Source organism: Domibacillus sp. A3M-37 (assembly GCF_024213455.1).
GTDB lineage: Bacteria > Bacillota > Bacilli > Bacillales > Domibacillaceae > Domibacillus > Domibacillus tundrae.
In genome coordinates, this window is record NZ_JANAVL010000015.1 from 1 (window position 1) to 53,358 (window position 53,358).

Annotated in this window: 77 protein-coding genes, 1 tRNA gene, 2 pseudogenes and 1 riboswitch (1 of these 81 only partly in view); of the genes and pseudogenes, 25 read left to right on the forward strand and 55 right to left on the reverse strand. The window is 39.7% G+C overall.

Features of this window, described 5'->3' with window-relative positions; genetic code table 11:
- On the forward strand, positions 1 to 129 hold a 129-nt coding region (locus tag NLX67_RS17395), incomplete at its 5' end, for a VLRF1 family aeRF1-type release factor (RefSeq protein ID WP_256519971.1).
- Positions 130 to 524: 395 nt separating this feature from the next.
- Here the strand turns inward: NLX67_RS17395 and NLX67_RS17400 are convergent.
- The 6 genes from NLX67_RS17400 to yneA form a co-directional block, all read right to left on the reverse strand.
- A complete protein-coding gene (locus NLX67_RS17400; protein ID WP_254312753.1) occupies positions 525 to 728 on the reverse strand; it encodes a hypothetical protein in 204 nt (67 codons plus the stop codon).
- A 461-nt stretch (positions 729 to 1,189) separates the two neighbouring features.
- Positions 1,190 to 1,405: a YneF family protein gene (locus tag NLX67_RS17405; RefSeq protein WP_046178984.1), complete on the reverse strand. Its 216-nt coding sequence runs from the start codon at positions 1,403 to 1,405 to the stop codon at positions 1,190 to 1,192.
- 133 nt (positions 1,406 to 1,538) lie between these two features.
- Positions 1,539 to 3,542, reverse strand: coding sequence for a transketolase (gene tkt, locus NLX67_RS17410; protein WP_046178985.1), 2,004 nt, complete (start codon positions 3,540 to 3,542; stop codon positions 1,539 to 1,541).
- 119 nt (positions 3,543 to 3,661) lie between these two features.
- Positions 3,662 to 3,895, reverse strand: coding sequence for a DUF896 domain-containing protein (locus NLX67_RS17415; RefSeq protein WP_046178986.1), 234 nt, complete (start codon positions 3,893 to 3,895; stop codon positions 3,662 to 3,664).
- A gap of 73 nt (positions 3,896 to 3,968) precedes the next feature.
- Positions 3,969 to 4,625 carry a YneB family resolvase-like protein gene (locus tag NLX67_RS17420; RefSeq protein ID WP_046178987.1) on the reverse strand — a complete coding sequence of 219 codons (657 nt, stop codon included), beginning with the start codon at positions 4,623 to 4,625 and terminating at the stop codon, positions 3,969 to 3,971.
- 6 nt (positions 4,626 to 4,631) lie between these two features.
- Complete coding sequence (gene yneA, locus NLX67_RS17425) at positions 4,632 to 4,943, reverse strand: cell division suppressor protein YneA (protein WP_052728331.1); 312 nt, start codon at positions 4,941 to 4,943, stop codon at positions 4,632 to 4,634.
- A gap of 156 nt (positions 4,944 to 5,099) precedes the next feature.
- On the opposite strand from yneA, the gene lexA reads away from it, so the two are divergent.
- Entirely contained in the window at positions 5,100 to 5,717 is a 618-nt protein-coding gene (lexA, locus tag NLX67_RS17430; RefSeq protein ID WP_046178988.1) for a transcriptional repressor LexA, read from the forward strand.
- Between the two features lie 336 nt (positions 5,718 to 6,053).
- The gene (locus NLX67_RS17435) at positions 6,054 to 6,815 is read left to right on the forward strand and encodes an SDR family NAD(P)-dependent oxidoreductase (RefSeq protein WP_046178989.1); all 762 of its coding nucleotides are present in this window, start codon (positions 6,054 to 6,056) and stop codon (positions 6,813 to 6,815) included.
- 40 nt (positions 6,816 to 6,855) lie between these two features.
- Here the strand turns inward: NLX67_RS17435 and NLX67_RS17440 are convergent, their stop codons facing one another.
- The 5 genes from NLX67_RS17440 to NLX67_RS17460 form a co-directional block, all read right to left on the reverse strand.
- Positions 6,856 to 7,641 (reverse strand): ABC transporter permease, encoded by a 786-nt coding sequence (locus tag NLX67_RS17440; RefSeq protein ID WP_046178990.1) that lies wholly within the window; start codon positions 7,639 to 7,641, stop codon positions 6,856 to 6,858.
- A gap of 3 nt (positions 7,642 to 7,644) precedes the next feature.
- Positions 7,645 to 8,436 (reverse strand): ABC transporter permease, encoded by a 792-nt coding sequence (locus tag NLX67_RS17445; RefSeq protein ID WP_254312754.1) that lies wholly within the window; start codon positions 8,434 to 8,436, stop codon positions 7,645 to 7,647.
- Positions 8,429 to 9,445: an ABC transporter ATP-binding protein gene (locus NLX67_RS17450; protein ID WP_046178992.1), complete on the reverse strand. Its 1,017-nt coding sequence runs from the start codon at positions 9,443 to 9,445 to the stop codon at positions 8,429 to 8,431. The genes NLX67_RS17445 and NLX67_RS17450 overlap by 8 nt, the downstream gene beginning before the upstream one ends.
- A gap of 143 nt (positions 9,446 to 9,588) precedes the next feature.
- Positions 9,589 to 10,908 carry a D-serine ammonia-lyase gene (locus tag NLX67_RS17455; protein WP_254312755.1) on the reverse strand — a complete coding sequence of 440 codons (1,320 nt, stop codon included), beginning with the start codon at positions 10,906 to 10,908 and terminating at the stop codon, positions 9,589 to 9,591.
- Positions 10,905 to 12,098 (reverse strand): DNA polymerase IV, encoded by a 1,194-nt coding sequence (locus NLX67_RS17460; protein ID WP_254312756.1) that lies wholly within the window; start codon positions 12,096 to 12,098, stop codon positions 10,905 to 10,907. The genes NLX67_RS17455 and NLX67_RS17460 overlap by 4 nt, the downstream gene beginning before the upstream one ends.
- 93 nt (positions 12,099 to 12,191) lie before the next feature.
- Between NLX67_RS17460 and NLX67_RS17465 the strand changes: the two genes are divergently transcribed.
- Positions 12,192 to 12,527: an SH3 domain-containing protein gene (locus NLX67_RS17465; RefSeq protein WP_254312757.1), complete on the forward strand. Its 336-nt coding sequence runs from the start codon at positions 12,192 to 12,194 to the stop codon at positions 12,525 to 12,527.
- A gap of 59 nt (positions 12,528 to 12,586) precedes the next feature.
- On the opposite strand, the gene NLX67_RS17470 is transcribed toward NLX67_RS17465, so the two are convergent.
- From NLX67_RS17470 to NLX67_RS17505, 8 genes are all read right to left on the reverse strand, one after another.
- The gene (locus NLX67_RS17470) at positions 12,587 to 13,066 is read right to left on the reverse strand and encodes a CSC1 family protein (RefSeq protein ID WP_254312758.1); all 480 of its coding nucleotides are present in this window, start codon (positions 13,064 to 13,066) and stop codon (positions 12,587 to 12,589) included.
- 87 nt (positions 13,067 to 13,153) lie between these two features.
- Positions 13,154 to 13,918: an STAS domain-containing protein gene (locus NLX67_RS17475; RefSeq protein WP_254312759.1), complete on the reverse strand. Its 765-nt coding sequence runs from the start codon at positions 13,916 to 13,918 to the stop codon at positions 13,154 to 13,156.
- A gap of 72 nt (positions 13,919 to 13,990) precedes the next feature.
- Positions 13,991 to 14,284 (reverse strand): Dabb family protein, encoded by a 294-nt coding sequence (locus NLX67_RS17480; RefSeq protein ID WP_046178997.1) that lies wholly within the window; start codon positions 14,282 to 14,284, stop codon positions 13,991 to 13,993.
- Between the two features lie 389 nt (positions 14,285 to 14,673).
- Positions 14,674 to 14,934 (reverse strand): hypothetical protein, encoded by a 261-nt coding sequence (locus tag NLX67_RS17485; RefSeq protein WP_254312760.1) that lies wholly within the window; start codon positions 14,932 to 14,934, stop codon positions 14,674 to 14,676.
- Positions 14,935 to 15,055: 121 nt separating this feature from the next.
- On the reverse strand, positions 15,056 to 15,238 hold the full coding sequence (locus tag NLX67_RS17490; protein ID WP_046178999.1) for a hypothetical protein: 183 nt from the start codon (positions 15,236 to 15,238) through the stop codon (positions 15,056 to 15,058).
- A gap of 566 nt (positions 15,239 to 15,804) precedes the next feature.
- A complete protein-coding gene (locus tag NLX67_RS17495; protein WP_254312761.1) occupies positions 15,805 to 15,975 on the reverse strand; it encodes a hypothetical protein in 171 nt (56 codons plus the stop codon).
- Between the two features lie 105 nt (positions 15,976 to 16,080).
- Positions 16,081 to 16,302 carry a hypothetical protein gene (locus NLX67_RS17500; RefSeq protein ID WP_254312762.1) on the reverse strand — a complete coding sequence of 74 codons (222 nt, stop codon included), beginning with the start codon at positions 16,300 to 16,302 and terminating at the stop codon, positions 16,081 to 16,083.
- Positions 16,303 to 16,353: 51 nt separating this feature from the next.
- A complete protein-coding gene (locus NLX67_RS17505; RefSeq protein WP_156153969.1) occupies positions 16,354 to 16,512 on the reverse strand; it encodes a hypothetical protein in 159 nt (52 codons plus the stop codon).
- A 343-nt stretch (positions 16,513 to 16,855) separates the two neighbouring features.
- Here NLX67_RS17505 and NLX67_RS17510 point away from each other — a divergent pair, with 343 nt between their 5' ends.
- Positions 16,856 to 18,325: a recombinase family protein gene (locus NLX67_RS17510; RefSeq protein WP_254312763.1), complete on the forward strand. Its 1,470-nt coding sequence runs from the start codon at positions 16,856 to 16,858 to the stop codon at positions 18,323 to 18,325.
- On the opposite strand, the gene NLX67_RS17515 is transcribed toward NLX67_RS17510, so the two are convergent.
- The 7 genes from NLX67_RS17515 to NLX67_RS17545 all read right to left on the reverse strand — a co-directional run bounded on the left by NLX67_RS17515 (position 18,312) and on the right by NLX67_RS17545 (position 21,388).
- On the reverse strand, positions 18,312 to 18,596 hold the full coding sequence (locus tag NLX67_RS17515) for a hypothetical protein (RefSeq protein ID WP_046179002.1): 285 nt from the start codon (positions 18,594 to 18,596) through the stop codon (positions 18,312 to 18,314). The two genes, NLX67_RS17510 and NLX67_RS17515, sit on opposite strands and share 14 nt — an antisense overlap.
- 171 nt (positions 18,597 to 18,767) lie before the next feature.
- Positions 18,768 to 18,968, reverse strand: a complete 201-nt coding sequence (locus tag NLX67_RS17520) for a hypothetical protein (RefSeq protein ID WP_046179003.1) — start codon at positions 18,966 to 18,968, stop codon at positions 18,768 to 18,770.
- Between the two features lie 52 nt (positions 18,969 to 19,020).
- On the reverse strand, positions 19,021 to 19,275 hold the full coding sequence (locus NLX67_RS17525) for a hypothetical protein (RefSeq protein ID WP_046179004.1): 255 nt from the start codon (positions 19,273 to 19,275) through the stop codon (positions 19,021 to 19,023).
- A gap of 268 nt (positions 19,276 to 19,543) precedes the next feature.
- A complete protein-coding gene (locus tag NLX67_RS17530; RefSeq protein WP_254312764.1) occupies positions 19,544 to 20,134 on the reverse strand; it encodes a YiiX/YebB-like N1pC/P60 family cysteine hydrolase in 591 nt (196 codons plus the stop codon).
- A gap of 158 nt (positions 20,135 to 20,292) precedes the next feature.
- Positions 20,293 to 20,862, reverse strand: coding sequence for a manganese catalase family protein (locus NLX67_RS17535; protein WP_254312765.1), 570 nt, complete (start codon positions 20,860 to 20,862; stop codon positions 20,293 to 20,295).
- Between the two features lie 24 nt (positions 20,863 to 20,886).
- Entirely contained in the window at positions 20,887 to 21,150 is a 264-nt protein-coding gene (locus NLX67_RS17540; RefSeq protein WP_046179007.1) for a spore coat protein CotJB, read from the reverse strand.
- Positions 21,143 to 21,388 carry a spore coat associated protein CotJA gene (locus tag NLX67_RS17545; protein WP_046179008.1) on the reverse strand — a complete coding sequence of 82 codons (246 nt, stop codon included), beginning with the start codon at positions 21,386 to 21,388 and terminating at the stop codon, positions 21,143 to 21,145. The genes NLX67_RS17540 and NLX67_RS17545 overlap by 8 nt, the downstream gene beginning before the upstream one ends.
- Before the next feature lie 148 nt (positions 21,389 to 21,536).
- On the opposite strand from NLX67_RS17545, the gene NLX67_RS17550 reads away from it, so the two are divergent.
- Both NLX67_RS17550 and NLX67_RS17555 read left to right on the forward strand, forming a co-directional pair.
- On the forward strand, positions 21,537 to 21,767 hold the full coding sequence (locus tag NLX67_RS17550; RefSeq protein WP_046179009.1) for a hypothetical protein: 231 nt from the start codon (positions 21,537 to 21,539) through the stop codon (positions 21,765 to 21,767).
- Positions 21,768 to 22,577: 810 nt separating this feature from the next.
- Positions 22,578 to 22,648, forward strand: a tRNA-Cys gene (locus tag NLX67_RS17555).
- A gap of 155 nt (positions 22,649 to 22,803) precedes the next feature.
- Here the strand turns inward: NLX67_RS17555 and NLX67_RS17560 are convergent.
- From NLX67_RS17560 to NLX67_RS17570, 3 genes are read right to left on the reverse strand one after another with little or no spacing between them, the layout of a single operon-like run.
- Entirely contained in the window at positions 22,804 to 23,073 is a 270-nt protein-coding gene (locus NLX67_RS17560; protein WP_254312766.1) for a hypothetical protein, read from the reverse strand.
- A gap of 50 nt (positions 23,074 to 23,123) precedes the next feature.
- Positions 23,124 to 23,351, reverse strand: a complete 228-nt coding sequence (locus NLX67_RS17565; protein ID WP_254312767.1) for a hypothetical protein — start codon at positions 23,349 to 23,351, stop codon at positions 23,124 to 23,126.
- A 31-nt stretch (positions 23,352 to 23,382) separates the two neighbouring features.
- Positions 23,383 to 24,024 carry an MBL fold metallo-hydrolase gene (locus tag NLX67_RS17570; RefSeq protein ID WP_046179026.1) on the reverse strand — a complete coding sequence of 214 codons (642 nt, stop codon included), beginning with the start codon at positions 24,022 to 24,024 and terminating at the stop codon, positions 23,383 to 23,385.
- 316 nt (positions 24,025 to 24,340) lie between these two features.
- Here NLX67_RS17570 and NLX67_RS17575 point away from each other — a divergent pair, with 316 nt between their 5' ends.
- Together NLX67_RS17575 and NLX67_RS17580 are read left to right on the forward strand one after the other, a co-directional pair.
- Positions 24,341 to 24,532 (forward strand): hypothetical protein, encoded by a 192-nt coding sequence (locus NLX67_RS17575; RefSeq protein ID WP_254312768.1) that lies wholly within the window; start codon positions 24,341 to 24,343, stop codon positions 24,530 to 24,532.
- Entirely contained in the window at positions 24,510 to 24,686 is a 177-nt protein-coding gene (locus NLX67_RS17580) for a hypothetical protein (RefSeq protein ID WP_254312769.1), read from the forward strand. Before NLX67_RS17575 ends, NLX67_RS17580 begins: the two co-directional genes overlap by 23 nt.
- 57 nt (positions 24,687 to 24,743) lie before the next feature.
- Here NLX67_RS17580 and NLX67_RS17585 read toward each other — a convergent pair whose 3' ends face one another.
- Positions 24,744 to 25,046, reverse strand: coding sequence for an IDEAL domain-containing protein (locus NLX67_RS17585; RefSeq protein ID WP_046179012.1), 303 nt, complete (start codon positions 25,044 to 25,046; stop codon positions 24,744 to 24,746).
- 473 nt (positions 25,047 to 25,519) lie between these two features.
- Between NLX67_RS17585 and NLX67_RS17590 the strand changes: the two genes are divergently transcribed.
- The gene (locus NLX67_RS17590) at positions 25,520 to 25,741 is read left to right on the forward strand and encodes a DUF2188 domain-containing protein (RefSeq protein WP_046179014.1); all 222 of its coding nucleotides are present in this window, start codon (positions 25,520 to 25,522) and stop codon (positions 25,739 to 25,741) included.
- A gap of 155 nt (positions 25,742 to 25,896) precedes the next feature.
- Here the strand turns inward: NLX67_RS17590 and NLX67_RS17595 are convergent, their stop codons facing one another.
- From NLX67_RS17595 to NLX67_RS22900, 3 genes are all read right to left on the reverse strand, one after another.
- Positions 25,897 to 26,658 (reverse strand): glycoside hydrolase family 25 protein, encoded by a 762-nt coding sequence (locus NLX67_RS17595; protein ID WP_052728333.1) that lies wholly within the window; start codon positions 26,656 to 26,658, stop codon positions 25,897 to 25,899.
- 46 nt (positions 26,659 to 26,704) lie between these two features.
- On the reverse strand, positions 26,705 to 27,544 hold the full coding sequence (locus tag NLX67_RS17600; protein WP_254312770.1) for an STAS domain-containing protein: 840 nt from the start codon (positions 27,542 to 27,544) through the stop codon (positions 26,705 to 26,707).
- 237 nt (positions 27,545 to 27,781) lie between these two features.
- Positions 27,782 to 27,910 carry a hypothetical protein gene (locus NLX67_RS22900; protein ID WP_256519965.1) on the reverse strand — a complete coding sequence of 43 codons (129 nt, stop codon included), beginning with the start codon at positions 27,908 to 27,910 and terminating at the stop codon, positions 27,782 to 27,784.
- A gap of 53 nt (positions 27,911 to 27,963) precedes the next feature.
- On the opposite strand from NLX67_RS22900, the gene NLX67_RS17605 reads away from it, so the two are divergent.
- The 5 genes and pseudogenes from NLX67_RS17605 (at position 27,964) to NLX67_RS17625 (ending at position 30,824) form a co-directional block, all read left to right on the forward strand.
- Positions 27,964 to 28,131, forward strand: a complete 168-nt coding sequence (locus tag NLX67_RS17605; protein WP_254312771.1) for a hypothetical protein — start codon at positions 27,964 to 27,966, stop codon at positions 28,129 to 28,131.
- Between the two features lie 192 nt (positions 28,132 to 28,323).
- Positions 28,324 to 29,073: a TraR/DksA C4-type zinc finger protein gene (locus NLX67_RS17610; protein WP_046179016.1), complete on the forward strand. Its 750-nt coding sequence runs from the start codon at positions 28,324 to 28,326 to the stop codon at positions 29,071 to 29,073.
- Positions 29,074 to 29,242: 169 nt separating this feature from the next.
- Positions 29,243 to 29,576: pseudogene (locus tag NLX67_RS17615) on the forward strand (manganese catalase family protein); the annotation flags it as partial.
- A 229-nt stretch (positions 29,577 to 29,805) separates the two neighbouring features.
- A complete protein-coding gene (locus NLX67_RS17620; protein WP_375143405.1) occupies positions 29,806 to 30,237 on the forward strand; it encodes a YugN family protein in 432 nt (143 codons plus the stop codon).
- 92 nt (positions 30,238 to 30,329) lie between these two features.
- The gene (locus NLX67_RS17625; protein WP_254312772.1) at positions 30,330 to 30,824 is read left to right on the forward strand and encodes a L,D-transpeptidase family protein; all 495 of its coding nucleotides are present in this window, start codon (positions 30,330 to 30,332) and stop codon (positions 30,822 to 30,824) included.
- A gap of 66 nt (positions 30,825 to 30,890) precedes the next feature.
- Here the strand turns inward: NLX67_RS17625 and NLX67_RS17630 are convergent, their stop codons facing one another.
- The 4 genes from NLX67_RS17630 to NLX67_RS17650 all read right to left on the reverse strand — a co-directional run bounded on the left by NLX67_RS17630 (position 30,891) and on the right by NLX67_RS17650 (position 34,498).
- Positions 30,891 to 31,496, reverse strand: a complete 606-nt coding sequence (locus NLX67_RS17630; RefSeq protein WP_375143406.1) for a Rossmann-fold NAD(P)-binding domain-containing protein — start codon at positions 31,494 to 31,496, stop codon at positions 30,891 to 30,893.
- Between the two features lie 201 nt (positions 31,497 to 31,697).
- Positions 31,698 to 32,270, reverse strand: coding sequence for a TetR/AcrR family transcriptional regulator (locus NLX67_RS17635; protein WP_254312773.1), 573 nt, complete (start codon positions 32,268 to 32,270; stop codon positions 31,698 to 31,700).
- 360 nt (positions 32,271 to 32,630) lie between these two features.
- Positions 32,631 to 33,056 carry a hypothetical protein gene (locus tag NLX67_RS17640; protein WP_254312774.1) on the reverse strand — a complete coding sequence of 142 codons (426 nt, stop codon included), beginning with the start codon at positions 33,054 to 33,056 and terminating at the stop codon, positions 32,631 to 32,633.
- 422 nt (positions 33,057 to 33,478) lie between these two features.
- Complete coding sequence (locus NLX67_RS17650) at positions 33,479 to 34,498, reverse strand: TrkH family potassium uptake protein (RefSeq protein ID WP_254312775.1); 1,020 nt, start codon at positions 34,496 to 34,498, stop codon at positions 33,479 to 33,481.
- Between the two features lie 323 nt (positions 34,499 to 34,821).
- On the opposite strand from NLX67_RS17650, the gene NLX67_RS17655 reads away from it, so the two are divergent.
- Positions 34,822 to 35,271 carry a hypothetical protein gene (locus NLX67_RS17655; protein WP_254312776.1) on the forward strand — a complete coding sequence of 150 codons (450 nt, stop codon included), beginning with the start codon at positions 34,822 to 34,824 and terminating at the stop codon, positions 35,269 to 35,271.
- Positions 35,272 to 35,508: 237 nt separating this feature from the next.
- Here the strand turns inward: NLX67_RS17655 and NLX67_RS17660 are convergent, their stop codons facing one another.
- From NLX67_RS17660 to NLX67_RS17680, 5 genes are all read right to left on the reverse strand, one after another.
- Complete coding sequence (locus NLX67_RS17660; RefSeq protein ID WP_254312777.1) at positions 35,509 to 35,907, reverse strand: hypothetical protein; 399 nt, start codon at positions 35,905 to 35,907, stop codon at positions 35,509 to 35,511.
- A gap of 843 nt (positions 35,908 to 36,750) precedes the next feature.
- Positions 36,751 to 36,915: a DUF3954 domain-containing protein gene (locus NLX67_RS17665; RefSeq protein WP_254312778.1), complete on the reverse strand. Its 165-nt coding sequence runs from the start codon at positions 36,913 to 36,915 to the stop codon at positions 36,751 to 36,753.
- 228 nt (positions 36,916 to 37,143) lie between these two features.
- Positions 37,144 to 37,485 carry a hypothetical protein gene (locus NLX67_RS17670; protein WP_254312779.1) on the reverse strand — a complete coding sequence of 114 codons (342 nt, stop codon included), beginning with the start codon at positions 37,483 to 37,485 and terminating at the stop codon, positions 37,144 to 37,146.
- A complete protein-coding gene (locus NLX67_RS17675) occupies positions 37,464 to 37,772 on the reverse strand; it encodes an IDEAL domain-containing protein (RefSeq protein ID WP_046179319.1) in 309 nt (102 codons plus the stop codon). Before NLX67_RS17675 ends, NLX67_RS17670 begins: the two co-directional genes overlap by 22 nt.
- A gap of 428 nt (positions 37,773 to 38,200) precedes the next feature.
- Positions 38,201 to 38,350 (reverse strand): hypothetical protein, encoded by a 150-nt coding sequence (locus tag NLX67_RS17680; protein WP_254312780.1) that lies wholly within the window; start codon positions 38,348 to 38,350, stop codon positions 38,201 to 38,203.
- A gap of 158 nt (positions 38,351 to 38,508) precedes the next feature.
- Here NLX67_RS17680 and NLX67_RS17685 point away from each other — a divergent pair, with 158 nt between their 5' ends.
- The gene (locus NLX67_RS17685) at positions 38,509 to 38,793 is read left to right on the forward strand and encodes a hypothetical protein (RefSeq protein WP_254312781.1); all 285 of its coding nucleotides are present in this window, start codon (positions 38,509 to 38,511) and stop codon (positions 38,791 to 38,793) included.
- Here the strand turns inward: NLX67_RS17685 and NLX67_RS17690 are convergent.
- From NLX67_RS17690 to NLX67_RS17715, 6 genes are all read right to left on the reverse strand, one after another.
- A complete protein-coding gene (locus NLX67_RS17690) occupies positions 38,770 to 38,913 on the reverse strand; it encodes a hypothetical protein (protein WP_254312782.1) in 144 nt (47 codons plus the stop codon). The genes NLX67_RS17685 and NLX67_RS17690 overlap by 24 nt on opposite strands.
- Positions 38,914 to 39,559: 646 nt before the next feature.
- Positions 39,560 to 39,712 carry a hypothetical protein gene (locus NLX67_RS17695; RefSeq protein WP_254312783.1) on the reverse strand — a complete coding sequence of 51 codons (153 nt, stop codon included), beginning with the start codon at positions 39,710 to 39,712 and terminating at the stop codon, positions 39,560 to 39,562.
- Positions 39,709 to 39,891, reverse strand: coding sequence for a hypothetical protein (locus NLX67_RS17700; RefSeq protein WP_254312784.1), 183 nt, complete (start codon positions 39,889 to 39,891; stop codon positions 39,709 to 39,711). Before NLX67_RS17700 ends, NLX67_RS17695 begins: the two co-directional genes overlap by 4 nt.
- Positions 39,892 to 40,407: 516 nt before the next feature.
- Positions 40,408 to 41,889 carry a methyl-accepting chemotaxis protein gene (locus tag NLX67_RS17705; RefSeq protein ID WP_375143407.1) on the reverse strand — a complete coding sequence of 494 codons (1,482 nt, stop codon included), beginning with the start codon at positions 41,887 to 41,889 and terminating at the stop codon, positions 40,408 to 40,410.
- 246 nt (positions 41,890 to 42,135) lie between these two features.
- On the reverse strand, positions 42,136 to 42,549 hold the full coding sequence (locus NLX67_RS17710; RefSeq protein WP_254312785.1) for a hypothetical protein: 414 nt from the start codon (positions 42,547 to 42,549) through the stop codon (positions 42,136 to 42,138).
- Positions 42,546 to 42,836, reverse strand: coding sequence for a hypothetical protein (locus NLX67_RS17715; protein WP_254312786.1), 291 nt, complete (start codon positions 42,834 to 42,836; stop codon positions 42,546 to 42,548). Before NLX67_RS17715 ends, NLX67_RS17710 begins: the two co-directional genes overlap by 4 nt.
- A 417-nt stretch (positions 42,837 to 43,253) precedes the next feature.
- On the opposite strand from NLX67_RS17715, the gene NLX67_RS17720 reads away from it, so the two are divergent.
- The 6 genes from NLX67_RS17720 to NLX67_RS17745 all read left to right on the forward strand — a co-directional run bounded on the left by NLX67_RS17720 (position 43,254) and on the right by NLX67_RS17745 (position 47,374).
- Positions 43,254 to 43,433 carry a small acid-soluble spore protein H gene (locus NLX67_RS17720; RefSeq protein WP_046179315.1) on the forward strand — a complete coding sequence of 60 codons (180 nt, stop codon included), beginning with the start codon at positions 43,254 to 43,256 and terminating at the stop codon, positions 43,431 to 43,433.
- 507 nt (positions 43,434 to 43,940) lie between these two features.
- A complete protein-coding gene (locus tag NLX67_RS17725; RefSeq protein ID WP_245618064.1) occupies positions 43,941 to 44,111 on the forward strand; it encodes a DUF8096 family protein in 171 nt (56 codons plus the stop codon).
- Between the two features lie 381 nt (positions 44,112 to 44,492).
- Positions 44,493 to 44,651, forward strand: a complete 159-nt coding sequence (locus NLX67_RS17730; RefSeq protein WP_156153986.1) for a hypothetical protein — start codon at positions 44,493 to 44,495, stop codon at positions 44,649 to 44,651.
- A 394-nt stretch (positions 44,652 to 45,045) separates the two neighbouring features.
- On the forward strand, positions 45,046 to 45,639 hold the full coding sequence (locus NLX67_RS17735) for a hypothetical protein (protein ID WP_254312787.1): 594 nt from the start codon (positions 45,046 to 45,048) through the stop codon (positions 45,637 to 45,639).
- Positions 45,640 to 45,750: 111 nt separating this feature from the next.
- Entirely contained in the window at positions 45,751 to 45,903 is a 153-nt protein-coding gene (locus NLX67_RS17740) for a hypothetical protein (protein WP_254312788.1), read from the forward strand.
- 172 nt (positions 45,904 to 46,075) lie between these two features.
- The gene (locus tag NLX67_RS17745) at positions 46,076 to 47,374 is read left to right on the forward strand and encodes an ATP-binding protein (RefSeq protein ID WP_046179313.1); all 1,299 of its coding nucleotides are present in this window, start codon (positions 46,076 to 46,078) and stop codon (positions 47,372 to 47,374) included.
- Between the two features lie 255 nt (positions 47,375 to 47,629).
- Here the strand turns inward: NLX67_RS17745 and NLX67_RS17750 are convergent.
- The 4 genes and pseudogenes from NLX67_RS17750 to NLX67_RS17765 all read right to left on the reverse strand — a co-directional run.
- Positions 47,630 to 47,959, reverse strand: a pseudogene (locus NLX67_RS17750) (methyl-accepting chemotaxis protein); the annotation flags it as partial.
- Positions 47,946 to 48,452 (reverse strand): hypothetical protein, encoded by a 507-nt coding sequence (locus tag NLX67_RS17755; protein ID WP_254312790.1) that lies wholly within the window; start codon positions 48,450 to 48,452, stop codon positions 47,946 to 47,948. The pseudogene NLX67_RS17750 and the gene NLX67_RS17755, both read right to left, overlap by 14 nt.
- A 156-nt stretch (positions 48,453 to 48,608) precedes the next feature.
- Positions 48,609 to 49,550: a DUF2971 domain-containing protein gene (locus NLX67_RS17760; RefSeq protein ID WP_254312791.1), complete on the reverse strand. Its 942-nt coding sequence runs from the start codon at positions 49,548 to 49,550 to the stop codon at positions 48,609 to 48,611.
- Positions 49,551 to 50,049: 499 nt separating this feature from the next.
- Positions 50,050 to 50,376, reverse strand: a complete 327-nt coding sequence (locus NLX67_RS17765; protein ID WP_046179310.1) for a hypothetical protein — start codon at positions 50,374 to 50,376, stop codon at positions 50,050 to 50,052.
- Between the two features lie 257 nt (positions 50,377 to 50,633).
- Positions 50,634 to 50,724: riboswitch (cyclic di-GMP riboswitch) on the forward strand.
- Between the two features lie 18 nt (positions 50,725 to 50,742).
- Here NLX67_RS17765 and NLX67_RS17770 point away from each other — a divergent pair.
- Entirely contained in the window at positions 50,743 to 50,883 is a 141-nt protein-coding gene (locus tag NLX67_RS17770) for an anti-repressor SinI family protein (protein WP_082091486.1), read from the forward strand.
- A gap of 287 nt (positions 50,884 to 51,170) precedes the next feature.
- On the opposite strand, the gene NLX67_RS17775 is transcribed toward NLX67_RS17770, so the two are convergent.
- On the reverse strand, positions 51,171 to 51,551 hold the full coding sequence (locus tag NLX67_RS17775) for a DUF6173 family protein (RefSeq protein ID WP_052728390.1): 381 nt from the start codon (positions 51,549 to 51,551) through the stop codon (positions 51,171 to 51,173).
- Positions 51,552 to 51,775: 224 nt separating this feature from the next.
- Positions 51,776 to 51,964, reverse strand: a complete 189-nt coding sequence (locus NLX67_RS17780; RefSeq protein ID WP_046179309.1) for a hypothetical protein — start codon at positions 51,962 to 51,964, stop codon at positions 51,776 to 51,778.
- A 265-nt stretch (positions 51,965 to 52,229) separates the two neighbouring features.
- Here NLX67_RS17780 and NLX67_RS17785 point away from each other — a divergent pair, with 265 nt between their 5' ends.
- Positions 52,230 to 53,171 carry a sporulation protein gene (locus tag NLX67_RS17785; RefSeq protein WP_254312792.1) on the forward strand — a complete coding sequence of 314 codons (942 nt, stop codon included), beginning with the start codon at positions 52,230 to 52,232 and terminating at the stop codon, positions 53,169 to 53,171.
- A 142-nt stretch (positions 53,172 to 53,313) separates the two neighbouring features.
- Here NLX67_RS17785 and NLX67_RS17790 read toward each other — a convergent pair whose 3' ends face one another.
- Positions 53,314 to 53,358, reverse strand: the 3' portion of a protein-coding gene (locus NLX67_RS17790) for a M48 family metallopeptidase (protein ID WP_254312793.1). Its footprint extends 663 nt past the window's final position; only the last 45 of its 708 coding nucleotides appear in the window; its start codon lies beyond the right edge, outside the window; the stop codon is at positions 53,314 to 53,316.

A 53,358-nucleotide genomic window follows, 5' to 3' on the forward strand; every position in this document is an offset into this window, starting at 1 on the left:
GTAGCGGGAGAAACCGAATTGGCAATCGCTTTTGCTGAAACCTTACGAGAAAAACCGGCAAGCTGCATTTACAAAAATCTAAATAACAGCAAACCGAGTGAAGTGATAAATCAAGTTTTAGAAAAATAAAAATGCTTTTATGTTCGTCTTAACTTTGAAAAATACTCCTTATCAAAGAAAACGTGAAATTGTCTGGTATTAAATCGTTGCAGCGCCTCCCTCAAAAGAAATGAAACGGTAAGCGAGATATGACGTGCCATGCTAAAATGGCTCTATAATCAGACGGAATTTTCCGTTTCGAGATCGCCGTACTACTAAAATTCCGAGGCCATCAGCTAGGCTGTTGCCGCTTGCTATCATCGATTGCCAAAGATCTTGAAAATCAGGATCGGTCTGTCCTCGCAAGAATTAATTCAGAAGAAGCAGGATTAGAATAAACTGAATAAAAACGTAACCTCCCAAACAACTTCTTTTTTGGGAGGTTGTTTGATTGCATTATTTACCTTTTTGACAAATGATGATAATCATTGAACAAGAATGGAGGTTTCCCCCACACTTTCAATGGTCAATGGACATAACTCCATCGCTCTAAGCCCACAATCCACCAGCATGGCGATGATTGCCTTATTTCGGGCTTCTTTGATAGGTCTTGTAATGCTGTATATATCGTCTGCGTTGAAGCCTTTCAGCACTTTTTTCGATACTTTAGGCGTTTCACCTTTCTTCATTAAGTATTCTTTCCAATACCCCTCATTAGACACACCAATTAAAAAACGCTGAAATAACCTTAAACATCGACACAATATTCAGCGGTTGCAGCCCCCGACTGTTTCTTATAGTGGATATACGATCTCAAATCATCCAAGTAAATACCCTCGAACTGCGAAATTCTCCGCTTCTCTTTCAAATAAAGTTTAAGGTTCTTGAGTTCATGGTTCTTGTTAATCAGCGTCTTTTGAGTGAATCCTTTTTACAAACAGTAATAGACGTACTCAGCAATTACATCTTCTAATTCCACAAAAAAACCACCTTCCTTGGTTAATCTTTCACAAGAAAAGGTGGTTATCGTTATTTACAAGGAAAATAAATCAAATAAATGCAAAAACAGTGAGGAAAGATTAACCTTTCACCCTTCTGCTTGAATAAATGAATAGGGAAAAATCGCTTTAAACCCTTATACAGCAAGGACTTATTTATCCTGCTGTTTATTCATTTGTGCCATCATTTGATTAATTTTCTTCTGCGATGGTTTCATTCCCATTTGCATCATCATCATACGCAGCATTTGCTCGTTAATTGGCGGATTCTTTTTCAAGTAATCCATCATGTAACGGCGTGCGATGAAAAAACCGATAGCGATGCCGGCAGCGAGTGCCAGGACAGCCGTAAGCACATACCAAAACATAAACGTGTTCCTCCTTCAAGTTATCTATTCAAAGTGTACTAAACCATTCACGATTATACAATAAGAGCCTGTAAATTTTTGCGGAATGATGGCGTAAAAAAATCCGGAACCGAGGCTCCGGACTGAAAACATTTTATTTTTCTAACAATACTTTTACACGCGATACAACATTTTCAACAGTAAAGCCATACTCTTTCATAACAATATCCCCAGGTGCTGAGGCGCCAAATTGATCAATCGCCAAAATGTCACCTTCATCGCCTGTATATTTATGCCAGCCGAATGAAGAACCGACTTCGATTCCGAGACGTTTTTTCACAGACTTCGGAATAACAGATTCTTTGTAAGCTGCATCCTGCTGATCAAAACGATCAAATGACGGAATGCTGACAACATTCGCATGGATGCCTTCGCCTTGAAGAACTTTTTGTGCTTCAACAGCCAATCCCACTTCTGAACCTGTTGCAAGAAGAAGAACATCAGGTGTTTTTTCAGCTTTTACAACCGTATAAGCACCTTTTTCAACACCCTCATGCGCCTGTTCTTTTGAGCCTGGAAGAACCGCCAAGTTTTGACGCGTCAACACAAGAGCTGTTGGCGTTGATTTGCTTGTGAGTGCCAATTTCCAGGCTGCCGCTGTTTCGTTTCCGTCTGCTGGACGAATAACAGACAAGTTTGGCATACCGCGGAACGCGGAAAGCTGTTCAACCGGCTCATGTGTCGGTCCATCTTCACCAACAGCAATACTGTCGTGTGTAAAGACGTACGTAACTGGAAGCCCCATCAACGCAGCTAAACGAATTGCCGGACGCAAGTAGTCCGAGAAAACGAAGAACGTGCCGCCAAACACTTGAAGTCCTCCGTGAAGCGCCATTCCATTCATCGCTGCACCCATCGCAAATTCGCGGACACCAAACCAGATGTTGCGGCCTTCATAGCTGCCTGGCATAAAATCAGCTGTATTTTTAATGGATGTTTTGTTAGAGCCGGCTAAATCCGCTGAGCCGCCAAGGAATGTTGGAACTGCTTTAGCAATCGCGTTTAGTGCTTCACCAGACGTATTACGTGTCGCGTTTGATGTTCCTTCTTCATAAACAGGAAGAGCCGATTCCCAGTCATCCGGCAATTCGCCGTTGATAGCTTTTTGGAGCTGTCCGGCAAGCTCGGGATAACTTTCTTTGTAAGAAGCAAATAATTTGTCCCACTCAGCTTGCGCTTCGGCACCGCGATTGACCGCTTCTTCTTCAAAACGACTGTATACGTCATCTGGCACGTGGAAGTCCTTGTCAAATGTCCATTTGTAATATTCTTTCGTTAATTTCATTTCGTCTTCACCAAGCGGTGCACCGTGAGAAGCGGATTTACCGGATTTGTTTGGTGAGCCGTAGCCGATGACTGTTTTTACTTCAACAATCGTTGGAGCGTCATCGTTTTGTTTTGCTTTTTCAAGCGCGTTTAATACTTCGTCGAGATCGTTTCCATCTTCCACACGAATGTAGTTCCAGCCATATGCTTTAAAGCGGCCTTCTACACTTTCAGAAAATGACTTATCAAGTTCGCCATCTAAGGAAATATCGTTGGAATCATAAAGAACAACTAAACGGCTTAATTTCAAATGAGCTGCAAATGAAGCCGCTTCTGATGCGACACCTTCCATTAAATCACCATCGCCGCAAAGCGCGTATGTATGGTGACCGATAACTTCATGTCCATCTTTGTTGTATACAGATGCCAAATGGCGCTCAGCCATTGCCATACCGACAGCCATTGCAATTCCTTGTCCAAGAGGACCAGTCGTCGCTTCAACACCGTCTGTGTGCTTATACTCCGGATGACCCGGTGTTTTACTTCCCCACTGACGGAAATTTTTGATTTCATCAAGCGAAAGACCATAGCCGGCAAGGTGCAGCAAGCTGTATAAAAGCATGGAACCGTGACCTGCTGAAAGTACGAATCGATCCCGGTTAAACCATTGTGGATTTTTCGGATTGTGATTCATTACTTTTGTCCAGAGCGCATACGCCATAGGAGCAGCACCCATTGGCAAACCCGGATGGCCGGAGTTTGCTTTTTCAATTGCATCGATGGATAGCGTGCGGATTGTTGTGACCGCAAGTTGATCTGTTTTATCAAACATGAGATTCATCCTTTCAAAAGGGGATTTACCACTTTATATTAAAGGTCTTTGACGGAATATACAACAAAAATACAGAACAATATGAAAAAAGAGACAGCTTTCACTGCCTCCGTTCTGGCTCAATTCATTTTTCTGCGTTTCTGGATGTCGCGCACTTTTTTCGGTGTCACCTCTTCGCCGTTCGGGTCAAAGACACGAACATGTTCGACCGTATCCCGCATAGAAGTGCGGAAGACCGTCAAATACTCTTGGCGAAGTGCCGCCTGCTCTTTCAACTCTTCGTCTGTCAATGATGATTTTTTTGATTTTTTTGCCAACTCGTTTATACGTGCAATCTTTTCAGATGATAACATTTTTTGCTGCTCCTTTCTCATACTCAGTTATCGCTATCGTACAGAAATGAACGGAGTCTGACAAGAAAAAAGCTTACATATTGCCGGATTCATTTTCAATATATTCCATGTAACGCCGGTGAACGGTTGCGCGTGAAATGTCATAACCAAATCCATGGAGCGTTGCAGCTATTTCTTCATATGTAAGACCATTTTCACGAAGTCGAACGATTTCCATAGTTGGCACTTCTTTCCGGACCCGGCCATTTTCATTGCCTCTGTTTTTTAAATTTTTCTCTGGACGGTAGCCTTTTTCTACGGCTCGTTTCATGCCCCGTTTAATTTTTAAATTATGGATTTTTCGCTGGTATTCTTCTACCATACTGACAATTTGCAAAACCATCGAATCGGATTCAGACAGCTGCATCTCTCCATCATCCGCTATACTAAAAACCGAAACGCCTTCTTTGAATAAACAATGAATAAGTGCAATCTTAGCGTTTCCGCGTCCAATCCGGGTTTCGTCTTGAATCAAAACAGCTTCAATATCTTCTTGTTTAATAAGATCGAGCAATTCGAGCATTCCGGGACGATTCAACTCATAACCGCTGGCCCGGTCCCTGATTACACGCACCGGCTCAAATCCCTTCAAATTAGAAAGAGCGAGGAGTTCTTCTTCCTGGCGTTCAAGCGACGATTCCTGCGCTTCTTTTTCCGTGCTGACACGGCAGTAAATAACCGCTTTTTTCATTCAGTATCATTCCCCGTCTGCCAATTGAAGACTGCTGTCAGATGTTACAGCAGGTACTGGAATGGTCAGTTCCTCCCCCGGCACTATTTTAGTTGTAATTAAATTGTTTTCATCTTGTACCCATTTAATAAATTCAATCTGATTCATTTTATGTAGTTCTTGATAATCCTCAGCTAAACTCCAAAGCGAATCGCCTTTTGCTACTTTTATGGCCTGATAAGCTGTTTCGTCTGAACCGGAAAAACTAAAATATAAAGCCGCTGATGCCATCATTACCGCTAATAATAACATAAAAGAATAATTTTTTGCTTTCTCCACTAAGAACACCCTTTCCTCGAATACTCGTTCGTGCTATAATTTCATTGTAAGGCGAACGATTGTTTCAGTCAAGAGGAAACTCGAACTTATGTTTGTTAAATTTCAGAACACATGTTATACTGTACGTAAATATTAAATAAGAGAGGTGTAGAAAAAGTGACTAAATTATCAAAACGTCAACAGGACATTCTTGATTTCATCAAAGATGAGGTTCGCCGAAAAGGCTATCCGCCATCTGTTCGGGAAATTGGTGAAGCAGTCGGACTTGCATCAAGTTCAACGGTCCATGGCCACCTTGCCCGCCTTGAAGCGAAAAACTACATCCGCCGGGATCCTACGAAACCGCGTGCCATTGAGATTTTAGATACGGACAGTTCCGTACCGAAACAGCATCCTGTCAATGTGCCGGTCATCGGAAAAGTCACAGCTGGTATTCCCATTACAGCGATCGAAAATGTGGAAGAATACTTCCCTCTTCCCGAGCGTCTTGCTCCACCGGATGAGCAAGTTTTTATGCTTGAAATTGTTGGAGAAAGCATGCGTGAAGCAGGCATTTTAAACGGTGATTACGTTGTTGTCAGACAACAGCAAACAGCGAAAAATGGAGATATTGTTGTTGCGATGACAGAAGACGATGAAGCAACGGTAAAAAGATTTTATAAAGAGGCGGACCATATTCGTCTTCAGCCCGAAAACTCTTCGATGGAGCCGATCTTGCTTCCAAACGTGACGATTTTAGGAAAAGTCATTGGTGTGTACCGTGAAGTTCATTAAGCTTGTCTATCTTATGTAACACACACGTGCTGCATGAAAAAAATCCCCTAAAAATTTAGGGGATTTTTTTGACATATAAAAACACCTTGCCCACAGGCAAGGTGTTTCTCGAAATTTGCGGCGTCCAAACCATGTTCCACAACATGTTCCTCATAAAAGGAATGCCTGTCCGTCTTACGCAAACGAGCTCATCGCATAATTTATATTACGCTTTTTTTTATCGATTGTCAACCTTATTTTCATTTATGACAATACGATTGCGAACGCCATTCTTTTTTGCAAAATTTCATTACTTCTTTTATTGTTATAGTAGTCAAAACAAGGAGCTGAGAAAAAATGAATAAAACCGCTTTAATTACAGGAGCTTCAAGCGGGCTGGGCCTTGAATTTGCAAAAATTTTTGCAAAAGCCGAATATAATCTCGTGATCATCGCGCGCAGCAGGGACAAACTAGAAGCGTTTGCGGATTCATACCCAAATACAGAAATGAAACTAATTACGAAAGATTTAAGTAAACCTGGAGCTGCAAAAGAAGTGGCTGAAGAACTTGACCGGGTTGGGATTCAAGTGGATGTTTTGATCAACAATGCCGGTTTCGGGCTGCTCGGTTCATTCGCTGACCTAAGCCTTGAAAAGCAAACAGAGATGATGCAGCTGAATATGATAGCGTTGACAGAATTGACTCATCTCTTTTTGCCGGGCATGCTCAAGCGAAATTCCGGCCGGATTTTAAACGTCGCAAGCACAGCCGCTTTTCAGCCTGGTCCGATGATGGCTGTTTATTTCGCAACTAAAGCGTTCGTTCTGTCGCTTTCTGAAGCACTCGCGGAAGAATTGACGCATACCAACATAACTGTGACTGCTTTGTGCCCGGGAGCGACAAAGACGAACTTTGGAACGGTTGCCAGTGTTGAAGAGACGAAAATGTTCAGCCAAGCGATGCCGGCTGAACAGGTTGCCGAAGAAGCAGTCAATGGACTATTACAAGGAAAACGTGTCGTGATCACTGGCAGTAAAAACAAAGCAGGTGCTTTCGCTGCAAAACTGCTGCCGCGCAGCACAACCGCAAAAGTTGTTAAATCGTTCACTCGACCGTAACATCAAAAAAGCCAGCCCATTTGGACTGGCTTTTCATTGTTTAATTGCCTGCACCGCGATATTTTGTGACGCCTACGTTCCACATAAAAATGGAGAATGTAAAAAAGACAAGACCGACAACTGGTGTTAAAAAAGCATATGTATACCAGTCTTCACGGCCTAAAAAATACGCAGCCGGATAAACACCGACGAACGCAAACGGCAAAATCCATGTAAGCACAAAACGAATAACATTGTTATAAATATTAACTGGATAGCGGCCGTAGTTTCCGATATTATACATCATTGGCATAATACTTGTCGGGCTGTCCGACCAAAAACTGATGCTAGCAATTAACACAAAAATGGATGCATACACGAGTGTACCGCCCAGCACAAGAAGCACAAAGATAAATGGATCATACCAAGCCATACTTAAATCAAGAAGGCTCCCCGCATATAACATGACCGCGATGCCGGTAATCACGCCAAAAAGTGATTCAAGCTCCATCCGTTCAAGCACAATTTGAAAAAGGCTGTGAATCGGCCGGGTTAAAATCCGATCCATTTCCCCTTTGACGATGTACCGGTCATTAAAGTCCCAAATGTTAAAAAATGCGCCGAATATAGCGAACGGCACGAGGAAAAAGCCGTAAATAAAAATAATTTCTTCCCGTGACCATCCGCTGATCATTGTCGTATGTCCGAATACAAGCAAAATAAAAACAAAATTAACGGCTTGCGACATTAAATCCGAAAAAATCTCTACAACCATATCGGTCCGGTACGTGAGGCGTGTCTTCATATATTGCGCCGCATATTGAAAAAATAGCTGTACATATTTCATGTTTTACCCCCCCTGCACAACAAGCTGTTTTCTGGCGATCAGCCATAGAATTTGAATCGGGAGGATCAAAATGAGCACCCAGACAACTTGAAACAGCACCGCATTTATGACTTCAGATCCGCTGAAACTTTCCGTGAAAATCATACTCGGCACGTAGCTGATTCCTTGAAACGGTAAAAAATCCATAATCTGCTGTGCCCAGCCGGGAAAAAAACTGATGGGCAGCAACAGACCAGAAAACAAATCAATGACGACTCGTTTCGCCCGAATTAGTCCCATATTGTTATAGAAGAAAAAGGTTAAAATTCCCGTAAGCAAATTGATTTGCATGTTAATTAAAAAACTAAATACAAGCGCAAGGGCAAAAAGCAGCCACGTTGCCGGATTGGTTGAAAAAGCAATCGGAAAAATGAGCATCACAACGACCATCCCCGGAACAGAGAAGAAAGACAAGCGGAAAATGCCTTCACCGAGCCCCTGCATCGTCTTCATCAGTAAGTAATTATACGGACGAATGAACTCGATCGCTACTTTTCCTTCTTTAATTTCCTGCGCAATTTCCCGGTCGATATTATTAAAATAAAACGCCCGCGCCATCCAGGCAATGGAAATATAAGAAGTCATTTGCAGTGCGCTCATTCCTTCAATCGATCCTTTGTCTCCATAAATCGCATTCCAAAGAAAATAATAAGCGCCAATGTTAATGCTGTAAATTAAAATGCCGCTATAATAATTGGTCCGATACGCGAGCATCATTAAAAAGCGGATCCGGATCATTTCGATATACTTACCCATTTGTAATGCCCTCTTCATAAATATTACGGATTATGTCTTCAATTGATATCTCATGTACTTTCAAATCGGTAATTTTGTGCGCAGCAACTACGCGTCCAATGACTTCTGAAATGACATGTTCTTCATTGAGCACGTTTGCAATCCAGACGTTTTGACGGTTGCCTGGTGTCCAAGCGGCGTCCAGCTCTGCTAAGAGCGGCTGCAGGGAGTGTTTTGTCACGGCTGTATCCGCAAACTGGAATTCAATTTGCTTGCCTTCTCCCCAATTCGACCGCAGGCTGCTAAGCTGCCCATCATAAATAATCTTTCCTTCATCGAGCATGACAACGCGCTCACAAAGCGCTTCAATGTCACTTAAATCGTGCGTCGTGAGCAGCACCGTTGTATTATATTTTGCATTCATTTCTTTTAAAAATTCTCGAATTTTCAGCTTTACAAGAACATCCAGCCCAATTGTGGGCTCATCTAAAAATAAAAGCGGCGGATTGTGCAGCAGTGCAGCCGCGAGTTCACATCGCATACGCTGGCCAAGCGACAGCTTACGAACCGGCTTATCGAGCAGCGGTCCAATATCAAGCGATTCAATCACATGGTTCATATGCACATTGTAAACGTCATCAGGCACGTTATAAACTTTTTTCAACAGGCGAAACGATTCTTGAACAGCGATATCCCACCAAAGCTGGGACCGCTGGCCAAATACAACACCGATCGAGCGGACAAATTGCTCACGTTCTTTATGCGGGTCCATCCCATTTACGCGAACAGTTCCGGATGTTGGCGTCAAAATACCCGTAAGCATCTTAATGCTCGTTGACTTTCCAGCCCCATTTTCCCCAATATATCCAACCATTTCACCTCTTTTTACCGAAAATGAAATGTCATTTACCGCGGGAACCACTTTATAATTACGCGTTAACAAATCACGAAACGCACCCTTCAGTCCCGAACGGCTTGAATGTGATTTAAACTCTTTTCGCAGCTCTTTTACTTCAATCATGTTTTCCACAGTACACGTCTCCTCTTTGTTTTCACCTTCAATAGTTTACCGGAGAGTGTGTGTAGACACAAATTATTTTTCTTGAATGGGCATGATCGTTTTTTCTCAAACAAAAGCATCCCTTATAAAGAAAATAGTTAGTTCCAGCCTATCTAATTCATAGTGAAACACATCATCGGAGTATTGCGGCCTTTTTTTATATACTGCTCCATAATGTCATCCGGCACCATGCTTCCTCCCGTAGCCCAAACGAGATGAACCGGCTGGCCTTTCACTTTTTTCTGGCCGGCAAGCAGCGTCGATCCAATCATGCCAGCGAGAGCAGACGGTTCAAGCTTTATGTTTTCCGATTCCACAAGACCACTAAGCATAGCGAACAACTGGTCATCGTGTACCGTATAGCTGCCGGCTAAAAACGGTTCAACAAGTTTCCCGACAAATCCAGACGGGCGGCCCACAGCGAGACCGTCCGCTTCTGTTTGATTCGTTAAGCCGATATCCTGAACTGCAATTTGGTCATGAAGACCAGTGGCAAGACCAAGCAGCATGCATGGGCTTTCTGCAGGTTCCGCAAAAAAACAATGGACATGCGGCCCGAAAACGAGCTGAAGGCCAAATGCAACGCCGCCAGGTCCGCCGCCAATGCCACAAGGCAAATATACATAAAGCGGATGGTCTTCATCCACTACAACACCAGCGTCATCAAATTGCTTTTTCAATCGAAGTCCTGCCACCGCATAGCCTAAAAATAAAGTATGCGAATGCTCATCATCGACAAAGTACGCGTTCGGGTCCTGCTTTGCTTCTTCTCTTCCTTGCGCGACCGCTTTCTCATAGTCTGCTTTATGTTCAACAACGATGGCGCCTTTTTCACGAAGCAGTGCTTTTTTCCATTCTTTCGCGTCCGCAGACATATGAACGGTCACATTGAACCCCATTTTGGCGCCCATAATGCCAATACTGAGACCTAGATTTCCAGTCGAACCGACAATAATCCGGTGGGATGAAAATAGCTTTTTGAATGCTTGATCAGCAAAAGCATGATAATTATCTTTTTCAGTAATCAGACCGTCTTCTAACGCAAGCCGTTCAGCGTATGTTAACACTTCGTAAATGCCGCCACGCGCTTTAATCGATCCGGATACAGGCAGATTATGATCCTCTTTCAACCATAATTCGCCTTGGATCGGTTGAGCAGACGCTTTTTCAAGCCACATTTTCATTCGAGGGATTCGGATAATCGACGACTCGATGATGCCATTCGCTGCCTCTAGCTTCGAAAAAGCGGATTCGAGATATGGCGCAAATCGCTCTAGCCGGTTTTCTGCTTCCTGTACCTCTCGGATTGAAAATAAAGATGAAACTTGATTCTGACGATTGTGGTTGATCCAAAGCACATTTTTTCTTTGTTGCAGTTTTTCGATCATGGATACAATTGATTCATCAAAAGAAAAATCCAGTCCGTTTCTCATTCCATCCATCCCTTTTTTATAATACTGTCGCCAAATTTCCGCTTTAATGCTTCGACAGTTGTGAAAAGCGGCTCCAGCTTGTCTGCTGCTTCTTCTTGAAATGAAAATAAGTCCATTTGGGTCGTCTGCATCCGTTTATCAACAGCATTTTGCGCTGTTATGCCAAGGAGCCTGACCGGTTCGCCATTCCAGTGTTTGAAAAAAAGCGTTTCGGCCGCAGCAAAAAGATCTGCTTCTTCTTGAATATCTCGCTGTAACGTCTGGCTCCTTGTAATGGTTTTAAAATCATCGTAGCGAATCATCACTTGAATCGTCCGTGAGACCGCTTTTTTCTGTTTCATTCGTTCACTGACCGCACGAGACAACATACGCAGCTTAACACGAATAGAAGCCGGTTCGATGATATTTTTCGGAAAAGTAGCCGAGTTGCCGATGCTTTTATAAGACGTATTTGCCTCCGGATCAACAGGACGGTCATCGATGCCGTTTACTCGGTCACGCATCCGGACACCTCGCACGCCCATAATGGATTGAACTTTTTTCACGTCTGCTTTCGCCAGATCTCCCATTGTCAAAATTCCATGCGCTTGCAATTTCGCAGCTGTTTTTTCGCCAATTCCATGCGCGTCTAATACCGGCTTATTCCAAAGTACACGCTCCACATCCCGCTTTCTTAACACAGTGAGTCCGAGCGGTTTTTGCATGTCGCTCGCCATTTTTGCCAAAAATTTATTTGGAGCAATTCCGATGGAAATAGGGATGTCAAATCGTTTTACTGTTTCTTGCTGAATCTTCATCGCAATGTCGATTGGAGACCCAAGGTGCGCACACTCTGTAATATCGAGATACGCTTCATCAATAGACGCATATTCAATCAAAGGAGAAACCTCTGCTAAATATGCAAAAATCATTTTCGAGTATTCTTTATAGATTGCATGATTCGGCTTGATCACGACCGCTTCCGGTACGAGCTTTAACGCTTCCCCGAGCGCCATCGTTGTATATATCCCTTTATCTTTGCACAAATAATTGGCGGCCACTACGATGCCTTTTCGTTCTTCCGGGTTTCCTGCGATGATCACCGGCTTGTTTTTCAGCGCCGGATTTTCCGCCATTTCCACGCTGGCAAAAAACGCATTTGCATCAATATGGAGAATAACGCGTCCATTTTTCGGATAAAAACCTTCCATGTTTTCACCTCCCAAGGAAAAAGTTGTCATCGTTTCTATGCAAAAGTTATGAAAAAGGTATAATTTTCCCATTGAATGCAGGGAAGATTTACTGTGAATGTTAAAAAAATCGTTATGTTTATTTTAACATCGTTTCTCGTTTTATCGGTATTTAGCCAATCAGGCAATACCGATAAAACGAAAACAGGGTATGTCAGTCTGTCAAGCGGTACATTACATGTCAGAAGCGGTCCCGGAATAAATTATAAAGTTGTCGGTTCTTTACAAAACAATTCGCAAGTTACTGTTTATTCCCAAACAAAAAGCGGCTGGTCTGAAATTCGGTATAATAGCAAAAAAACGTTTGTCGCCACGAAGTATTTACGTTTTTATAGTTATAAAATGGATTCATCAAAAGCGCAAAGAACGGCAAGACGGTCTCTGAATTAACAAAACTGGACAAAAAGTAAGCACGATTAACCCCATGGCCTCCGCCATGGGGTCTTTTCTCAATCAAATTCTTTATATACTTTCCCAAACTTCAAGACGTCATAAATCGCTTTCCCGTCACTCGGGTTTTCTTCTCCATATTCCACCGGAAGGAGCGCAAAAAACACAAGATAGACCGAAAAGTAAACAAACTGATAAAAAAACATATGTACCGGAAGAATACCAGCGTGAATAAAGCCATTGACAATCAAAATGGATAAAATATTAAAGATAGAACCGCCTGCGTAAATAAGCGCATGCTTCCACCGGCGTTCACGTCTCAGCTGATCGTATCGGCAGGCAGAATCAATGAAATAAAGTTTGCGGATTTCAATGTTTTTCAATTGAAACAGCTTGCCGCCCCGGCCAATAATTAACGATGTTTTACTGCCGAACAAATACGCAAAGAATGCATGTCCACCTGTATGAATGAGCAGCGTCAACGGAAGAGTTATAAAAAACGCCCACATGAATGTACCCATATCGCTTAAATTAAACATGCTGAAAACTCCTTTTTAAAATCATATTCGTAAGGAGTTTACCTCATCTATCTGTATTAAAACGCCGGACATCAAAATGAAATAATTTTAATGTCTCTTTTTATTTTGAATAATATATTGAAGTCCTGCGTAAGCCGTTTGAAACGTCTGAATATGGTGTTCAAGCCGGCCAACCGTCTGTGCCAATTTTGGTTTAATGCCCGTGATAATGCATTCCGCTCCAATTAACCGGAGACAGTCAGTCAATTTTTGAATATGGTGATGAATCGCGTCATCCGCTATGAACAGACCACTTAAATCCAGCAGCACATACTGAATACGATGCTGTGTACATTCTTCCAGAACTGAGATAATCATCCGGTCTGCGCGTTCCGTGTCAAATTCGCCAATTAACGGCAAAGAGATGGTCTTTTCCCAAATGTGAATAATTGGAACGGAGAGGGCATGAATAAGTTTTTCTTTTTCCGCTTCTTCTTCCGCTTTTGTTGTGACATCCGTCAACATGACAATATAGCCGTTTATATGGCCGTGTTCATTTTTCATCGGCGTCACAACTATGTCTGTCACAATCCGGTCTTTAATTGTAATACGCGTCCGGTGGCTGTCTTGAAGTGACTTCATTACTGCTTGCTGCCGTTTTGGCGATGCGTGGAACTGATCCATATTCATGCCGATTATGTCATCAACACTCGTTAAGCCGTACAATGGCGCAATGACGGTCAACAAATTTGCGGCATTCGCATTCATCCATTGAATGTTATACGTCGTATCCGCAATCAAAATGTTATCCCCCACACTATCCAGTACATGTATTGCGGACAATTGCTCAGGAATGTAGCCTAAAGCACTCATATGTCTCCCCCTTATCTATAGTATGATCATTATTAAAAAAGACTCCGTGATCGCTCAAGGAGTCCTAATCGGTTAAATTTCGATATCAACGACGATGCTGTCGAGCCGGCCCACTTCACGGATAAAAGCTGCCACTGCTTGATGTTCGGGATGCGGTCCATAGGCCTCAAGTGCTGCTTTGTTTTCAAAGCGCGTTGTCAGCACCACTTGATAGCCTTGATTTTTTTCTGAGAAATTAATGCCTGCTTGAATGTCAATCACACCATCAAGGTGCTGCTCAAGCGCTTTAAACCGTGCAGTCACTTCCTCAAGCTGTTCGACAGTCGTCGTCTCCGCAAATTTAACAAGTACGATATGATCAATCATGTTATGTCCTCTTTTCATAAATCAATATAATGTGAATATATCATTTTTACAACCGGCGGTAAACATTTGTTCCTTTACCCCGGTTTTCTTTTCGATAATTGACGAAACCATTGTTCATCATTCGTCATAATGGCAAGTGCTATAATATTGAAAAGCAGGCATTGTTTTTCGAAATATAATCGTGATGTGTGAAAATGAAAAATTCAGAAGTGTTATTTGGATATGGAGCTTTAGCAGCGGTTTTGTTTATGATTGGTGTTTTTCTTTACTGATTGATTCACGAAAGGAAGAAAAAATACAAAAAATAAGTTGATTGAGTAATTTGACTCAACAAAAGAATCCCGCCATCAATAACAGATAGGGGACTTAAAAGACTCAGATTAAAGTAGTTATTTATTTGGCTTATCCTTTGCTGGTACTTCTGCAGGCGGCTTTATTGGTGTTTCTGCCGGTGATTTTGCTGGCGCTTCTGCTGGCGGCTCTATTGGTGTTTCTGCCGGTGATTTTGCTGGCGCTTCTGCTGGCGGCTCTATTGGTGTTTCTGCCGGTGATTTTGCTGGCGCTTCTGCTGGCGGCTCTATTGGTGTTTCTGCCGGTGATTTCGTTGGAGTTTCCGGTGGTGGTTTTGGTGTTTCTGCAAAATCGCTCATATCGATTCTCCTTACCTATTGACAGCGTTTAGTATAATTAATTAACTTTATCCTTGTTTTTTAAACTTATTTTTCAAAAAAAAGAAAAAGACCGATTGAGATCAGCCTTTTTGTATGTCTTCTAAGTCATACTTATAACTTTTAATTTATCCTTACTCACATTCAATTTCTTGCTTAATTCTTCTTTAACCAGCATACTTACACCGCTATCTGAGTCCGGGTTTATTTCCACCTGTTCATATTTCTGCCGGCCTTCTGGCATCCCATTAGAGTCCAAAGGGTAATAACTCACTTTAATTTTCACTACATCATCTCCATGTATCTTATATTCGACAAAAGGAGATAATTTCCTGCCTCTCTCGCCCCCATTTAAGTGATATGATTATTAGGGCAAAGTATCATTCATTTCTGTTAAAATAGAATTGCGAGTACTATTTTAACGGTCGGGGGCTTTTTCTCGGCTTTTTTGTATATTTTCTTTCGAAATGGGCATGCTGGAGGTGTAAGGAACCCATCCTTCCACTCCTATATCAACCTTTTTATGCCGGGGATCTCCTCGGCTTTTTTTATTTTGTTTGTATAAAACTTTCTGAACCAGGTCATACTGTTGGTGGTAAGGCAGTCCCAGCCTTCCAAGCTATATTCCCATTAACACAGTGCAGTCAGAGCCCCCTCTGGCTGTTTTTTCATGCAAACCCCCACGCCTCAAGTCTTTCCGGCGTCAAATCCTGATACCCCTCAAGAATATACCCATCACTCACGCGCTTCTCCATAAACCACATATATTGCGCCTTGCTGAGATTCCGGTTTGAATTGACCGTGCGCTTTGGCTGAGCTGTTTGTTTCACTTTCGGTAAATAAGCCGGAATTTTAAATTAAAATTAATTGCCCACGATCCAGAAAAATTTCGTCAACTTCACTCTGCAGCCATAAAATCCGCTTTGCACGGTATTGCTCACATAACGGATTGACGTGATACCAAAGAAACATTCCCATAATCGTTAAAATGATTGTTTGCGCTGCATTAAGCACCCAAAACATGACGCTTCTTCACCACTTTCGCGTTTATTCCTTGCTGGCTAAGCCGCTTGACGATAATGGCGTATGGCCGGCGGCGCTTCCTTGGGGTATCCTTTTTATCCATACTCATAACCATCCTTTGTCTTTTGCCCTGCTCAGCGTTTCACCCCTAACCTGCTTTGGATTCACCAGATATGCTTCATATAAATGCCGATGGAAGTTTGCTGCAGCCCTCTCCAGCTTGTTTAGCTCAACTGTTAAATCTTTCACCCTGTCTTTTTCTGATTTGCTGACCTCGTCCGGCGGTTTGCACCAGTCAAATTCTTCTGACCAGATCTGATCGTACACATCACTCCACTTCTTTAAAAGGAAATTTGTCTTCTAGTGTATGAAGAAAGGTTAAGCAAATTCATCCTTCTGTTTGCGCGGCGCTATCTCGTAGCTGGTGATCACAACTTTTGTGCCGGTATAACGGGACAGAATTTCTTCAATCACGGCCTTTACTTGTTCTGCTTTTTCCGGCGTGAAGTCAATCGGCTTGAGAATAGGCTTTTTCACTAAATGACCGCCTCTCGTAGTTGAAATTTGTGGGCTGGCTTAATACTATGCCTCCCTTTATTCCGATATGGCTGGATAAAATTCTTTCCAAAATGATTTTCAAGTTCTCCGCTTTTTCGGGAGTTATTCTGATTGGTTCGAGTGACTTTCTCAATGAAATTCTTCCTTAGCTGACTTCTTTAGATTTAACATTTGCATTTTCCGCTACAGCAATTGGTGTTCGGAATTTTGTCAGCTTATATGATCCAAATTTGAATAAGAATGTAATGACAAAGAAGTTGTATATCAGGATGCATTGAATACTACTATGAGTTAAGGACTGCTTGCTAATGAGGTGAAACGAATGAAAGTCGCTCTTTATATACGAGTATCAACGGAAGAACAGGCGCAGCATGGGTATTCCCTTGCTGCCCAGGAAGAAAGGCTGCGCGCCTACGCGATGTCCCAGGACTGGAAAATCGTAAAGGTCTACCGAGATGAGGGCCGGTCAGCGAAGGATTTAAAACGGGATCAATTGCAACGAATGCTGACAGATTTAAAAGTTGGTTTATTTGAAGTGGTCCTAGTTTATCGGCTCGATCGTCTCACGCGCTCGGTCCTTGATCTATACGAGCTGCTTAAAATTTTCGATCAGCATGACGTAAAATTCAAGTCAGCGACAGAGGTTTATGATACGACAACAGCAATCGGGCGCTTATTCATTACCCTTGTAGCCGCACTGGCACAATGGGAGCGTGAAAACCTTGCTGAACGTGTTAAATTCGGTATGCTGAAGAAAGCGAGTTTAGGCGAATGGATGGGCGGCATCATTCCTTATGGTTATGCGTTTGATGGAGAGTCTTTTCGTGTAATCAAAAATGAAGCAGATATTATCAAAAAAATATTCAAGATGGGGAAAACAAAAGGCATGGAGAAGATAGCCAGCATATTAACCAAGGAAGGTTATCGCACAAAAAAAGGCTTTAATTGGAGTGGTTTTGCGGTGCATTATATTCTGAGAAATCCTGTTTATATCGGGATTTTCCGCTATAATGACGGCAGTGGAAAAACATATCAGTCTTTAGAAGAGCAGCGGACATTTAAGAGTGATCTCATTGATCCTATTGTTACAGAAGAAGAATTTTGGGACATACAGAAGATCCTTGATAACCGAAAACAGCAATACGGAAAATCATTAACCGGCAAGTATTACTTTACCTCTGTTCTGCGTTGTGGCAAGTGCGGAGCTTATATGACCGGGACCGCTTATAAATATAAAGAAAAAAACGGGGAAATAACGAAGACAAAATATTACCGCTGTTCGAACAAAGTGAGGACGAAAGGCTGCACCATGCCTCAAATACAGGAACGCAGATTAGCGGAAGAGTTGATACGCGTATTTGATGATTTGACCAAAAGCTGGTTTTCAAAGCCGCAGGCAAAGCAAATTGTTGATTTAGATGAAAGTGCAAAGGATGCCGCTAAAAAACTTGATAAAATAAGAAAAGCAATCGATAAATATAAATTAATGTTCATCAACGATCTTATCGATATTGAAGAATTAAATAATCAGCTCTCGGTTTTGAAAACACAAGAGGAAAATTCGACTGCTGAATTGAATAAACAATCCGAGCTGAAAAATGCGACCGAGCTCTCCCCGCAAGAATTAGAAAATCTGATTTATCATTTTAAGTCCGTTTGGGATATTGCCGAGGACGAAGAACGCAAGCAGTTAATCACGTCTATCTTTTCAGAAATTGTAATTGATGCTAAGGTGGGATCTTCTTATGGACCAGGGACATCCAAGCATTTTTGGCTCGTTAGTGCGAAATAGCGGGAATGCCAAGGGCATATATGCTTTTACCTAGGATAGGGAGATCAATCATTGCATCCCAATCTTCTTTCGCAAGGGTTAAGCCAACTGCCATAATGTTTTTGCTTTCAACAACCTCAAGCGCCGGTTTCATGGCTGTTATCCGTTTGTCCAAATACGTAGATACCTGTACTATATACACTTCATTCCGCAGCCTGGAAAAATCGCGGATAAATCCGATAATCTGTTCTTGCCCATTCGCAATAATAACCCAGTCACCAGGTTTAAGCATGTGTCCCCCCTCCTCGCCGCCACTGCTATTAATATTAGATGCATGCGGTCACATGAATGCGCTTGTTTTTAGCATTGATTTTAAATTTTCGATTTAAATACTTTACGTACTTTCCGCATAAAAAAGGTGCTGTTTCCGTCAAGTTTACCTGACTGGAGACAACACCTTTTTTTATTCCGGAGAAGACATTCCACCTGCACCGGCAGAAAGATGATCTGGACGAACTTGAAAATGTTGATTTTCATTTACTTTTTCATCCACCGGCATTATTTTCAGTTGAATTCCAAGATCCTTTAATGCGTTTATAACAGTAGATTCGATAGTAGGATGGGCTGTTTCATCAAATAATAGTTCCACTAATACTTTTTTCATTCAATTGCCTCCCCTTTTATTTGTAGAAGGAGTATTCCACCTGCTTATTTGTTTATTCTTCTTGTCCTGCGTTTTTTTCGAGAAATTCATAGCCGGATACAGTGACTGAACATTCATCTTCAATCAAATAGCCAACAATTTCTTTCCCTTCTCCGGACCGCTTTACGGTAATTCCTGTGGCTAGGTTATTGGAATCGAGAAAATGAAGTGCTTCCCCGAATAATTCAAGATCTGTGTCCCCCTGCTCTGGTTTCATACCGTTTTTCATCGTATTTAATATGTGTAATGCCCGCTTTTCTACTTGCATGACTGGTCACTTCCTTTTTTCATTTTCAGTATCATTCTTTTCCCGTTTTTGTTTTATTGTATGCCTTTTTTTAAAAAAAATATTTGAATTTTGCACATAATGTATTAAAAAGGAATATCCTTTCTGAAACGGCTTATACTATTGATGTTTATTTATTTTCAAAAAGGAGTGGATTTCTTATGTTCAAAACGAGGCAGCGTGATTTTTTGTATTTCTTTGTTTATGGAGCAAGTGTGTTAACCGTTGCTTTCTTGCTTTCGACTGAGCATCATGGTACGATTTCAAACATCGGATAAACGTGTGGGTCTGCCGCGATATGTTCCGGATAGATAAATCCTGCTTCAGTTCGCGGAAACCGGATCCCTATTTGCCCAAAACATTGGTCGACAAATTCTGAACAAATATACTCTTCGTTTTCTTTATGCCGGCCGATTCCGAGCTTAATTCTGGTTAAAATCCGAATTAATTCTACTAGATCATAATTTTGGTTAAGAGAGTCAATGGCTTTTCCAATCATATTTTGTAAAATAGACCGGTCAAAAGAAGAGTCAATTAATGTTTCATGACGCGCTGCGTAAAGCGCTCCTTTGTACTTCTTTCCCGTATTTTCATAGTTCGTCACATAATGCAAGAGCGGGATAATGCGCACGCCGGTATTCTCTACGCTTTCAAATACGAGAATCCGGCCGTGCCATTCAAATAAAAAAGCGACGTGGCTGATAAAAGAATCAGATTCTTTTTTGATAAATTCACTGATTAAATACGTCCCGCTGCAAAACAAAAGATCTCCGGTTTGAATACTTTTTACGGCTTGTTCATAAGGAACCTGGATGATTCCTTGAAACTTTTGTGTCCTCACTGCCCAGCCTCCTTTGAAAATAATCCCCGTCATTTATACGATATGCTTTATTTTCTAAGTTGTTATGAACAAACCTTCACTTTTTTGCCGATTTGTCCAAGAAGCATTTTTTCCCACAAGAAAAGCCAGAGCTGCTCAAGCGCTCTGGCTTTTCTTGATTAAAATACTTTTTTCTGATCCCGCTCGCCTTTTAAAATCTCAACTGCTTCCCGAAAGCGCTGGGAATGAACAACTTCTCGTTCTCTTAAAAAGCGAAGTGAGTCATTTAAATCCGGATCGTCGGACATGTCGATAATCCATTGATATGTCGCTCGCGCTTTTTCTTCTGCCGCGATATCCTCATATAAATCAGCAATCGGATCCCCTTTTGCCTGAATATAGGCAGCGGTGAACGGCACACCTGCTGCATTGTTGTAAAAAAGGGCACTGTCATGGCTGACATAATGCTCAGCCAAGCCCGCGTCACGGAGCTGCTGCGGCGTTGCATCTTTTGTCAGCTTATAAATCATCGTTGCAATCATTTCCAAATGGGCAAACTCTTCCGTCGCTATATCATTAAGAAGTCCAATTACTTTACCAGGAATGGTGTAGCGCTGATTCATATAGCGAAGCGCGGCCGCCAGTTCCCCGTCCGCCCCACCATACTGCTCCATTAAATATTTCGCCAATGTCGGATTGCACGTACTGACTTTTACCGGGTACTGCAGTTTTTTCTCATACGTCCACATTCCGTTTCCACCTTTTCCACTTTTTTAGACTTGCCAAGGCCACGGGGACTCGCTCCAGGCCCAATCGGTTTGCGAAGGATTCAAACTGCCTTGCTGCAAAGGGCCAAATTGAGATTCAAACGCCCGTTTCAGCTGTTTGCTGTATTGGGAAAATTGGTTATATTGACCAATTGCCTGCTGGTCTGTCGGGTGTGTATCTAAATAAAGCATTAATTCCATTACAACAAAATCGGCTGTCTGAATTTCTTCTAGCTGTTTGTAGTATTCTTTAGGAAGAGGTTTAGTCACGGGACTTTCCCGCTCCTTTCCGGTATGGATTATCATAATAATCATAAAAAACTTTCCAAAGCGTTCCTTTTCTCAATGCATCAGCAGGAGAAAATTGCGGAAGATCCGACGGCTGAAAGCCTAAATATAAATTGGGGGGGGTGCTGTAATACTTGCGTCCGATCGGCGGACACGGATCAAAAGGGCTATGAGGCGGAACATATGATTTTGCACTCGTAAAAGGCTGCTGGCTTTTCACAATTTCTCCTCCTATCAGTTGTCCATTGTATATATGTATGTCTATCATTGCCCAATATGAATAGGAAGAACCGCTGCCTGAAAATAGAGAAAAACAGTTTTTCTTTTTTTGTTTTAAGGGTACAACATACAAAAAGGAGCGATTCTAGATGAATATTGACTATCAGCGTCTTTACGAAGATTACTTAATTTCTACAGAAGAAAAAACGAGACAGCTTGAGCTTGATGAATTTGAAGATGAAAAGCAGCACATGGCCAACTGGCTGCAGAAAGTCCGCGGAATGACGCCAGAACAAGCACAAACCGTCATTAAACATTCACCTATCAGCAAACAAATCGAACATGCGCATAAAAGAAAAAGCGATACATCGAACCGTTAAAAAATGAATGATATAAACGCCCGTCACCATAATGATCGGGCGTTTTTTCAATACGCTCTCTACTCATTTTTTTAAAAATCATAAACTATATAAATTGAACAAAGATTCTTACTTTAGAAAACAGTGACTGTTTAGGCTGGTGTGTTTCGTATAGGTGCAAGGATGATCACCGATTTGTTTTGGAATCCATCCTGCTCAACAATCCCTTATGTGCGCAAGCATGAGTCGGTCTTGTGGAGGTTTTTGAACAGGGGCCGATAGGTGAAGCTGGCCGGACTTCGCGTTCCACGGGCAGTGCGCTTTGCTCTTTAAATGGGGCATCGTTTCGTTTTAAATTGAAGCCTGCCAGCCCTCCCCTTTTCTTCTTTATCCCTTACTCGTCAAAAAGCAGAGGCGGTGGGTGTGCGGCGCAGACTCCAGTGGGACGCGGGCCCGATGAGATCGGTGGAGCCGCGGCGGAAACGAGCTCAGCGCCTGCCTAAGGGAACGCGAAGCCGTGCGCCCGCCGCCATTTCGGCTCCTGTCAAAAGCATCAAGCCAAAACGGCTCTCACACAAAAGCAAAGGTGAAAAATAGTGATGAAGTTGTTTTTTTAGGCAGGCTACTCTTTAGTTATCAGTTACTGCCGCTTCTGTTATTCTAAAAATGAGACATCGATTCTTTTTGTTCAACTTATATAGGGGAATATTTCATTTCCTTTATCCTTGGTTCAATTCCGAGTACCACCTTTTCTATTTATTTTTTGAAAATTGATAAACTAGGGGAATATTTCGTTTATGTGGTGAATAAACTAGATTTACAACACATTACGGTGGTATAGCCAAGCGGTAAGGCGCAGGTCTGCAAAACCTTTATCCTCGGTTCAATTCCGAGTACCACCTTTGCAACACATGCAAAACAGCAGAGGAGCCTGAATATCCGGGCTCCTCTGCTGTTTTTCCCTTAACTTATCCACTTTTCAGTAAACGAATGTCATGAAATGCCTGATGTAAATTCGCTTTCACTTTTAATCCATCGATATTCAATCCAAGTGTTATCATCGTTTGAGCCACTTCAGGACGGATACCGGTAATACAACCAGTACCGACAATTCCAGAAAAGCACTTTTTGCGTTATCAAGTGTCTTCTGATGAAATTGGACGTACGTTAAGCTGAAGTAGTATACTGCATGGTCTAATAATGGATCAAATACAGAAACAAGTTTAAAAATAGATGCAGCAGACAGGTTATTCGCGGCCGCTTCTGTCTCCATGGCTTTCCATATGTATGCACGGTAATAGCTTGTATCTTTCAGAGCTTCATCCAAAGGCGTCCCCAGGCTAAAAAAGTAAGCATCTGTTTCTTTGCCCCACTTCTCTATTTTTTCAAATGAGGTTTGAGAATCTGAATGGTCACGTATCCTTCACCAAGAAGTTCAATAAATTGAGTTCGAATGTCTATAATTTTTTGCTCAATAGTCTTGAATGCCTTTTTTTCTTGTTCAGACATAGACACTCCAGCCATTCTTTCCTGATGAACCGATTTGGCAATTTCTTGTTTTTCTCTCAAAATCGTTTCACCCAATAATTTTAGTTCATCCTTCACGATTCTTCCTCCTTGTCCTTTTTACAATTCATCATCCTCGCTTTTTATTAAAAAACGGATTATGTTTGATTTCCTGTCCAATTGTTGTCACTTGATCATGACCCGGCAGCACATATGTACCTTCTGGCAATAAAAATAATTTTTGGCGAATGCTTTTTAAAAGCTGACTTTCTTGTCCGCCTTTTAAATCCGTTCGGCCGATACCACCTTCAAAAAGCGTATCCCCGACAATGACCAGGCCGGATTCTTTAAAATAAAAGCTTACACTTCCGGGGGAATGGCCAGGCGTTTCAAATAATTGAAAGGTAAACCCGCCAATGGCAAGCTCTTCTTCTTTTGAAAACAAATGATCCGCACCTTTTACGGCAACAGACGCAACACCCTCATACTGTTCAGATCCATTCAATAACGGATTCGAAAGCCACTTTTTCTCTTTTTGATGCACATAGGCCGGAATATTGTACTTTTCACGAAGCACATCTACCGCGCCTATATGATCAAAATGGGCATGTGTCAATAAAATCGCCTGCGGTTTCAGCTTTTTCTTTTGAACAAACTGGTGAATTTTCTTTTCTTCACCACCTGGATCAACGATTAAACAACGTCCTTTTTTATTATAAACAACATACGCATTCGTTTGAAGAAGCCCAAGCGGCAATCGTATCCAATCCAGCATTATTTCTGCCCCCTTTTCTTTTCAGGCAGGTCTTGTAATTGTTCAAGTAGTTCGTCCATCAGCATTTTTTCTTGATGAAAAACAGTCATTTCTTTCAAAGATGTTCTGCCTCATTTCTATTTTAAGCTTTTTTTATTATAGTGTATGGAAACAAAGCCGTATAGCACTTCTTAAGTTCGAGGCTTCACTGACTGATAAGGTATATTTCCTTAATTATTTGGGTATACAGTAATAGGGCCTCTCTTTTTATCCTTTACACGAATTTTTCTCTCTCCTTTCAAGGCAGAGAGAAATTTTGGTGGGAGGTGGTGAAATGAGAAAAATCCAAGGAATCCATCATTTAATGTCTTATCTTAATTCGGCTGCTTTTCCACTGACGGAAGAGGAAATTCATGATCTACTAACAGAAAAGAAGCTTCCTCATAAAAATTCTGCCAGCGGGGTTCTCATTTTTGATTTAGACCACATTGATTGGTGGATCAATGAAAATCAAAGTAAAAAATAAACATAAACGCCTCTTCTTCAAACGAGGCGTTTATGTTTATCCAACTAAAAACGATTGCCAGTGGCATGCCTTCACCTTTTTAGCGTTTTATAAAGCGGTTTGTTTTGGAGCAAAGAAAAGCGCCATGGCGGGTGCTTTTAAAGAACAATGTTAAACTTCACATCTCGCTTATACCTTTTAACGTACCTTTATACACATTTAGTCAACTGTTTCATGAGATGACCGTCTCCCCTGTTAATTCTTCAAACCACTGCTTGTCCTTTGTTAAAAGCGCTAAATCAATGAGCGTCGTCTTATCTTGATATTGATCAAGCAGTGCGGCAGCAGGATTGAGCCGATTTGATTCATAAATACCCTGCTTTGGTTTGCGCCATTCGATTGCTCCGCCAATTACCCACCCCACTTTTGTGAACTCAACACATTCTCCGTGCCAGCTGTAATTGTTGATGTTGCTCACATATCCAATCGCTGTCGCATCGCCAATTTTAATTGTTCTCCACTCCCCTATTTTCATCAGGGTTTCCTCCCTTTCTTTTTACTTTTTCCTCAAAAAAGGAAATAATATTTGATTTTCTTCACAGTGGGTAAATGTATAATTCAAAATTCCATAAACAAGGAGATTTTCTGTGTCATGGCACCAATTGAACTTTTCGGATGATTTTTATCTGTTTTTTTAATGGTCTATTTCATTGGTTCCCTGCTTTTTATGTTAAGAAAACCAAAGTTGTTTTCGAAATTTGATTACGTTCTTCACAAAAGCAGCATGAGGGAACCAAAAGAAAAAAATAAGCAGGCGCTTCTGGCGTTTTTTATTTTTATTATTTGAATATATGTAAAGAATTGAGGGAATAGACTTCTGTGATGTCCATTCTGACATTGCCAAAGCCAGCCATAAATTTGTATCAACCTTTTATGATCCGCATTTTCTTCTCTCTTCTGATCAGTGTTCAAGCAGGAAATTATTGTGAAATTAAGGAGATGGATTTCATGAGCAAAGACCAACACGTTTCAAAACACGAACAAGGCTGGCAAGTAAAAGGCGCCGGCAACTCCAAAGCAACCAAATTATTCGAGACTCAAAAAGAGGCTCAGGACTTTGCAAAAGGGATTGCAAAAAATCAACAATCAGAAGTGATCATACACGGCCGTGACGGACAGATTCGGGCAAAAGACAGCTATGGAAATGACCCTTTTCCACCAAAAGGGTAACATTTCATTAGCAGGCATACACATCTTTTTCCGAAATAAATTACGTATGAAGCTTTGCTATGGCAGGGCTTCTTTTTTCTGGATCTTCCTATAGAGGCAAACCTGGATATACAAAAAAAAAGCCCGAATCCGCTGTCATTGCGGCCGAACCTTTATCACTTATGCTTAAATATTCGATTGACAACTGTAACAGCCAGTACTGCAGCATCCTCTAATGTGAATAGCTTTTTTTCTCTTCTGCCCCTATGTTCACTCCCGGATACCCGCTTTTCATTTTTTGCGTTTTTGAACTTGCCGAGCAGCTCCATTTCTTCGGGTGATCTAGATGATGCTCCAAAATCAGAAGATGGTTTTCCAAGGAACCATTCCAGCGTTTTGCTCCCATTTAATCGGTTCAAATCGACATTTCCTTTAATGCCGGCCATTTTTCCGCTGTCAGTGTACTGCCAAAGATCACACGGAAATGCCGGTTTATTGCTGCTATAGCGAGGAATCCAATTGAAATCGGCTTTTACTTTGGCCGCTTCAAATGCGGCGTATGTGTGATGACCGACGTATAGGCCGACTTTCTTTGCACCCAAACGCCGGAGTTCATCAATAAACGCTTGGGTGCCGGCTCGCATATCGTTCATTGTTTTTGCTTCCACATCCGCCACCCAAAACAAAGCCTCCTGATCCCCGCGTTTCCAAAAATCGCGTGCTTCCACCTTCGCATCATTTACGGATACAAAACGGCAAAATGCATAATTACCGAATGGAACGTTATTCTTCTTGCATCCGGCCGCATTTGCTGCATACTGGCGGTCGACCGTCGTACTGCCATCCTGAACACGCAAGATGGCCAGGGCAATATTTTTTCTAGCTGCCGCCCAATCGATTATTCCTTGGTGATGTGATACATCTATAATATTGCTCATTTTCCCTCTTCACTTCCATTTAAAAAATATATTAACCCAAAATATATTAACCAATTTTGCTGGAATCTATAGCTCGAGAGAGTGTGGATGTAATTATGATTTGATCAAAATCAAGTCCGAGTTGGACCGCAGTTTGCGCTATTTCAGGCCGAATTCCTGAAAGAGTTGTTTTTACCCCGATTAATGCCAAAGCTTCGACTAAATGAAAAAGTTGTTGTGCAACCATCGTATCAATCATAATAACACCCGATAAATCGATCAGAAGACAGTCCACTCTTTTTTCAGAGCATTGTTTTAATGTTTTTTCGAGTATTAATTTTGCACGTGCTGTGTCGATATCTCCAACCAATGGAAGCAATCCTGTATGGCGATTAAGGGTAATCACTGGTGAACTGAGTTCATTAATCATTTCTTGTTGGCATTGCAATCGTTTTACCGAAAATTCATGATGCTCTTCCATAAACCAAATCACGACTTTATCGATCGTGTTGATCACTTTTTTATTCCATAAATCGATAAATTCCTGTGAATATTTTTCTTTGTTTGAAAAAACAAACTCTTTTATAAAATGTAAGTATTGGTCGCGCGTTCTAAAAAACTCTCTCACGATAAAATGAATAGGCGTGGATAAATGCTGCTCATCTTTAGCAATTTGAATAACCCAATTTTCAAAGCCTGATAAAAAAGTCGATTCTTCTTGAACAAACAACTGGCAGAACTGCAAATGAAATTCGTAATTTTGTTTTTTTAACAGCTCGACAGCATTTGAATCAGTGGCCGCATATACCCCATGTGGGTCACTCTTATCCAAGGAATCGTACCATTCCTCCGTCAGCTGTGCAGCTTTCTCTAATAAAAATTCATGTAATTCTTGGACTGGATACATTCATTTTCCCCCTGAGGCTAAATAAAATGAACACCCGTTATTTTAACTTGTTTTCGGCAATTAATCTATGTTCATTTTAACAATAGAAAATATATCGTTAAAATGAACCCATCAATTCTTCAAGCCACTGCTTTTCCTTCGTTAACAGTGCTAAATCAATCAAATCTGTCATATCCTAATATTGATGCATCAGATTTTCCGGCTGCAGGCTGGCTGGCCTGGCATCGGTTTCCGCACTCATTTGCACACCGACAAACACGCTGCTATTACTGGTTCGACCCGTTCTCCATACCAGCTGTAATTGATGACAAGTTCACTTCTTGCATCAACAATGCTGACTGTTCGCCACTCTTCAATTCTTAACAAGGCAGCTGCTTCTTAAATCACTTTTTTGATGTCATTGATAAGGAGGTTTACACATGTTACCTATTGAAATTTTCGGTTGGTTTTTATGTGCATTATTAGCGGTAAGCTTTATCGTTTCGCTCATCTTCTTGCCGAAAAACTCAGAACTAGATACGAAATCCGATAATACGTTTCAAGAAAACAAGCCCATAAGACGAAAAGCAAAAAATGACCATTTGTAAAGCGCTTAGGTGCTTTTTTGATTTACCATTTGGGCGGACTTTACCGTTAAGAACAGATTAAAAGTACGCCCGGAAATTTTCTTCCAAGACTCAAAATCGATACTTTGGGAATCATATTCAGGAAGAGCTTTCCCATATGGATATGAAAATGATGAACAAAACTTTAAAAATGGAATGTAAAGGACTGAAATTATGCTGAACAAAGCCCGCTTAGCCGATTTCCGTACAGAGTTAACGAACAGAAAAAAGGAATTAGAAGCCCACTTTGAGGATAATGATCATTTCCAATTACCAAGAAGCTTGTCTGACTCCACGAGAGAATTATCCGTTTATGACAATCATCCCGCTGATATCGGAACTGAGTTATTTGAGCGAGAAAAAGATATTGCGCTGGATGAACACTCCAGATTTGAATTGCAGGATATTGATACAGCCTTAGAAGCCATTCAAAATGGAACATACGGCATTTGCAAGATCTGCAAAGAAGAAATTCCAGTGGAGCGTCTAGAAGCTGTACCAACAACTTTGTTTTGTGTTAAGGATTCACAAGACCAAAATGTTTCCCGTGACCGGCCGATTGAAGAAAAGGTCTTAACCCCTCCCTTTGGGAAATTTGATATGGATGAAAAAGATGAAAATGTTGCCCATGATGCAGAGGATTCCTGGCAGGAAGTCGCTCAATATGGAACATCCGAATCTCCATCAGATTTTGCTAATCCTCCTGAAGACTACGGCGATATGTACGTAGAATCCCAAGAAAATATAGGCTATGTAGAGGATTACGAAAATTTTGTTGCGGTAGATATTACTGGCAAAGAAATAAAAGTATATCCTTCTAAGGAACATGAAAATTATGAGGATATATTAGATGAAGAAGGCATCATGAGCTCCATCGGTGACTTGCCTGCATCTGAGCAAGAGCCTTATACCAAGAAAGACTGATTAAATAACCCACTATAAATACAGAAACATGGAATTTCATCTTTTTTTATTTTCCAACAGGGACGATGTGATTTTGTTGTGATGAAAAACCAGCTGTGATCTTTGGCGGGGTGACAGCTGGTTTTTTATATTCAAATCCGTTCTTTATGTATGTTTCTCACAGTGATGATTGGACCAAATTGAGGAATTAATCAATATCATTACACCTGATTAAGCCAGATCCTGAAGCCGCGAAAGTATTACAGGAAATATTGGGCGGACACTTTGGCGAAATGCGAACAATGATGCAGTATTTCTTCCAAAGTTCGAATTTTAGAGGTAAGGACACACAATTTCGCGACTTGCTTCGTGGTGTTTTCTTAGAAGAAATTGCCCATGTAGAGCTTGTTCAACACACAATTAACCAATTATTAAATGATTCCGGTGAATCCGCTGTTCCAGGCGATGCAGGCGTCGATCAAGCGCCTCTAGACGATGCGGTTAGACATGCTGATCCACACCATTTATCATTCAATGAAGTCCCAAGTAAAGTTCATTTACTCGGGACTTTTTCCGCTGCATCTTTTCAGCGCAGAAAAGTATCTTCTGAATTATTGTTGAGGGTGTCTTCTTCCTTTTATCTTTTCTTCTTTTCCAAAAAGGCGTGAATCAATATTTTAATTTCAAGATTAGGTATTGAATTCCTATTTAAAGGTAAAAGTATTTACTGATCTTTTTAAATGGGAGTGAATAATGATGTTGAAGTTACAAACAGACCTTGAAGGGAAAAATGCATACTTTGGCCATGTACGGGATATGTTTAAAGACCTCGGATATGATTTAGGAGGAAACTGGGATTATGATAAAGGAAGCTTCGATGCCATTTTATCGCGTGAAGGTGGAGAAGTCATTTATATCCGAATTCCTTTTACGGTTTTGAAAGGCGCACTTGATGAATATAATGCCTGGATTGAGTTTCAAACGCCCTTTGTTATCAAGCATGTCTTAAACATTGGCCTGGATAAAGATGAAAATTCATTGCTGGCCGCTTCAGGGTTTAATCAATTCCAAGATCCTGTTGATCCGGACGGACAAATAAAAAATAAAAACAAATGGGAAGACGCCGGGGAACAAGCGGTGAAACGGATCATCAGTTATTTTAATGATGGGCTGAGCGCCAGCTGATCATGTATTGGGTACTGCTTTTTCTAATATGTCCTTCTCTTTTAAGGCAGCAGTGAATAAGATAGAGTATCAAGGCAAAAAGGGGGCTTAATTTGATCCACACAGTTAAGCCCGGTGAAACGCTTTCCTCAATCGCTGGAGATTATCGTATTTCATTAGGATCTCTTATTGCTGGCAACCCTGGAATTACACCCAATTTGATTTATGTTGGACAGCGAATTGTTATTCCAGGCTTTCCTTCTCCGGCAACAATCCCTTTTTCCATTTCTATCTCCCTCTCAAACAGAACCCTGACATTGCTTTATCAGGGACAGACAAGAAAAGTGTATCCGATTGGGGTTGGCAGAATGCTTCATGAAACGCCTATAGGAGACTTTATTATTATTAATAAAGCCCCTAACCCCGGAGGACCTTATGGAACGATGTGGATGAGCTTATCTAAAAAGGGCTATGGGATTCACGGCACAAATGATCCGTCATCGATTGGAAAGTATGTCTCAAGAGGCTGTGTCCGCATGTATAATCAAGATGTAGAAGAGCTTTCCAGAACAATCCCGATTGGAACCCTCGTTTCTATCAGGCCATAGCGTATTTTAACTTAAACTCACAAGACATTTCGGAACACATTCCTTCGATTTATATTTGCCTTTTTCCTATTCAATAGATGGCCCGGTGCTCAAACGAGTCCCGGGCTTTTTGTTTATATACGGTGTCTTTGGAAACGAACCGATATTTCCCTCATACTTATCACCGTTTAAGACGACTGGATCCTTTGTTAAATACATCATTTCTGTCATCTCTCTCATGAATGACTGAAATATTCCAATAAAGCGAATCATTGTTTTTGACACCGCTCTAACAGGTTTCTTGTACCCTGTTTCCTCACGTAAAAGCTGAATAATTTCTTCCCCAGTAATCGGATGTACTGCGGGGATATTCCAGTTTTGATTGTAAGTATCTTCTCGAAAAGCGAGCTGCACCATTGCTTTTGCGCCGTCCAGCGTGTAAAGAAACTCCCGGGCCACTTTTTTATCGCCGACAAAGTTTGCCGTTTTATTCTGAGCAACACCTTTAAGTGTTTCGTGAAGGATCGTATTTTCCGCATTAGGTCCATAGATATCCGGCATATGAACAATCAACGAAGGAGGGCTGCTGTTTTTCAACTTATTTTCCATAGCTAAACGGATTTTTCCTTTTTTCGTATGTGGATTTTTCTTCGCTTCTTCCGCTTCCTCTCCTTTTGGCTGCCGTCCATACACATAAATATTGTCTACAAGAGCAATTTTTGCTTTGCTTGTTCAACTAATTCTTTCACTAATGCATAACCGATCCCGCCTGTTGCACCTAACACCATTGCTTTTTTCATCATTGTTGCCTCCTTTTAATTAACCACTGGTCAAATAAAACCAAAAAAATATAATTGACTGCTCTAAATCAAAAAGTTAATTTAGAGCATTGTTCTATTCAGTTAACCTTTTTAAAATGAAATCCACATGTGCTTGGGCAGCTTCCCGCGCTTCCTCAAACCTGTCAACGTATCCACAATAATAAGAAACAAAACCATGTATGGCTAAAAATGCGGACCAGACGTCTTTTATCGCCAGACTTTTACTGCATAAAAACTGAACTGCCTGAGCAAATTTTTGATAGCTAAGGTTAGCGGCCTCTTGGGATAAGCCATCTACCTCTGAATTCCTTACCATAAACATGATTTCATACTGGCTTTGATGATTTAAACCGAATTCAATAAAGCGAAGAAATACGTTATAAAGCTTGGCTGCATCATCTTCAGGACCTTGAACGGTTTCGTCTAAGCGCTTATTTAATTTGGAAAAATCATCTTCTACAATCGCATAAAATAACTCAGCTTTATTTTTAAAATGGTAGTAGATCGCACCGTGGCTGCAGCCCAGCTGCTTAGCGATATTGCGCATCGAAACATGTTGAAAGTCTTTTTCAACAAATTGATTTCGTGCTTCCTTTAAAATCATTTCTTTTGTCAGCTCTTGAGAAGCTGGCTTTCGTGGGGACATCCTGTCACCTCCTTTATTGACCACTGGTTAATTAGATTATAATACCATTTTTTCATTTTAACAAGAGTGAGATGAGAAACATCGGTGCATTCCATTTATTGAAGAACGCGGATTTAGACATCAAATGGCAGGCGTTTCGCAAATGATTTAGTTTATAGCGTGTATGACGCACTGATTGAAACTGCTCCGGCTAAAACCCGGGCATTGTGAAAAGAGCACTCGTATGGATGCTCTGCTGCTATTTATTCAATTCCTTATAAGCTAAAACTTTTAGGGCTACTAGCTCTTCTTCCGTTAATTTGCTTTCAAAAGAGTATCAAATTAATTGAAAATCTCTTCAAGGTCCTACAAAATCTCTCATCAGATTCTGACAATGATGACTGCATTAATAGCTGGCGTTCCATCTGCAGCTTTCTCAACAGCAACCACTCCATAAATTGTAACCGTACTTCCTTCCTCCACTTCCGTTTTAGTCGAGTTTATGATTGTAAATGTCCCGTCATCCGCCTCAAGAGAGAATGTACCCATTATACCTGGTTCTGTCACCTGTATGACTTGACCCGTCACTGTCACCTTTTTCTCTACCGGCGGCTGATCGACATTTAATTCGGTAAAAAGGGCAGGTTCAGCTTCTTCTCTCATTAGTTCAGCTAGCTCTTCTTCCGATGGTTCTTCAATAATTGCTGATGCTCCTCCTGGAAAAACACCTTGCACAAGCTCCTCTTCTTCCGACGAACAGGCATTTAACATTCCAATAACAACTATTGCTAAAAACCATCTCTTCATCTCATTTCCCGCCTTTTGTTTTTCTATCTTTGTCCTATAGGATATTTATTAAACAAAGAGACTCATAAGAACACCAAGAAGCAATAATGGTTATAAAGAATCTTTTAAAAATTAACAACATTCGTCATCTCATGATTCAGGCCGCACAGCAGCATGGTCTTTGCAATCCAGAAACGTTACGGTACAGTGAGAAATCGGAATAGACACTAAACATATCGAAGTCTTTCTCTGCTCGTAAATCACCTAACATTCTTTTTTATTAGGAAGAGCGGGTTTTCTATCCATCTATATGGACCTCTGCTTTTCAAATATTGGTTTATGGCATAACATAAATAAGTACTATAAAAAGACCCTTTTAAATTTTATTGTTGATTACCGTTTTTACCATTCATCATTGGATTACCTTTGCAGTAGTACGTTTTTTATCCTATAATGATGCGCTCTTTTGGATAGTGATACGGATGTTTGACTGGTTTGCCTCCCATAAAGAATAAGAAGGTAAACATCCCGATTTTCCCTATAAACATTAAAATCATGATCACGACCTTCCCAGCAGTACTCAAATCCGGTGTAATGCCAAGCGAAAGACCTACGGTGCCAAAGGCAGAGGAAACTTCGAATAAAATTTCCATTAAGGAAAAGGCAGGTTCAATGCATGCAAGAACGATAACTGCCACACTGCACAGTATCATAGCTGTTGTGAAAACGATGAATGACTTGATGATATCTTCATCATCGATCTCCCTTTTGAATATTTTTATTGTCCTGTTTCCATTCGCATAGTTGTAAATGGCAAGCAGCATCACAGCAAACGTGGTTGTTCTTATCCCACCGCCGGCACTGCTGGGGGATGCCCCTATGAACATAAAGACACTCAGTAACAAAATGGTAGGTACCGAAAATTTATTGATGTCGTTGATAGCCATTCCGCCAGTCCTCGAAGATATCGAATAGAACAAAGAATGAGCGAAGGATTGATACCAAGTCTTATCTGAATATAAATGACTGTACTCAAACAGATAGATGAAAATGGCTCCAATTACGATCAGTATGAAGAAAGTTGCGGTTGTAATTTTTGTGAACAAGCTGAACCGGAATGGCATCTTTCCCCTATGCCGCCTGAACCACTGACTCACCTCCATTAGAACAGGGAATCCAAGGGATCCGATAATAAAGAGTACTGAATTAAAGGTCAGAACAAAATAATCGTTTGCAAACGGAATTAGTGATTTTCCTGTGATATCAAAACCAGCATTTGTCGTAGCAGCCACAGAGGCGAAGAAACCCTGCAAATAAGCCTCTGGCCATGTTGGGAAATACTTCAAAAAATACGTACCCAATACAACAGCCCCAAATAGCTCAATTATGACAAAGAAAAAGAAGATCATTCGTATGAGCCGAACAATTCCGGAAAAAGTCGGGCTGTTTTGTTCTGTCGTCATGAGAATTCTTTCTCTGAGCCCTATTCTCTTTCGTGATACAAGCCATAGTATTGTTCCGAAAGCCATCCATGACCCCAATTCCACCAAACTGGAGGATGATTGAAAAAATGAATGTACCGGGAACACTAAGCAGCTGGCTTATATCTACCGTAGATAATCCTGTTACAGTTACCGCACTAATAGAAATGAAGACTGCATCAATAAATGCGAGCTCTGCATTCTCATAGGCTCCATTAAAGAACGTTGTTGATTTTCTTGAACAGGCTGGCGGCTTGGTTGTTATACTAAAACAAGAAGGGAATCATTCGTAGAGGAGACAAAGCATGTTTGAAATCAAAACCTTTTTAGAGAAGCATTCATATGAACGTCCAAACTTAAACAGCCTTGAGTATACAAGAGAACACTATATTGGATTAGAGGAATCATCCAAGTTAAAGGACTACTTTGCTTATAGAAAGTTTACTCCTGAGTATATTCAGGTGCATGTGACCATTCAGTACAAAAATAAAGTGTTGGTTGGAATCGACGCAGTAAATGGATTAGATTTGTGGGAACAGACTTATTTAGATGCGATTGAACAATATGTAGAAATGCGCAACGCTGAAACGATGTATGGCATTGACCCTGTGATATTGAAGTTAACTGCATTAGATAACAACTTGTTACATTTTCTCATCATCGATGAGTGGGAAACAAAACATATTCACGCCGAGGCTGTGCTCCCTGAAAAAGAGTTTTTAGAAGCCCTTATAACCGAAGCAGAACATTTCTGACAAGTGCTGCTCGATTATAAGGTATTTGAAGAAAAAAAGATGCGAGAAACAACTCCAAGTGATTATCCAGCACAAATGATTAAAAAAAAGATTACCTATTATCTTTTTGTTTTCCATTTGATTGCCCGCTGTTCCAAGTTTTTAACAAACTCATCCTTACCATCACTATATCCTTTAATGTCTTAAGGTTTCAAATATCAACAATCTTCTTTAACACATCCTAAAATTAAAAACCGCTCATGAAAGAGCGGCTTCTTCTTCATATTCCTCAATCAATTGTTTGCAGTTTTCCACCTTTTCGTTCATGGATCTTTCTAAACTGTCAGCTCGTTCCGTTTGATCTTGAGCGCGGATTTCCTCAATATAATTCTCCTGCGCTTCCCGAAACGCTTGCATCATTGATTCTAATTCGACCAACAGTCTTTCTTCTTTCGATATTTCAACTTCATACCCATTTTGCAAAGCCGAAACCAACAAAGTCATATTGTTTTCTTTATCTGCCCATGTGCGAATGTGTGCATTTTCCAGAGCTAACACTAGCCTTTTTGACGTTTTTACATCATCTGCGATTAAAAACACTTGTAACGTATCTCTTAAATGAGTATCGATTTTCTTAGATAGCTTTACTTTTTCCATCTTACTTTCCCCCCTCATTATTTTTGATGAGTCTTTCTAAATCTGTTTTATCTATAACCCGAGTTTTTCTGCTGCTTCCTTTACACCAATAACATTGTCGAGCGGATCCATTATCAATATCACCCCTAAGATATACTTATGCGTCACCACACATAAAATAATATTTAAGAATATAACCCCGGCCAAAACTAGGGATTTTTTTGGTTTATTCCTTTGTACCTTGGATCAATCCACGTTCGATAGCTACAAACAATAGACCTGTTGCATCAGATTCAGTCAATGTGCCATCATCCAGCTTTTTAACCCATTACGGATCAAGGCCATTCGGATCTTTTGCTACAAGACGATTTAATACTGTACGAGTTGAATTTTTAAGGGATGCGTTTGATGGCTGGTACAATTTGATTTCCTCCTCTTTTTCAACTGGCGCCGGCGTTGCAGCTGCAGTCGTTTGTTTAAGCCGGCGTGCGATTTCCTGTTTAGATGAAGGTATTTTTTCAGCAGCTGTTTCGTTACAGTTTTTTATCGTTACAGCTTGTTTTGGAGCAAAGAAAAAAGCACCGCAGTGGGTGCTTTACATTTTAATAATTTTCAATGTATTCATGACCAGCCGTTATTTTTTGTTATTATTCATTAATGCAGTTAAAAGTATGTGTAATCGATGTTAAATCCAACTCAAGCGCTTATACTTCATATTCATCCCACTTTAAAGGCTCATTACTTCTAAGGTAGGAATAATGGGCACACAGCCAGCCAATCCTAAAATATTTCTTTGTAATTAAAAGCAGTTGATCCTCTTTCAATAATGCTGAGGTTTTCCATGTTCACACTTCCTTTTGGTGTTCATCTCCAACGATTTACTCGACCGCCCATCGTAACGATGATGGTCTGGTCATAATCGGGCAATTCATGTGCAATGAGCCTGCCTTCTTTCACCACATACATTTTCTTTTCATTCATGAGATCGATCTCTGCTGTCATTTTTATATCTAATTTTGATTTTTCCACCCCGGACGCCCCCAGTCTGTTAAAATAGAATTGCGAGTAATATTGAAACAGGCCGGGGACTTTTTCTCGGCTTTTTTGTTTACTTTTTTCTAGACCGGGTACACTTAATATGGTTGGAATACATAAGTCTGTAATAGATTATCTCCGAGCCGAGAAAAACCTCGGCTTTTTTGTATAAATTTTTATCAAGTGGTTTATACTGGTACTGTCATTTGCAAAACCCAACTCCTACAACTCGAAACCATTTTTGCAGTCAGGCCTTTGCCTGGCTGTTTTTTTTGCAAACCCCCACCGCTTCTTCGTCATTTCTAATCGTTTCGGCGTCAAATCCTGATACTTTGCTAAAATGTGTTCATCACTCAAGCCTTTCTCCATAAACCGCATGTATTGAGCTTTGCTGAGATTTCCGTTTGAATTGACTGTCCGTTTCCCGCGTGACGAGAAACGGTTCCACAGTTGTTCGTCTGCCTCTCTAACATAGGCCGGGCGCTTTGCTTCAAATTTCTTGCAATACGCTGCCATTTCCTCTGGCGTCCACTGCTGCTCAATTACTGCTCCACGATAGGCCATTTTTGTTTTCTTCCTGTCAACTCTTCAAACCATTTCTTATCTCTTGTCATAAGCGCTAGATCAATAAGTGCTGTCTTATCCTGCATATCATCCAGCAATGTGCCAAGGGATTCAAGACGATGCTCCTTAAATAGTGCCCTCGTTGGCGTTGTCCATTCCAGTTCGCCGTTTTTGATTCTGGCGACTGTTATTATTTCAATTTGAATGCCGTAATAACCGATGTGACTGACATATCCAATGACTGTAACGTCCCCGATTTCGACTTTTTTCCACTCTCCGCTCTCCAAGTTTGTCTCCCCTTTTTTCAATAAGCAAAATACAAACCACATTAGGTATAAAAAGACGATAAATTTATGGATTTCCTTACAATACATACAAATTTTTAGAACTCTGTTATTGCGATTTTAGATGTTTTAGTACTAACATATCTGATAAAAATTTTTAAAAAACTCCTAAATCATTCGTTTCAACAATAGTGCTGGTAATCGGCTTACAAATTTTAATATTTATAAGCCACAGAGGTCATTAAGTTGCCGGCTTGTTTAAAACTTCACTATTCAGCAAACTACGTTTCACTTCCTCAATAGTTACTACATATAATAAATTTGTCCGGATACTTTTTTGCACGTATTCAGAAATTTTCGAAGTAACTATTCTTGGTTGAGATAGTTACTTTTTTGTCCAATAATGCACCTCAAATCTCTACTGTTTAATGTCACTGCCTCCGCTCCCCCTGTTTATATTCTATTACCGTTACCCCCTGCCCGATTGCTTGTTCAAGCAATTTCCGACGGATCGAAAAATCCCATGAAGTTGTTCCGCCTCCAGACTCGACAATGACCCCATCCCCCTCTGAAAACTGCAAGGATCCCACCCCTTTAGAATAGTTTCACTGGTACTAGTATCAATATTAGTATGACATTAGTACTAACGAAGGTTTTAATGGCCTATGATTTGTTCTGAACGTACTTTGAATAAAAAATGAAAACCTTGGCATGATATCGATAAAAAGGTGATATCTACATGGACTTCCCAACCATACATACAAATTTTTGGGATGCGGTTACTGCCGTCCCAATAGTTCTTATTCTCACACAGTTAATTAAAGTGTTCTTTAAGCCCTCGAAAGCATTAGTTCCAGCCATTGCGCTAATCGTCGGTTTACTTATTTCTGTCTTTATCAGCCATAGAGGGAATCTAGTTGCCGGTATGTTCATGGGATGGTTTTATGGATATTCCGCTATCGGTTCCTACGCCTCATTAAAAACGAGTATTGTATCGTATTTAAAGAAAGTTCGCCGTGAATAACTGGGACGAACTATTGAGCTTGCACTGGTCAGCAAGATCAAGATGCATTTCTGTCCGAACCTGGTTACCGTCTTTTTCATGCTTGGCTGCCTGCGCCATGTGGTATTCGTACGCTGTCATTTCAAGCTCCCTTATCCCTGTTCTAATTCTTCAATGAGCACTTCTACTTATGGTGATTCGCTATAAACTTTGAAACGATTAAATCCACTACCTGGCTGTCATCCTTCCAGATCACCTTGTATACTGTAAACTTTAATCACCTCTCGTATCCTCCTTCGAAGTTTTTATAGCTATTCGTTCATTTAAATTATTTTTTAAAATTTATGCATATTTTTCATACTTTAGAGTGGTTATATTATGATTCTAGTTTTTTAAACCTGTTTATATGTTTCTAGAAAGTATTAAAACTTTCATATAGAACACATTGTATCCAAATCAAAATACTCAAAAAAGGGGCGATCACCTTGTTAGAAATAGCTATTATTCTATCCAATGAACTGATCCGATTAATAGACCATTACTATAAGTGCAAAAATTTGCACCATAGAGAACTAATACAAGGTGATATTCAACTTTTGAATGAAGCATTGTTGCAGTGTGAACAATCAGTGTAGAAGTATCTTGGTTGTTCTTTTTTGATTTCTTTTATTGATTTTTGCACAATGTTAACTATATTTTTATGTAATCATGCAGTTTATCAATACCATGTTCCTTTTGCTGTTAATTGCCTCCGTTCACCGTTAAGGAATCGAACATCAATAGCGGCTTATTGTGGATTTGCCTTTACTTCAACAATATTTCCAAGCCCATAATGGTCACGCTCATTGTTTTTTAACGATGATAAGTGCTTTTGATGCGCTCGAATGAACAGACTGCGTTCAGCATCGGTTAGATTTTCATAGCCTTTTACTGGAGTCATGCCGTTTTCCTCCTTTGATTTAAGTACGTATTGAACAGCTGGCGCCCGGCCATAAGCTGTGCCGGATCTGTTTTTCCGCAAGCGACGATTACTTCAATGATTAATTCAACGGTGCTCATTTCTCTGCCGGTGCGATCGTAATGTGTTTTCAGCAGATGATAAACTTGTGATCGGTTCATGCCGTATCACCGTCCATTTTCTCTTCTGCTTCAAGCCGCTTAATCGCTTCGTCCAATCGCTTTTTAAAAGCCAAGTCTTTTTCCTGCTGCTGTTTTTTTGTAAAGCTACCCTTCCCTTTCGTTCTGTTGCAAGAGTGTCAATTAAATACTTTTAAACCACATTTTGGTATTCCGAATTTTATGCTCCCAAAACTCGAATTGCCTTTCCGTAAGCAATTGGCTATTTCTGAGATTGCGAACACATTCGGCGTTGAATATGTCTTCGCAGAAGAACGACTTGCACTTTGGGAGATTCAAATGATGGGCGTGGGGAGTTCTGCAGCAGGCCGGCTCTAGAACTCTTTTTCCATGAGGTGAAAGAATGGACCATCTGGAGGCAATGCACAAGATCTTGGACGCATCAAAGAAGCCGCACCAGCACAATTGCTGATACGGCTTTTACTTATTGGTTGCTACGGTTGAATTAGGTTAATCATGGCCTTTGTGTCTCATTAGTTCGAATTCGATTGTAAAAAATTATAATTTTTTGGTAAAATATACCAAGTATTGTGCCATTTCATTAATTTCATCCATTGAAGCATTTACTTCTTCTGTTAATGCTGCTTGATTCTGTGCAAGGCTGCTTATTTTGTCCATATAGGTAAGGATTATTTCAATAAGATTCTTCATTTCATTCAAACTGCTTTCGATATTCCCTGTAGCCTCTGCGCTATTGATTGCCAATTTTCTTACCTCATTCGCTACCACGCCAAAACCACAGCCTAGTTCACCTGCACGGGCAGATTCAATAGCGGCGTTTAGACCCAAAAGATTTGTTTGATCAGCAATTCCTTTTATAAAATTAGAAATATTTTGAGTTTCTTCAGCACTGCTTTTTGCTTTAATCGCAGCATTAGTGGATTGTTCCTGAGCCGCAACGAGATCCTGTGCATCATTAGTTATGGAACTGATGCCTCTCACCATCTCTTCAATCGAATTAGAAAGCTCCTGCATTCTGTAAGTCATTGTTTCCACAATATGCTCTTTATTTCTTTCATGCGTTATATCATGTATAGTTCCGGCTACACGCAAGGGAATTCCCTTAGCATCCCGAATCGTTTCTCCACCTGCATGGAACCAGCGGTATTCACCGTTTTTTAATTGCAGGCGATAATTGAGATCAAATGGTGTCTTTCCAGTATAATCATTTAAGTGGGCAGCAAAAGCTTGAATTACACGTTCCGCATCTTCTGGATGAAGCCGATCACTCCAGCTGCTCATCACATTTGGAAAATCTGTCTCATCTTTGAATCCTAGCGTTTTTCGAAATTGCGGCGACCACCAAAATTCATTATTTGGATTTACTACATCGCCTGCTGCCACTGTCATATCCCAAGGGGCTTCAACCAAAGCCTTATTAATCAAGTCATAGCGTGTTACTAGATCTTCCAATTGCTGTTCTTTCATCTTCTTATCATGTATATCAAATAATGCACCTGCAACTTTTAGAGGGAGGCCATTCACATCCCTGATTGTCGCTCCAGTAGCATGCATCCAGCGATATTCACCATTTTTAAAACGCACACGATATTCTATACCAAATGGGTTCTTTCCCGTGTGGTCAATCAAGTGATCCCCAAAAGATTCAAGCACCCAGTCCAGGTCGCCCGGATGTAAAATCCTCACCAGACTATCAAGGCTGTTAGGGAATTCCTTTTCATCCCGGTAACCAAACATTCTACGGGCCGCGTCTCCCCATACAAACGAATTATCCGGATGATTAGGATCGCCTTCTACAATATCCATTTCCCATAAACCAACTTCAATAGCTTCGGTCACTAGTTCAAGACGAAGGCAGACCTTTTCTGTGTTTTTTTGCATCATCTGGAAAACCACATTCAGATTTTCCGCTATTTCTTTTGATTCGTGACTATCGCCAAAAACGTCAAACAACCCGGAAAAGTCATTTGCTTCTACCTTAAAAGGAACATTAGGTGCTGATTCAATTGAAGATGAGATGGGTTACGCTCGGGTTTGGCAAAATATTGGCGGGAAAATGAAAATTATTTCAGGCCATTGCAGTTCTGCTATGTAATAATTAAAAAGTATTTGGGACTTGTTTTGATCAATCTTTTTTTTCAAAACATGCCTTTTTTTTAATGATTTATCAAGGCTATTAGTATTAAATCCAAAATACTTCACTCGTTTAGTACAAATTAATTCTTTATTGAATAATTTGAGTTCAACTGTTGAGAAGATCTATTTTCAATGCCCTTCACGGATTACCGGCAAATACTCGACTACTTGAAGACCGGAAAGATCCGGCGGATGGTATGGATCTGTCACTTCGTATTTGGCCAGAAGCATTTTGACTGGCGTTTTATTTTCAATCGAATCTTTCATGAGCTCTTTCGCCTGGGCATTGCATCTTCTTTCATCATCAGAAGTCAGTTCCCTTTTTCCGTTCCCGATAAAGGCAGATGTGATTGACCGGCTGATAGCCGCGAAGTAAAACCAGTACTCTGTGGAACGTTTGTCGTGTGGCAGCCCCATCACAATATTGTCAGGAAGAATGCCAATGATTTCGCCAGCTTCTCCCCAGTATTTTTCATCGCCCCAGTGCCATCCGTTCGAATAATGCACCTGGGATTCGTTAAAAGGTGCTGCTGGCTGACTCATTGTTCCACCGCCGTTTTTTCAAGGCTGATTGTTTTTGCCGCTTCAACAATGCTTTGCTTTGCACCAATAACAATTTTGACAAGTTCGGCCAGGTTTTTGGCATTACTCACTTTCATTTCTCGTTCCAGAAGCGCTTTGCAAACAGACTCAAAGTTTTTGTGATAGCTCAGTGACTTTTGAGCAAATTCGCCGGTTCCCGCACCATCAATTTTCGTTTTATATACTTCGTTTACGTTCACATTTACGCTGTCTAATGTGAGCAGATACTTACCAACCGTAATATTCATCTGTTTTTTTCTCCTCGCTGGCAATGTGCCAAGTAATCAAGTGCAATGCCTCGTGCCGGCATGATCGGCGGACAGTGTTTATCGATGCCAGCAAAAGGAATATTGTTTCGGTCCGCTGTTTTTTGATACAAACCAGTATTTTTAAAAAAATTCTGCAGATACAAAGTAAGTTTTATGCAGCACCAAAAACTCTATAATGAGGAAGGCAATACCCAGTTGCTTATCAACCGTTTTAAAAAGTTTGTCTGGTGCTTATGCATATTATTCAGCGACAACAGGTTTCTTTCCAGATTTAAGTAATTAAGAGCATCACTATAAAAAATGTTGTATATTGCCGCTTAATATTTATTAATAAGAATAATTAAAGCTCCCTAAGTAAATGTTATTACTGTTACAAATTAAAAGGAGATCATGATCATGAATAAACAACGAGCTCAAGAAATTGCCGCTTCACCAGTGATGGTCAATGTCACTTTCAATGAAGTACCCGTCTTTATTCAACATGTGGAAGAAAGCAATGAAACGGCTAGAATTTATCCTCTTAATGAGCCGCAAAAAGAGCAAAATGTTCCTTTAGCTTCCTTAAGAGAACATTAATCATTTAAGTTTTCTCTATTAGAAAGTGCACCTGGTATTTATGGGTAATTATTCAGATATTAAAGAAACCCCCAGTAAATAACCTTTACTGGGGATTTCTTTTGATGCATAGTCTCACTATAGATTTGTATGCATTCTCTACTCCGTCAATATCATTAATTGTTTGTTTTGGAGAAAAGAAAAAAAGCACCGCGATGGGTGCTTGTAGAGAATGAAATTAAAATTTATCTCGTACTCATAATTTTTAATTTATCTTTATTCGTATTCAATTTTTGGCTTAATGCTTCTTGAACCAGCACACTTACACTATCAATCGAGTTTGGATTTATCTCTACTTGTTCATAAATTTGACGTCCTTCAGGCATCCCATCACAGTCTAAGGTGTAATAACTCACTTTAATTTTTATAAGAACATCCCCTTTTACCTTATTTTCGACAAAAGGAGATAAATTCCTGCCTCTCTCGCCACCATTTAAGTGATATGATTATCCGGGTGAGGTGAATATGATGGAAACAGAACAGAAAATTGATTTAAGCGTGACCTACAACATTCTTGAGTATCCCGACATTAAAAGCGGCCGGTGCGATAATTGCGATAATGCCCAATTCAAGAGCTCCATCAAAAATGCTATTTTCTTACGTGAATGCCGTAATTGCGGTATGAAGAAGATTATTTAACCCTGTCAATTGACGGGGTTTTTTATTCCTTTCTTGTTATTTATATCTTTATCCTTCATAGCATAATTGACCCACAAACAAATGTAGGAGGTATTAGAATGAACAAAAAATGATACTTAAAGTTGGTCTGTCTTTAATTTTATTATTATCGCTGACATTGCAATTTAATGCTCTCGATCTTAATGCTGCATCAACTAAGACAGGATGGTCAACCCTTGCCATACCTTTTTGTTTATAAAAATTCAATTATAATTTTTGTCCTGTATAGTATTTATATCTCCCTTTGGATTTTCAGCTTTTTTTATTTTTTTAGAAAATACCATAAATCTTCATGTATAATACATTTGAACTAAGATAAACTACTCAAAAGGAAGAGAGGAGATGTTCGCTCTGGAAGAAGTAACCGTCATTCTATCTATTGAGCTTGGCCGTCTAATAGATGATTATTATAAATGCGAAGATTCAAACCTTAGAGAATTTATCCAAAGTGACATTCAACTTTTGAGTGAAGCATTGGCGGAATATGAACAGCCAACATAAAAAAATGTTGGTTTTTTAAAATTTTAATTATTGAATTTTGCACATTGTAACTTATGTTTTTATTTATCAATGAAGTAACAGTAACTCTTGAAGAAGAAACTCCCGAGCCTGCAGAACCTGTTGAAGAAGAAGAACCGAGAGTTATTTAAAAGTCCGCATCGCTTAATAATCATAATGAATTACAAAACCGACTATAAGTCAAAGACATAATACCCTCAATCTTTTCTGTTCCCCGAATCGGCTGTACAAAATTCATGAAACCGCGCCATTCAGCAATTCCCTCTCCTTTTTGCTCATATAAAGGGTAAAAGAAGAATATAAAAATGAAAGAAGCATTTCCAAGTAGTTGTTGAGTTCATTATATAGTGGATCATATACAGGGGGTGTTTAGAAAGTGCCAGCTGCCAAACTGCTGCGGCAAAAAAAGCCTTTCTATAAAACATGGTGGGCTCTTTTGCTGTATGCTTGTATCTGCTTCGTTCTTTTAAAAGGTGTCATAACAGAATTATGGGAACCTGATTCGGAAAAGCTCAACGCTGAATCAGCACAAATCAGAGATGACCTTGAAACTAATCTCCATACACTTGAAAACACTGGAAATAATACAGAAAATATTGTATTTAACCTAGAAAAATCTAAAATGGATGTCGATGATCTGGCAAAAGAATTAAACTCAGCCGCTGCAATGGTGAAAGAAGCAGACTCTGCAGCTTTAGAAGCTGCTGCCGATTCAGAAAAAGCCAGTGCTCAGATGATAAAAGCTATGGAAAATGCTAAGGCTGCTAATAATAAATTAGAACAAGCTGAGCGCGAGGCCGAAAAAGCAGAGGATAAAATTGAAGAGGCAGAGGAAAACCTTGAGGAATCAAATGAAAAAGTTAGTGAAGTAAGTGATGAAGTGAAAGAAACAAATACCGAGGTTAATAAAATTAATGAAGAAGCTGAGAAGGCATTAGAAGAGGAGGAAGTTGTTCAGCCATCTAAGTGAAAAGAGAAACTTCATTACGGGACTGCCCCCATAGAGTGAGACAAATAAAAAGCACCTTTAAGTTGGAAAACAGGTATTGGTTACCTCAAAACAACTTGGAGGTGTTTTTTTATGGGCACAAGACGTGAATTTGCGCATGTGTTCTGTCCGCTGCTGCGCTCCGGAAATCAGTATACACTTTTCCCCTTTCATCTTTTAAAAATGCAGGAATTGGAATTCAAAATGAAACTTTACTTTAAACTTTCATTGCTGCTTTTGTCGTAATTTGACGGATGGAAAATGTAGGATTACTACTTATTTTGTAGGATAATAAAAGAAGAAATGCTGCTTGTTTAGAACCGTTAGCACGCTGCTGTATGTCTTTATTATCTTATTAAGTAGTACTTTTCCATATTATACACAAATTGATAAGCGACGGTAGGAAGGGGTAAAAGAAATGATTAACGTATTTCATGATCTTCAAATCTTATTGTTAAATGTTTTTTTTATTTTCACTTTTTTCTTTGTATACCTTAAATTTATTGAAAAGAAAATTCATCAATTAACTAATAAACTATTAATTTTTCTGACCTCTGGGAGTTCAATTGTATTATGTATGACATTTTCCATTCAAATTGGGCCTGGTCAGTTAATCGATATGCGTTATGTCCCCTTTATAGTCGGTGCTTTTTATGGAGGCCGCAGAGTTGCTCTTCTTTTATTTCTTATTTTAATTACTTACCGTTTTGGTTTAGGTGGTTCTGGCTTCTATATAAATTTAGCCGGCAGTATACTGTTGCTTATTTCCCTTTGGTTTATGATTCCTTTTTTTGAAAAGACAGTTAACCTAGCGAAAAGACTGCGCTACGTTATGGAAGTTGCTTTTCTTTCAGCATTATATACAGGGGCAGCACTCAGTTTATTTTATTCAGAAATAATGAGCATAAAAAACCTTATGTCTTTTATCACGTTCATCTACATTCAAGTAATTGGGATTATATTATTTGTTAAATTTATCGAGAGAGCAAGAAATGATATGGCTCTTGCTACGGAAATAAGAAAACTTGAAAAGTTAAAATCAGTCAGTGAAGTTGCTGCAAGTATCTCTCATGAAGTAAGAAACCCACTTACGGTTACAAGAGGATTCATTCAATTACTAAGTGATGATAATCTTACAAATGAGCAAAAAAATTTTTATATCTCCACCTCACTTGAAGAGTTAGATAGGGCTGCGTCTATTATTACCGATTACCTTACCTTTGCAACACCTTCATTAGAGAACGTAGAGATGTTAGAATTGAATAAGGAACTCGATCATATTATAAAAACCGTTACCCCTCTTGCCTTGATGAATGCTGTAGGTATTGAAATCCAAAAAACAGAAGCTATATACATTGCTGGCGAACGAGAAAAACTTCATCAGTGCCTTATAAATCTCATTAAAAATAGCATTGAAGCAATGCCTGGTGGAGGGAAATTAATGATTACGTTACAGGTGCTGAACGATAAAGTAGTCATCACAGTGGCAGATACAGGGGCCGGCATGACAGATGAACAAATTGAACGTTTGGGAACACCTTACTTTTCAACAAAAGTAAATGGTACTGGACTCGGAACAATGGTGATTTTCAGTATTGTAAAAGCCATGATGGGTGAAATCAAGGTGGACAGCGAAATAGGAAAAGGCACTTGCTTTACTATCCTCTTTCCAACAGTTGCCCCCTTCCATTCTTCCACTGAGAAAACTGTTGATTAAGTGGTAACCCTTAAGAATTCTTATCACAAAATCTATGCAAAAGAAAAACCCCTTGAAGCTATACGGATCAAGGGGTTGTCCATCTTCGTATATTGACATGTATTGCTCGCGCTCCCAAGGGTGAACTTGTGTGCGGAACAGCTTTTATAGCGATTTCAAGCACTATATACTCTTTTAAACCTTTATTTATTAAGGTTTTCAAATATAAAAACATCATTAAAAACCTTTAAGCATTTATTCAAACCGGTCAAGTCTTTATAATTTATTAGCTAATTTACTTAGGCTTTTTGAAAGTTGCTCAATTTCTTCTATTAAGGAAGATATTTGTTGCATAGAAGCAGCTTGTTTATTGCCAACCCCAGCTATTTTTTCAATTGAAGTACCCATTTGGCTCGTAACATTTTGAATTTGGGATGTTATTTTACTTGCTTTTTGAGTTGACTCCACTGTTTCTTTTGAAAATTTTCTAATTTCATTTGCCACGACTTCAAAACCCTTGCCTTTTTCTCCTGCACGCGCTGCTTCGATTGCTGCATTTAAACCCAATAAATTGGTCTGGTCTGCCACCTTCTTAATCATGGATAATACATGATCGGTTTCCTTTACACTCTCCCCCAGCTTGATGAGATTTCCCTAAAAGTTCTTGGGAGAGCTGCGCAAGGGAACTTGAACCATTTGCGACTGTCGTCATTTGTTCGTTAGCTTGTTCCAAGGATGCAGAAATTTGCTCTGCAATAGTCCTTAACTCACTTTGTCTGCGTAGTTGAACTGCCATCCCGCCAATAACCTTATTTGTTTTATCAAGAAGTGGAAGCGCTGTTCCCGTAAATTCAAATCCATAAAAAGCAGCTGGAACTTCAGCTTGTAACCGCTTATTCTGGCGTATAGCAACAGAGAGAGGTTCTTCTAAATTTATTTTTTGTCCAGCTTTAATATTTAGATTTATATTTTCACCTGGAAAATAAGCTATGAACTGTTCCAAATCACATATCGCAATTGAAAGATCAGCTGGAACTGCTGACTTTAAAATAGGAATCACTTTTATTAGACTGTCTAAAGAATCAATTTTATTAAACATGCAGCCATACTCCATTTCTAAATAAAACTTTTATTATTAAATACCATCCTCCTTATTATCGGCTAAAAATTTAAAAGATGAAGGGAACACTTCCCTGTAATATATCCTTCGCCACCTCTTTTCTATAAAAAGAAAAAGCATCCGCGGCGGGATGCTTTAGTACCTATAAGGTATTTTAGATTTTTTCACTTCAACTTCTGTCATGTCATTGTTATCTAAAAAGTGTTCCATACCTGCTTCAGCAATGTCTAAACTGTTTTTAGGACCGATCGTAATGCTTTGTATAAACTTCCTATTATTATGATTTTCAACAGAAAGAGGAATATAAGGAATAAAAATCCCATTCCTAATTCGGAATTTTGTGACCTTCTTTGCATAACTTTCGTCTGTAAAATAAACAGCAAATCTAAATTCTTCTTCTTGATGAAAACTAGAATCTTTAAAAAATATAGAGTACGTTACAATATTTGCTAATGGCTTAGCTCCATATTTGTAATAAAGGGACTCATCATTTTTATCAAATGCATACAAGAAGATTTTATATAGATTTATTAATTCCTTTCTAAGTAATCTTAATTGCTTTTCCTTGTTATAAATAACAGCATAAGGAAAAATAAAAACTTTTTTTGGTTCATGGCTTTTAGCTATATTTTCACTTAATAAATGCAACAATTCTGAGTAGATAAATTCGATGTTATATCCATCATTATTTGCATAATTCGACCACAGAAGATTAGAGTCTTTATTTGTACTTAATGAGATAGTATAAATTTCTAGTGAAAAGAATTTATTTTGGATTGATCGTTTAATCCATTCTTTAAAAACTAATTCTTCAGTAATCTTATCTGCTCCCATGAATTGCTCTATCAACATCATAATCGTATCTAAGGTATATTTAAGTTCCAATTTATCATTTAAAAATTCACTTTTAGATAGCCATAATTCTTTATTCTTAATTATTCCTTCTAAGCCATAAATGCTTGTGTAATGATAAAGTGGGATCTCTTGCCCTGCCATAGGTAATTGATCAAATTCTAAAGAATCCACAAATTCATCTATATTTGCAACGCGTTTTATATCTTTGAATTTATTTTTCACTGAAATCCCTCTCGCTATTTCATTTTATAATGGGCATGCAGCTTTTCTTCATTAATTTTCATTCTTCGTTTTCTTTTTCTCGTCCTATGTGCTGGTTTAATTAACTCATTGAACGTTGGTTTTTTTGAATTCGGATACAGTTCAGCATACAACATTCCTTCAAATACTGCTCCGCACATAAGGGTAAATGACAACCGTGAACCCAGTTCGAAATTCTTTTCAGCCTCTTCGTAAAACTGGGGCTGAATATTTGAAACTCCACCCACTATTATAGACAGGTATTCAGCAGAATAAGCAGTTAATGCCGGAATACGAATTATTCAGGTGTAGTTGATCGACAAGTCATATTATATTCTCGGCAATCTTTTTGTACTTCATGCCTTTTACGTAATCTTTTTCAACCTGTTTATGCACATCAGCCATATCACCTCACCACCAGTCTCTTTTCCTTTGTGTTTGTTTTGGAGCAAAGAAAAAAGACACTCCTTTTTTGAGTGTCTTAGTCTATTGCTAGTTCATTTGTTTTTTCATAATAGTCCCTAGCAGCTTCTAACATTTCTTCATATACATCTTTACTAAACCAGTCCTCTGGAACAATCGATGCAGCAGTGTTGATCGGGAAAGTTCCAATAAACATATCACTAATGGTTAGTTGTACAATTTCCTCATCAGAAGTTACAGAACTTTTATTATTTATCCTATACTCACTAAATTTTCCAGAAAGAAATTTGTAAGCTTCGCTCGCCTTACTCATCGTTTCATAATTAAAGGAATTGTGAGTTCCTTCGCCATTAACCTCTAAAGAATATGTTGTCCCTTTCTCCATTTTCTCCACCTCCCGTCTGTCATTTCGTCTAAAAAAGTGATCCTCCCGCAATCATTGCCTTGTGCTAGTAGCTTTATTCCCTATACATAACCGTTAATAAACTTCAATAAACTTCTCATATATACGTCATCTGCATGACGTAAAACGTTCAAAAAATAGTTGAAATTCTCTATCGTTTTTCACTTTCAAAAAATTTTTTACTAAATCCAATTTCCGACAAGATCCTTAAAAATCTTATGTTACACTATGAAAACAATAATGAAAAAAGGTAAACCGATCGAAAGATCGGGACACAAAGCTCCAGATCTAAGGTCTATATTAAAAGGCTATGATGGCTGAGCCGCTTCGGAAACGGGGGGTACCTAATTGTTAGGGCAAAAAAGACTGATGGAAGAATGCTTGGATGCTGAATGGGTAGAGCTGATGAAAGTCGCTAGAAGTTTGGGATTGTCCATTGAAGAAATCAAAGAATTTTTGGCCGCAAACAAATTATCTAATCCGGCCTGATCAAAATAACTTTGAAAAACTTGCTTGTTATGCAAAGAAATTCCCCGCTTCAAAAGAGGGGTTTCTTTGCATTTAAACTTATTTCATTAACTATAAAAGACAATTTAATCAAAAATATGATCTTTCTTCGTGAATGCCGGAAATGCAGTATGAAGAAAATTATTTAGCCCCGCCAACTTACAAGATTTATTTTTTCAATCCTCATATATACGGAATCCGTACGACAAGAAATGGAGTATTTCATTTTAAGCAAATAAAAAAGCCACTCCTAATGAGTGACCTTTTTATTATTGGATGAAACCAAATGGAATTTTAGGTTCTTCAGGGTTCGGTCGAGGCATTGCCATTAATAAAAAATTAAGCTGGGATACATGCTGCATCAACTGCACTTCCAGTCCACTCTCAGTAACTCCCGCAAAAATGATTAAGCTGGGATCACAGTAACCTAATGCAGTTACCTGAAAAGTAACCGACTGCCCAGATGGAATAAGCCTAATCCCCACCCCTTGGCCGCCGTCTAGCTTATTGTCAAAATCTTCAGCTCTTTTTTTTAAATGCTTATAAAGTTCACTTGCCAAGTTTTGTCCCGTTGTATTCACTGGTTCAGGCACTTCATTGTAAATTTCGTTAACATCCGTTGTTTTGCATAGATCTGGCCTGATTTCCACTTTGTCATCTCCCTCATTGAATCGGATAGATCTGCCCTGAATTCCACTTTATTATCTCCTTTTTCATCAAATTATTACATTCAACGTCAAAAGGCTCCTTTCCTCCTTATACTGCTGTACATAGTAAAGCAATTAGTTCAGCAGCTACATCGTTGCGGCTTAGTAATTCTCTTGTAAATGTGTATTTTGAGCAAAGAAAAAAGCACCCCGCAGGATGCCTAAGCTTAGATTTCCGTGATATTTATAACGTTAAATGTGTCTTTTCCCATCCCTAGTTTTCTGCCCAATACTTCTTTAGCCAACGTATCTTTATCATCTTTTGGATGTGGCTCAATTTCTATTTTTTCGTATTGAACCGGACCGTCTGGCATTCCACTTTCACCTAATCGATAGTAACTTACTTCAACATCCATATAATCACGCTCCTTTTGATTTACATTTCGTCAAAAGGTTTTATTTTCCTTCCTCTTCGTCCAACTGCAGGAGTGGCACGCACAGGCTTTTGTTTATCATTTTTATGTCCCTGCTTTTATGCTTCCAGAAGAAAATATAAAAAACGTCATTCAACGCACGAGTGAAAAGATTGAATTTTTAAAATCGACATCTTGTACTTGCAACGGCTGAGAGCTATGATAAAAGAAGTATGATAAATCTGCTAGAGGAAGGGAGAGGAAACACTTGTTTAAAAAGATACTGGCAAGTCTGGGAAAAGGCGCAGCAGTCGTCGATCTGCAGCTTCAAGGCAATGAATTTGAAATGGGGGAAACTGCAGAAGGGGAATTGATTGTAACAGGTGGAGAAATCGAACAGACGATTAAGTCCATTCAAGTTGCTTTGTTTATCGAAATTTACAGGAAAAAGGGCACTGTAAGCCGCCAAATTGCTTCCGTTCATGTAAGCGATTCCTTTATCATTGGAGCAAATGAACAAAAAGTCCTTCCATTTTCATTCGAGCTTCCTAATAATCTGGCTGTGTCAAATAAACAGATCGCTTTTTATTTTGACACGCAGCTTGATATTGCAGCAGGTGTAAATAAAAAAGACGTGGATTATATTCATATTTATCCTTCGCAGTCTATAGCCAATATATTCAGCGCACTAGAAGCGCTTGGCTTTTACGAAGAAGAAAATTCCGGCCGTATGGATACGCATGGGCAGGAGTTCGCCCTTTATCCAACTACTCATTTTAAAGACGATGTCGCTGAAGTGGAAATTCGTTTTGCCGAAGAAGAGGAAGGCATTCAATTGTGGATGGAATTAGATGTGAGCCACTGGTTTGGTGAAAAAGAAGTAAATCGCGAAATATTTTTGTCTGAGGAAACAATACAACATGAATCTCTATTGATAAAAACACTTAAAAAGCTTATTCAGGAATCGATTGAAAGTCCGGAACGATATGATCAAAAGCCTTCTTATTATTCCGCTTCGAAAAGCAGCACAACAGCTAACCGAGCATTTAAAGTGACCGTAGGCGGCCTCATTGCCTACGAATTGATGGATGAAATAGATGACCTGTATGAAGAAGAGGATGAAGAGAAATACGAAGAGGAGGATTACGAATCTGAGGATTCTTATGAATCAGATGACTCGTCTGATTTCTCCGACAGCGATGATTACTGAGTGGAATGACTACTCTTTCAAAAAAGCCAAACCTTGACCAATCAAGGTTTGGCTTTTTATGGAAATTGAGCTGTGAGGCAGTTAAACCTTTTCTTTGCTCATTAAGAAGCTTACTATATGTAGTGCTATAATGCTGCGTATTTTAAACAGTCATTTTCCAACTTGATAATGCTAACCAGTTTTCTAG

Excerpts from the sequence above, each read along its gene's own strand:
- NLX67_RS17400 (WP_254312753.1), bottom strand. The coding sequence starts at position 728 with ATGAAGAAAGGTGAAACGCCTAAAGTATCGAAAAAAGTGCTGAAAGGC.
- NLX67_RS17405 (WP_046178984.1), bottom strand. The coding sequence starts at position 1,405 with ATGTTTTGGTATGTGCTTACGGCTGTCCTGGCACTCGCTGCCGGCATC.
- tkt (WP_046178985.1), bottom strand. The coding sequence starts at position 3,542 with ATGTTTGATAAAACAGATCAACTTGCGGTCACAACAATCCGCACGCTA.
- NLX67_RS17415 (WP_046178986.1), bottom strand. The coding sequence starts at position 3,895 with ATGTTATCATCTGAAAAGATTGCACGTATAAACGAGTTGGCAAAAAAA.
- NLX67_RS17420 (WP_046178987.1), bottom strand. The coding sequence starts at position 4,625 with ATGAAAAAAGCGGTTATTTACTGCCGTGTCAGCACGGAAAAAGAAGCG.
- NLX67_RS17435 (WP_046178989.1), top strand. The coding sequence starts at position 6,054 with ATGAATAAAACCGCTTTAATTACAGGAGCTTCAAGCGGGCTGGGCCTT.
- NLX67_RS17440 (WP_046178990.1), bottom strand. The coding sequence starts at position 7,641 with ATGAAATATGTACAGCTATTTTTTCAATATGCGGCGCAATATATGAAG.
- NLX67_RS17445 (WP_254312754.1), bottom strand. The coding sequence starts at position 8,436 with ATGGGTAAGTATATCGAAATGATCCGGATCCGCTTTTTAATGATGCTC.
- NLX67_RS17455 (WP_254312755.1), bottom strand. The coding sequence starts at position 10,908 with ATGAGAAACGGACTGGATTTTTCTTTTGATGAATCAATTGTATCCATG.
- NLX67_RS17460 (WP_254312756.1), bottom strand. The coding sequence starts at position 12,098 with ATGGAAGGTTTTTATCCGAAAAATGGACGCGTTATTCTCCATATTGAT.
- NLX67_RS17470 (WP_254312758.1), bottom strand. The coding sequence starts at position 13,066 with ATGTTTAATTTAAGCGATATGGGTACATTCATGTGGGCGTTTTTTATA.
- NLX67_RS17475 (WP_254312759.1), bottom strand. The coding sequence starts at position 13,918 with ATGAGTGCTTTAGGCTACATTCCTGAGCAATTGTCCGCAATACATGTA.
- NLX67_RS17480 (WP_046178997.1), bottom strand. The coding sequence starts at position 14,284 with ATGATTGATCATATCGTACTTGTTAAATTTGCGGAGACGACGACTGTC.
- NLX67_RS17485 (WP_254312760.1), bottom strand. The coding sequence starts at position 14,934 with ATGAGCGATTTTGCAGAAACACCAAAACCACCACCGGAAACTCCAACG.
- NLX67_RS17495 (WP_254312761.1), bottom strand. The coding sequence starts at position 15,975 with ATGTTTTGGGTGCTTAATGCAGCGCAAACAATCATTTTAACGATTATG.
- NLX67_RS17510 (WP_254312763.1), top strand. The coding sequence starts at position 16,856 with ATGAAAGTCGCTCTTTATATACGAGTATCAACGGAAGAACAGGCGCAG.
- NLX67_RS17515 (WP_046179002.1), bottom strand. The coding sequence starts at position 18,596 with ATGCTTAAACCTGGTGACTGGGTTATTATTGCGAATGGGCAAGAACAG.
- NLX67_RS17520 (WP_046179003.1), bottom strand. The coding sequence starts at position 18,968 with ATGAAAAAAGTATTAGTGGAACTATTATTTGATGAAACAGCCCATCCT.
- NLX67_RS17525 (WP_046179004.1), bottom strand. The coding sequence starts at position 19,275 with ATGCAAGTAGAAAAGCGGGCATTACACATATTAAATACGATGAAAAAC.
- NLX67_RS17535 (WP_254312765.1), bottom strand. The coding sequence starts at position 20,862 with ATGTGGACGTATGAGAAAAAACTGCAGTACCCGGTAAAAGTCAGTACG.
- NLX67_RS17550 (WP_046179009.1), top strand. The coding sequence starts at position 21,537 with ATGAATATTGACTATCAGCGTCTTTACGAAGATTACTTAATTTCTACA.
- NLX67_RS17575 (WP_254312768.1), top strand. The coding sequence starts at position 24,341 with ATGAGAAAAATCCAAGGAATCCATCATTTAATGTCTTATCTTAATTCG.
- NLX67_RS17580 (WP_254312769.1), top strand. The coding sequence starts at position 24,510 with ATGAAAATCAAAGTAAAAAATAAACATAAACGCCTCTTCTTCAAACGA.
- NLX67_RS17585 (WP_046179012.1), bottom strand. The coding sequence starts at position 25,046 with ATGAAAATAGGGGAGTGGAGAACAATTAAAATTGGCGATGCGACAGCG.
- NLX67_RS17590 (WP_046179014.1), top strand. The coding sequence starts at position 25,520 with ATGAGCAAAGACCAACACGTTTCAAAACACGAACAAGGCTGGCAAGTA.
- NLX67_RS17595 (WP_052728333.1), bottom strand. The coding sequence starts at position 26,658 with ATGAGCAATATTATAGATGTATCACATCACCAAGGAATAATCGATTGG.
- NLX67_RS17600 (WP_254312770.1), bottom strand. The coding sequence starts at position 27,544 with ATGTATCCAGTCCAAGAATTACATGAATTTTTATTAGAGAAAGCTGCA.
- NLX67_RS17605 (WP_254312771.1), top strand. The coding sequence starts at position 27,964 with ATGTTACCTATTGAAATTTTCGGTTGGTTTTTATGTGCATTATTAGCG.
- NLX67_RS17610 (WP_046179016.1), top strand. The coding sequence starts at position 28,324 with ATGCTGAACAAAGCCCGCTTAGCCGATTTCCGTACAGAGTTAACGAAC.
- NLX67_RS17620 (WP_375143405.1), top strand. The coding sequence starts at position 29,806 with ATGATGTTGAAGTTACAAACAGACCTTGAAGGGAAAAATGCATACTTT.
- NLX67_RS17635 (WP_254312773.1), bottom strand. The coding sequence starts at position 32,270 with ATGTCCCCACGAAAGCCAGCTTCTCAAGAGCTGACAAAAGAAATGATT.
- NLX67_RS17640 (WP_254312774.1), bottom strand. The coding sequence starts at position 33,056 with ATGAAGAGATGGTTTTTAGCAATAGTTGTTATTGGAATGTTAAATGCC.
- NLX67_RS17650 (WP_254312775.1), bottom strand. The coding sequence starts at position 34,498 with ATGACGACAGAACAAAACAGCCCGACTTTTTCCGGAATTGTTCGGCTC.
- NLX67_RS17655 (WP_254312776.1), top strand. The coding sequence starts at position 34,822 with ATGTTTGAAATCAAAACCTTTTTAGAGAAGCATTCATATGAACGTCCA.
- NLX67_RS17660 (WP_254312777.1), bottom strand. The coding sequence starts at position 35,907 with ATGGAAAAAGTAAAGCTATCTAAGAAAATCGATACTCATTTAAGAGAT.
- NLX67_RS17670 (WP_254312779.1), bottom strand. The coding sequence starts at position 37,485 with ATGGCCTATCGTGGAGCAGTAATTGAGCAGCAGTGGACGCCAGAGGAA.
- NLX67_RS17685 (WP_254312781.1), top strand. The coding sequence starts at position 38,509 with ATGGACTTCCCAACCATACATACAAATTTTTGGGATGCGGTTACTGCC.
- NLX67_RS17690 (WP_254312782.1), bottom strand. The coding sequence starts at position 38,913 with ATGACAGCGTACGAATACCACATGGCGCAGGCAGCCAAGCATGAAAAA.
- NLX67_RS17695 (WP_254312783.1), bottom strand. The coding sequence starts at position 39,712 with ATGACTCCAGTAAAAGGCTATGAAAATCTAACCGATGCTGAACGCAGT.
- NLX67_RS17700 (WP_254312784.1), bottom strand. The coding sequence starts at position 39,891 with ATGAACCGATCACAAGTTTATCATCTGCTGAAAACACATTACGATCGC.
- NLX67_RS17710 (WP_254312785.1), bottom strand. The coding sequence starts at position 42,549 with ATGAGTCAGCCAGCAGCACCTTTTAACGAATCCCAGGTGCATTATTCG.
- NLX67_RS17715 (WP_254312786.1), bottom strand. The coding sequence starts at position 42,836 with ATGAATATTACGGTTGGTAAGTATCTGCTCACATTAGACAGCGTAAAT.
- NLX67_RS17720 (WP_046179315.1), top strand. The coding sequence starts at position 43,254 with ATGAATAAACAACGAGCTCAAGAAATTGCCGCTTCACCAGTGATGGTC.
- NLX67_RS17725 (WP_245618064.1), top strand. The coding sequence starts at position 43,941 with ATGGAAACAGAACAGAAAATTGATTTAAGCGTGACCTACAACATTCTT.
- NLX67_RS17730 (WP_156153986.1), top strand. The coding sequence starts at position 44,493 with ATGTTCGCTCTGGAAGAAGTAACCGTCATTCTATCTATTGAGCTTGGC.
- NLX67_RS17740 (WP_254312788.1), top strand. The coding sequence starts at position 45,751 with ATGGGCACAAGACGTGAATTTGCGCATGTGTTCTGTCCGCTGCTGCGC.
- NLX67_RS17745 (WP_046179313.1), top strand. The coding sequence starts at position 46,076 with ATGATTAACGTATTTCATGATCTTCAAATCTTATTGTTAAATGTTTTT.
- NLX67_RS17755 (WP_254312790.1), bottom strand. The coding sequence starts at position 48,452 with ATGTTTAATAAAATTGATTCTTTAGACAGTCTAATAAAAGTGATTCCT.
- NLX67_RS17765 (WP_046179310.1), bottom strand. The coding sequence starts at position 50,376 with ATGGAGAAAGGGACAACATATTCTTTAGAGGTTAATGGCGAAGGAACT.
- NLX67_RS17780 (WP_046179309.1), bottom strand. The coding sequence starts at position 51,964 with ATGGATGTTGAAGTAAGTTACTATCGATTAGGTGAAAGTGGAATGCCA.